Source organism: Acutalibacter intestini, assembly GCF_034334985.1.
Classification (GTDB): Bacteria; Bacillota; Clostridia; order Oscillospirales; family Acutalibacteraceae; genus Acutalibacter; species Acutalibacter intestini.
Map to the genome: position 1 here is coordinate 1 of NZ_JAWXXL010000031.1, position 42,500 is coordinate 42,500.

General features: G+C 53.1%; 46 protein-coding genes, 1 tRNA gene and 5 pseudogenes. 20 read left to right on the forward strand and 32 right to left on the reverse strand.

What is annotated here, in order from left to right; translation table 11 throughout:
- The first annotated feature begins 377 nt into the window (after positions 1-377).
- The 4 genes from U8U68_RS16760 (at position 378) to U8U68_RS16775 (ending at position 3,229) form a co-directional block, all read left to right on the forward strand.
- Positions 378-1,169 carry an Rpn family recombination-promoting nuclease/putative transposase gene (locus U8U68_RS16760; protein WP_322202845.1) on the forward strand — a complete coding sequence of 264 codons (792 nt, stop codon included), beginning with the start codon at positions 378-380 and terminating at the stop codon, positions 1,167-1,169.
- A gap of 183 nt (positions 1,170-1,352) precedes the next feature.
- A complete protein-coding gene (locus U8U68_RS16765; protein ID WP_322202847.1) occupies positions 1,353-1,793 on the forward strand; it encodes a recombinase family protein in 441 nt (146 codons plus the stop codon).
- Positions 1,794-1,901: 108 nt separating this feature from the next.
- Positions 1,902-3,068: a recombinase family protein gene (locus tag U8U68_RS16770; RefSeq protein ID WP_322202849.1), complete on the forward strand. Its 1,167-nt coding sequence runs from the start codon at positions 1,902-1,904 to the stop codon at positions 3,066-3,068.
- An 89-nt stretch (positions 3,069-3,157) separates the two neighbouring features.
- Positions 3,158-3,229, forward strand: a tRNA-Ser gene (locus U8U68_RS16775).
- Here the strand turns inward: U8U68_RS16775 and U8U68_RS22480 are convergent.
- The 19 genes and pseudogenes from U8U68_RS22480 to U8U68_RS16870 all read right to left on the reverse strand — a co-directional run bounded on the left by U8U68_RS22480 (position 3,192) and on the right by U8U68_RS16870 (position 18,310).
- On the reverse strand, positions 3,192-3,911 hold the full coding sequence (locus U8U68_RS22480) for a DUF6273 domain-containing protein (RefSeq protein WP_367575846.1): 720 nt from the start codon (positions 3,909-3,911) through the stop codon (positions 3,192-3,194). The two genes, U8U68_RS16775 and U8U68_RS22480, sit on opposite strands and share 38 nt — an antisense overlap.
- A gap of 12 nt (positions 3,912-3,923) precedes the next feature.
- Positions 3,924-4,823: a hypothetical protein gene (locus U8U68_RS16780; RefSeq protein WP_322202851.1), complete on the reverse strand. Its 900-nt coding sequence runs from the start codon at positions 4,821-4,823 to the stop codon at positions 3,924-3,926.
- Positions 4,796-5,956 carry a baseplate assembly protein gene (locus U8U68_RS16785; RefSeq protein WP_322202853.1) on the reverse strand — a complete coding sequence of 387 codons (1,161 nt, stop codon included), beginning with the start codon at positions 5,954-5,956 and terminating at the stop codon, positions 4,796-4,798. The genes U8U68_RS16780 and U8U68_RS16785 overlap by 28 nt, the downstream gene beginning before the upstream one ends.
- Complete coding sequence (locus U8U68_RS16790; RefSeq protein ID WP_322202855.1) at positions 5,949-6,260, reverse strand: GPW/gp25 family protein; 312 nt, start codon at positions 6,258-6,260, stop codon at positions 5,949-5,951. Before U8U68_RS16790 ends, U8U68_RS16785 begins: the two co-directional genes overlap by 8 nt.
- Before the next feature lie 11 nt (positions 6,261-6,271).
- Positions 6,272-6,667: a phage tail protein gene (locus U8U68_RS16795; RefSeq protein WP_290462975.1), complete on the reverse strand. Its 396-nt coding sequence runs from the start codon at positions 6,665-6,667 to the stop codon at positions 6,272-6,274.
- Between the two features lie 15 nt (positions 6,668-6,682).
- Positions 6,683-7,174, reverse strand: a complete 492-nt coding sequence (locus U8U68_RS16800) for a hypothetical protein (protein WP_322202857.1) — start codon at positions 7,172-7,174, stop codon at positions 6,683-6,685.
- Between the two features lie 10 nt (positions 7,175-7,184).
- Complete coding sequence (locus U8U68_RS16805) at positions 7,185-7,658, reverse strand: XkdQ/YqbQ family protein (RefSeq protein ID WP_322202859.1); 474 nt, start codon at positions 7,656-7,658, stop codon at positions 7,185-7,187.
- A complete protein-coding gene (locus U8U68_RS16810) occupies positions 7,565-8,212 on the reverse strand; it encodes a phage late control D family protein (protein WP_322202861.1) in 648 nt (215 codons plus the stop codon). Before U8U68_RS16810 ends, U8U68_RS16805 begins: the two co-directional genes overlap by 94 nt.
- A gap of 3 nt (positions 8,213-8,215) precedes the next feature.
- Entirely contained in the window at positions 8,216-8,461 is a 246-nt protein-coding gene (locus U8U68_RS16815) for a tail protein X (RefSeq protein WP_322202863.1), read from the reverse strand.
- A gap of 12 nt (positions 8,462-8,473) precedes the next feature.
- Positions 8,474-10,945: a phage tail tape measure protein gene (locus U8U68_RS16820; protein ID WP_322202865.1), complete on the reverse strand. Its 2,472-nt coding sequence runs from the start codon at positions 10,943-10,945 to the stop codon at positions 8,474-8,476.
- A gap of 287 nt (positions 10,946-11,232) precedes the next feature.
- A complete protein-coding gene (locus U8U68_RS16825; protein WP_322202867.1) occupies positions 11,233-11,601 on the reverse strand; it encodes a phage tail assembly protein in 369 nt (122 codons plus the stop codon).
- Between the two features lie 24 nt (positions 11,602-11,625).
- Positions 11,626-12,150 carry a phage major tail tube protein gene (locus tag U8U68_RS16830; protein ID WP_322202869.1) on the reverse strand — a complete coding sequence of 175 codons (525 nt, stop codon included), beginning with the start codon at positions 12,148-12,150 and terminating at the stop codon, positions 11,626-11,628.
- 106 nt (positions 12,151-12,256) lie between these two features.
- Complete coding sequence (locus tag U8U68_RS16835; RefSeq protein ID WP_322202871.1) at positions 12,257-13,744, reverse strand: phage tail sheath family protein; 1,488 nt, start codon at positions 13,742-13,744, stop codon at positions 12,257-12,259.
- Between the two features lie 3 nt (positions 13,745-13,747).
- Positions 13,748-14,053 (reverse strand): hypothetical protein, encoded by a 306-nt coding sequence (locus U8U68_RS16840; RefSeq protein ID WP_161474333.1) that lies wholly within the window; start codon positions 14,051-14,053, stop codon positions 13,748-13,750.
- Positions 14,050-14,604, reverse strand: a complete 555-nt coding sequence (locus tag U8U68_RS16845) for a hypothetical protein (RefSeq protein WP_322202874.1) — start codon at positions 14,602-14,604, stop codon at positions 14,050-14,052. The genes U8U68_RS16840 and U8U68_RS16845 overlap by 4 nt, the downstream gene beginning before the upstream one ends.
- A complete protein-coding gene (locus U8U68_RS16850; protein ID WP_322202876.1) occupies positions 14,601-15,200 on the reverse strand; it encodes a phage tail protein in 600 nt (199 codons plus the stop codon). The genes U8U68_RS16845 and U8U68_RS16850 overlap by 4 nt, the downstream gene beginning before the upstream one ends.
- Positions 15,197-15,532 carry a hypothetical protein gene (locus U8U68_RS16855; RefSeq protein ID WP_322202878.1) on the reverse strand — a complete coding sequence of 112 codons (336 nt, stop codon included), beginning with the start codon at positions 15,530-15,532 and terminating at the stop codon, positions 15,197-15,199. Before U8U68_RS16855 ends, U8U68_RS16850 begins: the two co-directional genes overlap by 4 nt.
- On the reverse strand, positions 15,529-15,861 hold the full coding sequence (locus U8U68_RS16860) for a DUF2190 family protein (RefSeq protein ID WP_322202880.1): 333 nt from the start codon (positions 15,859-15,861) through the stop codon (positions 15,529-15,531). The genes U8U68_RS16855 and U8U68_RS16860 overlap by 4 nt, the downstream gene beginning before the upstream one ends.
- A 55-nt stretch (positions 15,862-15,916) precedes the next feature.
- Positions 15,917-18,310, reverse strand: a pseudogene (locus U8U68_RS16870) (phage portal protein).
- Here U8U68_RS16870 and U8U68_RS16875 point away from each other — a divergent pair.
- Positions 18,309-18,485 (forward strand): type II toxin-antitoxin system HicA family toxin, encoded by a 177-nt coding sequence (locus U8U68_RS16875; RefSeq protein WP_322202886.1) that lies wholly within the window; start codon positions 18,309-18,311, stop codon positions 18,483-18,485. The pseudogene U8U68_RS16870 and the gene U8U68_RS16875 sit on opposite strands and share 2 nt — an antisense overlap.
- Positions 18,486-18,510: 25 nt before the next feature.
- Complete coding sequence (locus U8U68_RS16880) at positions 18,511-18,888, forward strand: type II toxin-antitoxin system HicB family antitoxin (RefSeq protein WP_322202888.1); 378 nt, start codon at positions 18,511-18,513, stop codon at positions 18,886-18,888.
- 34 nt (positions 18,889-18,922) lie between these two features.
- Here the strand turns inward: U8U68_RS16880 and U8U68_RS16885 are convergent, their stop codons facing one another.
- The 4 genes from U8U68_RS16885 to U8U68_RS16900 form a co-directional block, all read right to left on the reverse strand.
- On the reverse strand, positions 18,923-19,174 hold the full coding sequence (locus U8U68_RS16885; RefSeq protein WP_322202890.1) for a DUF6148 family protein: 252 nt from the start codon (positions 19,172-19,174) through the stop codon (positions 18,923-18,925).
- Positions 19,175-19,335: 161 nt separating this feature from the next.
- On the reverse strand, positions 19,336-21,201 hold the full coding sequence (locus U8U68_RS16890) for a terminase gpA endonuclease subunit (protein ID WP_322202892.1): 1,866 nt from the start codon (positions 21,199-21,201) through the stop codon (positions 19,336-19,338).
- Positions 21,198-21,833 carry a DUF1441 family protein gene (locus tag U8U68_RS16895; protein ID WP_322202894.1) on the reverse strand — a complete coding sequence of 212 codons (636 nt, stop codon included), beginning with the start codon at positions 21,831-21,833 and terminating at the stop codon, positions 21,198-21,200. Before U8U68_RS16895 ends, U8U68_RS16890 begins: the two co-directional genes overlap by 4 nt.
- On the reverse strand, positions 21,830-23,083 hold the full coding sequence (locus U8U68_RS16900) for a DNA methyltransferase (RefSeq protein WP_322202896.1): 1,254 nt from the start codon (positions 23,081-23,083) through the stop codon (positions 21,830-21,832). The genes U8U68_RS16895 and U8U68_RS16900 overlap by 4 nt, the downstream gene beginning before the upstream one ends.
- A gap of 63 nt (positions 23,084-23,146) precedes the next feature.
- Here U8U68_RS16900 and U8U68_RS16905 point away from each other — a divergent pair, with 63 nt between their 5' ends.
- From U8U68_RS16905 to U8U68_RS16930, 6 genes and pseudogenes are all read left to right on the forward strand, one after another.
- Entirely contained in the window at positions 23,147-23,428 is a 282-nt protein-coding gene (locus U8U68_RS16905) for a hypothetical protein (RefSeq protein WP_367575845.1), read from the forward strand.
- Between the two features lie 200 nt (positions 23,429-23,628).
- Positions 23,629-24,162 (forward strand): annotated as a pseudogene (locus tag U8U68_RS16910) (VirB4-like conjugal transfer ATPase, CD1110 family); the annotation flags it as partial.
- On the forward strand, positions 24,155-24,571 hold the full coding sequence (locus U8U68_RS16915) for a DNA methyltransferase (RefSeq protein WP_322202898.1): 417 nt from the start codon (positions 24,155-24,157) through the stop codon (positions 24,569-24,571). The pseudogene U8U68_RS16910 and the gene U8U68_RS16915, both read left to right, overlap by 8 nt.
- Positions 24,559-24,963, forward strand: coding sequence for a DUF6075 family protein (locus U8U68_RS16920; protein WP_135990833.1), 405 nt, complete (start codon positions 24,559-24,561; stop codon positions 24,961-24,963). The genes U8U68_RS16915 and U8U68_RS16920 overlap by 13 nt, the downstream gene beginning before the upstream one ends.
- A gap of 25 nt (positions 24,964-24,988) precedes the next feature.
- Entirely contained in the window at positions 24,989-25,774 is a 786-nt protein-coding gene (gene srtB / locus U8U68_RS16925) for a class B sortase (RefSeq protein WP_322202902.1), read from the forward strand.
- 60 nt (positions 25,775-25,834) lie between these two features.
- A pseudogene (locus U8U68_RS16930) lies at positions 25,835-26,680 on the forward strand (lysozyme family protein); the annotation flags it as partial.
- Positions 26,681-26,708: 28 nt separating this feature from the next.
- Here U8U68_RS16930 and U8U68_RS16935 read toward each other — a convergent pair.
- Complete coding sequence (locus tag U8U68_RS16935; protein WP_322202904.1) at positions 26,709-27,065, reverse strand: helix-turn-helix domain-containing protein; 357 nt, start codon at positions 27,063-27,065, stop codon at positions 26,709-26,711.
- Positions 27,066-27,309: 244 nt separating this feature from the next.
- Between U8U68_RS16935 and U8U68_RS16940 the strand changes: the two genes are divergently transcribed.
- The 8 genes and pseudogenes from U8U68_RS16940 to U8U68_RS16975 all read left to right on the forward strand — a co-directional run.
- Positions 27,310-27,975, forward strand: coding sequence for a response regulator transcription factor (locus U8U68_RS16940; RefSeq protein ID WP_322202905.1), 666 nt, complete (start codon positions 27,310-27,312; stop codon positions 27,973-27,975).
- Positions 27,972-29,453 carry a sensor histidine kinase gene (locus U8U68_RS16945; protein WP_322202907.1) on the forward strand — a complete coding sequence of 494 codons (1,482 nt, stop codon included), beginning with the start codon at positions 27,972-27,974 and terminating at the stop codon, positions 29,451-29,453. Before U8U68_RS16940 ends, U8U68_RS16945 begins: the two co-directional genes overlap by 4 nt.
- 131 nt (positions 29,454-29,584) lie before the next feature.
- Positions 29,585-30,814 (forward strand): ABC transporter permease, encoded by a 1,230-nt coding sequence (locus tag U8U68_RS16950; protein WP_322202909.1) that lies wholly within the window; start codon positions 29,585-29,587, stop codon positions 30,812-30,814.
- A 16-nt stretch (positions 30,815-30,830) separates the two neighbouring features.
- Positions 30,831-32,222, forward strand: coding sequence for an ABC transporter permease (locus U8U68_RS16955; RefSeq protein WP_322202912.1), 1,392 nt, complete (start codon positions 30,831-30,833; stop codon positions 32,220-32,222).
- A 12-nt stretch (positions 32,223-32,234) separates the two neighbouring features.
- On the forward strand, positions 32,235-32,864 hold the full coding sequence (locus tag U8U68_RS16960) for an ATP-binding cassette domain-containing protein (RefSeq protein ID WP_322202914.1): 630 nt from the start codon (positions 32,235-32,237) through the stop codon (positions 32,862-32,864).
- Between the two features lie 535 nt (positions 32,865-33,399).
- Positions 33,400-34,935, forward strand: coding sequence for an ABC-F family ATP-binding cassette domain-containing protein (locus U8U68_RS16965; protein ID WP_322202916.1), 1,536 nt, complete (start codon positions 33,400-33,402; stop codon positions 34,933-34,935).
- Positions 34,936-35,363: 428 nt separating this feature from the next.
- Positions 35,364-35,840 (forward strand): RNA polymerase sigma factor, encoded by a 477-nt coding sequence (locus U8U68_RS16970; protein ID WP_322202918.1) that lies wholly within the window; start codon positions 35,364-35,366, stop codon positions 35,838-35,840.
- Between the two features lie 483 nt (positions 35,841-36,323).
- Positions 36,324-36,809: pseudogene (locus U8U68_RS16975) on the forward strand (TraM recognition domain-containing protein); the annotation flags it as partial.
- A 178-nt stretch (positions 36,810-36,987) separates the two neighbouring features.
- Here the strand turns inward: U8U68_RS16975 and U8U68_RS16980 are convergent.
- The 8 genes and pseudogenes from U8U68_RS16980 to dcm all read right to left on the reverse strand — a co-directional run.
- Complete coding sequence (locus U8U68_RS16980) at positions 36,988-37,770, reverse strand: hypothetical protein (protein WP_322202920.1); 783 nt, start codon at positions 37,768-37,770, stop codon at positions 36,988-36,990.
- Positions 37,771-37,928: 158 nt separating this feature from the next.
- The gene (locus U8U68_RS16985; protein WP_322202922.1) at positions 37,929-38,603 is read right to left on the reverse strand and encodes a DUF3846 domain-containing protein; all 675 of its coding nucleotides are present in this window, start codon (positions 38,601-38,603) and stop codon (positions 37,929-37,931) included.
- Positions 38,578-38,925, reverse strand: a complete 348-nt coding sequence (locus U8U68_RS16990; protein WP_289716773.1) for an AbrB/MazE/SpoVT family DNA-binding domain-containing protein — start codon at positions 38,923-38,925, stop codon at positions 38,578-38,580. The genes U8U68_RS16985 and U8U68_RS16990 overlap by 26 nt, the downstream gene beginning before the upstream one ends.
- The gene (locus U8U68_RS16995) at positions 38,922-39,173 is read right to left on the reverse strand and encodes a hypothetical protein (protein ID WP_289716775.1); all 252 of its coding nucleotides are present in this window, start codon (positions 39,171-39,173) and stop codon (positions 38,922-38,924) included. Before U8U68_RS16995 ends, U8U68_RS16990 begins: the two co-directional genes overlap by 4 nt.
- Positions 39,174-39,185: 12 nt before the next feature.
- Entirely contained in the window at positions 39,186-40,070 is an 885-nt protein-coding gene (locus tag U8U68_RS17000) for a DNA adenine methylase (RefSeq protein WP_322202924.1), read from the reverse strand.
- Between the two features lie 180 nt (positions 40,071-40,250).
- Positions 40,251-40,583, reverse strand: a pseudogene (locus U8U68_RS17005) (hypothetical protein); the annotation flags it as partial.
- 4 nt (positions 40,584-40,587) lie between these two features.
- On the reverse strand, positions 40,588-41,295 hold the full coding sequence (locus tag U8U68_RS17010) for a DUF1281 family ferredoxin-like fold protein (protein WP_322202926.1): 708 nt from the start codon (positions 41,293-41,295) through the stop codon (positions 40,588-40,590).
- On the reverse strand, positions 41,288-42,500 hold a 1,213-nt coding region (dcm, locus tag U8U68_RS17015; RefSeq protein ID WP_322202928.1), incomplete at its 5' end, for a DNA (cytosine-5-)-methyltransferase. The genes dcm and U8U68_RS17010, both read right to left, overlap by 8 nt.

Genomic DNA, 42,500 nt, shown 5'->3' on the forward strand with positions numbered 1-42,500 from the left:
TGACTGCGTATCTGCTTGAGCCCTTCTTTTCCCACTTTCCGCAAATCGATATATTCCATATCCCTATTATATCACTCTTCCTCTCTTTTTCCTAGCTTTTTGAGCGGGAGTAATATCTAAGTGTGTGTGGCTGCCAAGTCGTTGCCACCTGTGCGAAGCACGATAACATAGACTTATACGAACAGGTAAAAGATATCCTGGTGGACTCTTTTTTCCACTCCCCCACCAACGAACATCTGACAGGTATTCCATAAATATGGATAAAAACCTTTCCGCATTTTCGGCAATACAGCTTGCAAACCGGCCCCAAAGATAGTATACTATGAGTAAAGGAAGTGGTGCCCATACCTATTAAGCCGTTTAAGGATTTAAGCCTTGTGGACGATTTCATGTTCTCGGAGGTTATGCGCAGGCCGGAGAATATCAAGCCTTTCCTGGAAGCCCTGCTTGAAAAGAAGATAGAGCGGGTTGTGACGATTGATAAACAGAAGGACTTGAAGGACACCTATGACGCCCACGGCATCCGGCTGGACGTGTACCTAGAGGATGAACACCACACCAAGTACGATGTGGAAGTCCAGGCCCGGCTGCACCGCAAGCTCGAAAAGCGCATACGGTACTACACCAGCGGCATCGACCGGCACAGCCTGGAAATGAACACGGACTATGAGGAACTGTCCGATTGCTTTGTGATTTTCATTTGCGTAGAGGATTACTTCGGCGCTGGCCTTGCCGTCTATGAACGAGAGAGCCACATAAAAGGCGCGCCGGAGATCGCCTATGAAGATGGCTCTCATGCTTTCATTCTCAATGCGGATTTCAAGACAGAGAACGGCAACCCCGCTGTGATGGATTTTCTCAGATATATTCGGGCAGGCTATAAGGGCGAGCAGTACGACATTTCAGAATCAAGTTATTTACGGCAGATAGACGAGGCAATCAGCGAGATCAAAGAGGACAGCGGAAGGGAGATGGAATACATGACCATGACAATGAAAATGATGGACGAGCGCAAGGAAGCCTTTGAGCAAGGCGAGTCTAAAGGTCGCACAAAGGAGCAGGCCAAAATCATCAAGCGTATGCTTTCCCGCGGTCTGAGTTTGGAGGACATCAGCGACATGATTGGCCTGGATCTGGAAGAAGTAGAAAAGCTGGCCGGGCAAGAATAACTCCCTGCATCTTGCTTATATGAGCACTCCACAAAGGGTGCTCTTTTCTTTTGTGAAATTTGACAGAATCCTCATAATATGAGATAATATTATAGGAGGAATACTCCATCTGTACCTTGACAATTTCATATTGGGATATGCTGGTCTGTCATTTTTCATGGATTAGAAAAGGATGGACTGTATATGAAAAACACAAGCATTTTCCCAAACCATGTTTCAGAAACCCTCATTTTTGATAAAGATACCGGCTGGCGGGAGAATATGCCTGCCTATATAGAGCCGGGCACCAGGGTGTTGTGCCTTTACCGCGTTTCCACTGACAAGCAGCTCTACCACACGGACAACAACGAGGCGGATATCCCCATGCAGAGAAAGCGCTGCCGAAAATACTGTGAGTCCATGGACTGGACGATTGTCTGTGAGTTGCAGGAGGAAAGCGTTTCCGGGCACAAAGTTCGCGCCGAAAACCGGGACAAGATACAGCTTATCAAGGAGTATGCGAAGCAGAAGAAATTTGACATTCTGCTGGTGTTCATGTTCGACCGGATAGGCCATATCTCCGATGAAACGCCCTTTGTGGTGGAGTGGTTCGTGCGCAACGGTATCCGCGTCTGGAGCACCTAGGAGGGCGAACAGCGCTTTGATAACCATACGGACAAGCTGACAAACTATATCAGGTTTTGGCAGGCAGACGGTGAGAGCGAAAAGACCTCTATCCGTACTGCTAACAGCATGGGCCTTCTGACCGAGGACGGATGCTTTACCGGCGGGCGCTGCCCCTATGGGTACAATTTCGTGAAAACTGGGCGCATGAATAAGCGCCGCCAAGAGGTCAACGACTTAGCTATATGCGAGTCGGAGGCTGAAGTTGTCCGCACGATGTTCCAGCTTGCCGCAAGGGGCGGGTATGGGGCACAGCAAATTGCCAATTATCTCAATGAGCGCGGTATCAAGAACCACTCCGGAAAAAACTGGCACCCGGCTTCTATCCAGGGAATGTTGCGGAATATCCTCTATACTGGCGTCCTGCGAAGCGGGAAAAGCCGTTCGGAGCCACAGGAGCGCTTGAAAATCGTAGAGGACAAGGACTTTCAAACTGTCCAGGATATGCTGGCGGCACGTTCCCGGGCTACCGAAATAATCCGTTCTAAGCCGCTGAATACCAGAGGAAAGTCGCTGCTTTCGGGCAATGTCTTTTGCGGGCATTGTGGGGCGGGATTGTGTATCACCACCAGCGGAAAAGGTAGGCCCAAGGCCGATGGCACGGACACCGTGCGTATGCGGTACACCTGCCAGACAAAAAGCCGCACCCACGGCGATTGCGACGGCCAGACCGGATACACGGTGGAAAAGCTGGACGGTATGATCGATTCTATTATCCATACCATTTTCGCCAAGGTAAGCAGCTTGAGCCGTGACGATATCATAGCCGAGCGGTTCCAGTATGACCGCGCCGCCAGGAAAGCTGCTCTGGACAAGGCAATGAAAGAATATGAAAAAGCTGAAAGCGAGTTGAAAAGCCTGAAAGGGGAAATTATTAAGTCCATTTCCGGCGAAAGCGCCTTTGCCCCGGAGCCTTTGAATAGTGTAATCGGGGAGCAGGAAACTAAGTGCGGCGAACTTAGAAAGGTTTGTATTCTTGCCCAGCAGGAATTGGACGACAACGATTCTGCCCTTGCCAATATGGGGCAGCGGTATGACGATATCTTGGAATGGTCAGCGGTCTATGACCACGTGACGATACCGGCGAAGAAAATCATTGTTGCCCATATCATTGAGCGGGCGGACGTTTGCCGGGGGTATCAGCTCCATTTGAAGCTGAACCTAAGTGTTGAGCAGTTCCTCTGCGGGCTGGACTGTATGCCCGATGTCGAAACTGCCCTGCGCACGTCTGCATAATTTCTCCATAGAACATATTGGCTTTCAAACAAGGAAACATCCTTTCTGTGGTGGGGGCGCACATGATACGCCTGCACGATGGGGGCATAGAAAACATGATTTGGGAGAGCGCTTGAATGGCATTCAAGCGGTCAGCGGTTCGATCCCGCTTATCTTCACCAGGCCGTCTGGGTCTAGGATGAAAGCGGGCCGGACGTCAATTTTTGAATTTGTACAGGGGTTTTGGTACATAATGGAGGTATCACCTGGATACCTCTGAAGGTTGCACTCAACGTAATTCCAGTTGTCCGATCCCTGGGACACGGTTCGATACCATTCGGTATACGGTTGACCATTTAAGTATCCTGTTCTGTAGGCGGGAAAAGACTTGAACACGGCAAGGTTTGGATGACTTGAAGTATTGGCATAGCTCGCATCCATTTCACTTTTTGCCAGTAAAAACACTTGTGTTTCCATTCCATTTGCGCCGTCGATATACTCCACTTGGGGATAATGGATGCCTGTGCCTCCATTAATATCTACACCTAGCCGTGTATACGGAAGCTTGACTGTCTTGATATGATCCCGAATATCTATCCCATTCTTGAATGAACCGTTGAGATACCCTGATACTGTACTGGTGGAGTAGTCGACGCGGGTGTTCTCGCTATTTGTGTTGTTACTCCATTGCGTGGTGGTATAGATACCTACTCTCATTACCCAAGTTCCAGTGCATGAAGTGTCGTAAAGATTAATACTACTATTAGGCCGTCCTTGCTGCGCTACAACATAGTCTGCCGGAGTTCCGTATTCCATAATCTTCACCACGGTGCCCACGGCCACATTTCCTAATCTCGTCGCCATAAAACTCCCTCCTTAAAATTCCAGCCGCCGCTGGGCCGGGTTCCACACACCGCTGGCCACCATTCCCGTCAGGCTCTCAAAGGTCACGGTGAAGGGGTTGCCGGTGACGTCCGTGTTAAACATCAGCTCCAACAAGGACAGCCGCGCGTCCAGGGCGGCGGGGTCCCCATTGTGGGCGGAGATGGCTCCTGCCCCCGCCAGCACCCAGCGGGCGCGGCCGTCCCGCTCCCCCAGACAGACGTACTCCTCCCCGGCATCCTCATCAAAATAATGCCGCCCCGGCAGGGCGGGCATGTCCTCCCCCGGGGGCCCGCTGCCGGTCTCGGGCTTGGCCTGGGCGGCGGCGTCCGCTGTCTCCCGCACCTGCTCCAGAGCCTCCCAAATGGCCGGGTGAGCCCTGCCGCCCTGGTCGTGGCCTTCCATCACCTGGGTCAGGTACTGGGGCGTCACCACCGCCCCGGACTGGGACAGGTCTACCTCAAAGCGCACCCCGCCGGTAATCTTCAGAAAGCCGTAGAATTCCAGCAGAAACGCCGGGCACTCTGCCTGAGCGGGTACCTCGACGCCCCCTGGGCGTCCCCGCTGGTCCCGGTCCTGGTACACGCAGAGCAGTCGCTCCGGGCCCTGGTCCACCTGGGCGAACACCCCGATTTGATGCAGGGTGAAGCCGGTCTCCACCCCCGAATTGCTGATCTGCACCTTCACGGTCTTGCCCTCCAGGCCGTTTTCCACGTCTAAAATTTCCAGCCGGTGGCGTTCCCCGGCCACGTCGATGAGCGCGGCCAGCTCCGCCGGGTCTGTCTCGCCGGAGCCGCCCCAGGCGCTGAGCACGGTCAGCCGCCGCCCGGCCAGCAGGTCGTTGAGCATGGCCTCCCCGGCCGCAGTCACTGCCACTTCATCCCAATGTGCCATAACTTCACGGATAGCTCGCCCAGCTGGGCCACCTGGGTTTCCGTTACCGGGGTGAAGATGGGGCTTGCCAGCTCCACCCTTTTTGCCCCGGCCTCCCGGATCCGCCGCACCAGCTCCGTGGGGTTCACGTCCCGGCCTATCTCTGTGGTCTGCCAGGTGATGAACTCCTGGACCGCTTTCTGCACCTCTGCCTGGATGGCAGCCGCCGTGGCCTGGTTGGAGCGGGCGATGCGGTAGGTGAGCTTGAGGTCAAAGAACTTGACATCCGGCGCGGACACAGTCACATGGTCGGTCATGGGCCGTACTTCCTCTTGGGCCAGATACTCTGTCAGGCCCTGCACCACTTCCTCGCCCGGCAGACTTCCATCCCTCATAATGATGTACACTACCACTTCACCCGGCGTGGGGCTTACGGGCCGCACGGAGCCGATGTCCGTGTTGTAGGTCTTGGTCCAGAAGGTGTAGGCGTCCTGGGAGCCGGCGGTACTGTAGCCGGAGGGCGCCAGGAACGTGCGCTCCGCCAGGCTCTTATCGTCCTCCACGTCCGTGCCGCCTGCCGTGGCAGTGACATTTTCCACACTGTCCACATAGGGCAGCGGGTCCACCAGGATATTGAGCTGCCCCGGCAGAAAGCCGTTTCCCTCCACGCCGCTGACGGTGCATTCCGCCTCCACGTCCACAAACATTTCCCCCGCGGGCACCTCTCCATAGCGCAGGGTCTTGAAGTACAGATTGTTGCCGTTGGTCACCCTGGTTTCCGCCGGGATGGCGCTGGCGTAGGGCTTCTCCGCCGAGAGAGTGAAGCGCAGGGTGGTCCGGGCCGGGCTGGCCCCGTGCTGGGTGACTCCCCTGGTGCCGGCCAGATTGTCCAGAAAGCCGCCGTAGCTGTACTTGAGCAGGTCCTGCTTCCCGGCCCTGTCCACGAACTGTTCTATCTGGTACAGGTCCAGGGCGATAGCGTAAAGCTGCACCCGCACCGGGTCGGCGGCGCCCAGGCTCACCGTCTGGCCGGTCACCTCCTTGTACCGCTTCTCATAGTTGCTTACCAGCCTCTGCATCATGGCATCCAGACTGTCGTTCCCGATAAAGGAGATATCCGGCAGGTCATACACCGATTTTAAGAGGTTATCCACTTCCAATCACCACCTTTACGCCCAAGCTGCCCGACGGATCGGGGACAAAACTCACATCCCGCACACGCACACGGGGCTCCCATTTCTCTATGGCGTCTATAACCTCCACGGCCATCATGCTCTGAGCCGTATCCAGAGGGTAATCCAGCATGGAGGTGTCAATGCCGAAGTCCCGGTAGAGGGGGTCCGTGCCCACCGGGGGCAGGAGGATATTCTCAATGTTGCGGACGATCTCCCGCCGCCGGGCCTCATCGCCCCCGGCGCGGTCAAAGGATATTTCTATCCCGGAGAGAGTGATACTCATACATGCGCCCCCTATAGGTATTCTTCCATCGTCACGGTCACTTTGGCCCTCACCAGCTCGCCCCGGTTCAGCACGGTTTCCCATGCCTCGCTGAGATTGGTGATGCGCCACTTGTTTTTGCCGATACGCCTGCTGCCGATCACCAGGGGATACACCCGGCCCTGTTCCGTGTACTCCCCCAGCTTGTCCAGCATGGCTCTGGGCCGCACACCCAGGAGGGCGTTGAGCTCCATCGTGAAGGTCAGTTTCTGCAGCGCCGGCCGGAGATACTCCACCTGGTCCTTCAGCCCGATCCGGCTGTGGGTGGCCCACTCCGAGGCCACGGTACGGCTCAGGTCGTTAAAGGTGAGCACCTTCTTATCGCTTACGGAAAACACCAGGCCGGGCCCCCAGCTGCCGATTGCCATACCGCGTCACCTCCTTCAGTGCGGTTTGCTTGTCTCCCCATGTACACCAGTGTGGGTGTGGTTCTCCAGGCTGATGCCGTCGGCTATCACATCGCCGTTCACGGTCACATTGCCCGGAGCGGTGATTTTGATATTCCCGCTGTCCCGGTTCATCTCCAGGATGCAGGGGCCCACCTGCAGCTTATACACCCCGGTGTTGGCGTCGTACCGCTCATAGGCTTCTCCGGGCTTTTTGTAGTTGTACTCCTTGCGGTACAAGCCCTTGAAGCCCTCTACCGGGCGCCACTCATCGTGCCAGACCGGCCCCAGGATAAAGGCCATCCCGGTACCGTTGGACAGGTGGGCCACCAGCACCTGATCCCCCACCTCCGGCATCATGTACTGCCAGGAGAGGAAAGGGAACTCGGCGGTAGTGCTGCCGTCCTTGTCCTCATAGGTCACGCGGGCCGTGCCTTTGGGGAAGTTGAAGCTGGATATCTTTCCAATGCGTAAGTATTGGGCCTGCATGGTACCCCGCCTATGAAACTGTACTCGAGGCTGACTTTGCCGCCGTCACTCTGGGCTGCACAAGCCGAAGCTCCAGGGCCATCTTGTAGCCGCTGCCGATATCGTGGTCTATCTTCTCCACATAGAACTTGCCGGAGAGCCTGCCCAGGCCCTTGATCTCCACACAGTCGGAGGCGATCAGACCGGGCCGGGCCATCATGGTGATGCTCATGGTAGTGGCGTCCCGGTTGGCCTTGTTCAAGGCGGCCAGGGCTATGGCCGTAGCCTCCCCCAAGTTTTCGGCGGCGTCGTTCACCTCCAGGATGCGGTCACCGCCCCCGGCGGTCACCGTGAAGGTGCGGTTCTTTTCGCTGTTGGTGTACTGGTACTTGACCCCGGTGTAGGTCTTGTCTAGCTTTGTGTTCCAGGACCAGCCAGGCTCAAAGTCCTTTTCGGTGAGAATAAACTTTGGGGCTTTGGCTTCATATTTCCCCTCATCGAACACACCAGCTTGTCATTGTAGATTTTCAGGGCCAGGCCGTACTTCTCCACCAGGGAGCCGAAGAACGCACAATCAGTCTGGTTATTCTGCTCCACTTTCTCAACGGCCACGGCCCCGGCTTCATAGTGCAGGGCTACTTTGGCCCTGGCGGCCACGATCTGGCCGATTTCCTTGAGGGTGGTGCCCTCATACGTTTCCGTGCGTTCGGTGGCCTTAAAGCCGCTTGCAGCCGGTAAGGCAAGGCCCTCCAGGTCCAGCCGGATGGGCCCGCCCTTAAAGCTGAAATCGTCCACCAGAAACTTCCCGCATGGGAACTTCTTCTTTTGGCCGTCCCTCTCCCAATTACAGGTTTCTATGGTGGGCTGTAGCCGGTCCCCCTTTTGAGGGAACCAGCCGTTGATCCACTTGCGGTCCCGGTCATTGATGGAGATGCTGATACTGTCGCTGGAGCCGGAGGCCACGTCCGTATACTTGAAGGAGCTGAGATAGGGGGCCAACTGCACCTCAGCTTTCACGCCGTTGTACAGGATGGCCACCGTTGCTTTTCTTGGGTCCATTGGCTACTTCCTCCAATCGGGCAGGCCGTCCACCCCGTCATAATCGTCCGCCTCCGGCACCGCCACCACGATCCCGGTGGGGAATACCTGATAATCCAGAAGCCGGATATTCTCCCTGGCCTCCATCAGCAGCTGAGTGTGCCGGGGAAGCGCGAGACTTGACGCAGTCAAGTCTTGGCTTCTCCCACCGTAAGCCCTCTGCGCGATGGTGTCCCAGGTATCCCCCATGATGGTGGTTATGGTGTTCACGGTCCGCACCTCCTAATGTAAGTCTTTCCTGCTATGGTCTTTCATCCACTTGCTCATCATCTCATTGAACTTGCTCTGGGACATTTCCTCCGCGCCCTCCAGGTCCTCTTTGGTGGGGGCCTCGCCCTGGAAATAATACTGGGGCGAATAGTTGATCTGCATGGGAGGCCCTCCCGCTGTGGCGGGCTGCGGCCCGCCTTTCACGCCGTCCAGCAGGTCGGCAAAGGAAAGCCGCCGGCTGCTTTCAGCAAGGCCCAGCTGCTGCCCCAGAGTGTTGATGCGCTCACGCACACCGCCGACAGATTCAGCGAACATTCCCCGCATCTGCTGCCAGAGGGTGGAAAGGGGCAGCACGGCCTCTTTCCCGGCCTCGCCGCCGCCCAGAAGCCTGCCGCCCTGCGCCCCGAATATCTGTGCGCCGCTGAGGATGCCGCCCTCTTTATACCAACTCACACTGAAGTTAGGCGCGGTAGGCGGCTGCAGGCTGAAAGCCCCGCTGATATTCACATGGGGTACTTTCAAGTGGGGCAGCGACCAGGAGAAGTTCATGGCCGCCCTCATCTTGCCTACGGCGTTGGTGACTGCCGTAGCCGCGGCGTTCATCTTGGCTTCCACAGCGGACCGCACCCGCTCGAAGCTGGAGGTGGTCTGCTGCACCACCGCGTCACAGCCTGTCTGAGCGGCGCTCTGCACCCCCGGCATTCCGCTTTGCAGGCCGGCGGTCATGCCGTCCGTGTAGGCGGTGCCGGAGGCCACGGCAGAGGTATTCACTGAGGCCAGGCCCTGACTAATAGACCCGTTCAGGGAGGCCGTGGCGGACGCGCCCATGCTGGCTACCGTGCTGTCCAGCTGACCCGCGCCGGACGCCACCCCGGAGTTGATCCCGCTGGTAAGCGCCGCGCCGGCCGCATTGGCGTTAGCGGTCAGGCTGGGCAGGGAAGTGTTCAGGCTGTTCTGCATCCCGGTCACAGCGGATCGGACCACACCGCTAGCGGCTTCCTGAACCGCCGGAGTGGTGCTCTGTATGGCGGCCGCCGTGCTGTCGCCAGTTTCTTTGCCCTTGCCGGTGAAGAAGCTGGTCACATTGTTCCAGATATTCCCCACAGACTCGAACAGGCCACCGACCGCGGACAGGATGCCATCTTTAATTGCGTTAAGGATATCCATGCCCAGCTGGAGCCAGTCAATGCTCAGAACGCCGTCTACCAGGGTCATGAAGATATCCCAGCCCACCTGCAGCCAGTTCACCGAGGTGAGGGCCGTAATGATGGACCAGCATATCTGGGGGATAGCCGCCAGCAGGGAGGGGATCGCCTGCAAAAGCCCTTGAGCCAGCGTGACGATCAGCTGAACGCCTGCCTGCAGGATAGTGGGGATATTGGAGATGATGCCGTTTGCCAGGCTGGAAATGATGGAGGGCACCGCCGAGATAATTGCCGGCAGTCCCTGCATCAGCCCACTCACCAGGCCGTTGATGAGGGCCATCGCCCCGTCGATGATCATTCCCGCATTGGCGCAGATGGACGCCACCAGGTCGACCACCATCTGTACACCCTGTTGGATGACCGTGGGGAGGTTCGCCTGCAGCTGAGAGCCAAAGTCGCTCATCAGCGTGAAAGCAGCGGTCGCTATCTGCGGTATGGCGGTGAGGATCCCCTGCACCAGCTGGCCTAAGATTTGACCGCCCATAGAGAGCAGCTGGGGCAAAAGCACACCGATCCCGCCGATGAGCTGGACAATGATGTCCGTCCCCGCGGACAGGATGGCAGGCAGATTGGCTGTGATTCCGACTCCCAGGCTTTGAATGGTCTGGGAGCCTATTTCAATGATGTTGGGTATCTCTCCGGCTATGCCCTGTAGGAACTGCGCAAGCAGCGCCGCCCCCGCGCTCCAGAATTCCGCGTAAAAACTGCCGGAGGCCATGCCCTCAAAGCCGCCATCGGTGAGCGCGTCAGAGAGGGTGTATACCTGGTCTGTGGCAAACTGCGCCGCCCCTCGGAAGGGTTCCTGTAGGTTCTGGTATACCCTTATCCCGGTATCCTCCAGGGCCGATTGCAGGGTAGCCAGGTCGCCGTTGAGGTTGTCCAGCTTGGTGTCCCTCATGGCCTCCAGCGCGCCGTCCGCGTTATACAGCTGTTCGCTCAGGGCCTCCCATTCCGTCACGCCGTCCGCCGTAGTGGTGTTCAGGCCGGACATCAGGTCGTTCAGCGCGTCAATATGCTGCTTGCCGCCTATGGCCGCAAGCGCCGCGTTGCGCTGTTCCTCCGACAGCCCAGCGGTGGCCTGGTTTACTTTCTGGAGGGTCGCCTCCAGGCCGATAAACTTCCCCTCACTGTCAAAGGCAGAGATGCCCAGGCTTTCCATCATCTTGCCCCCCAGCCCCTTCAGGCCGGATACCGCTTTCTGTGCTGCGGAGATGGCAGAGCCAAAGTCCTTTTCCAGCTTGGCCGCGATCTTTATTGTTACTTGGGACGGCCCTGCCATACTCTCACCTCCTTGTCACCACCAACCTAAAAGTTTTGTGGTTTCACGCCAGTGAAATTGCGGCGTTGCGCGCCGCAAAACAAAACTTGGAGAGCTGGTGAGCGTCAGCGAACCCGCTCTTTCTCACCTGCCCTTGTTGGCCTTTAAGTCTTTCACGTAGTCCGCCAGTTCTTTGGCCACCCGAAGAAGTTCCAGGTAGTCCATGTTCATCAGCTGGAATAAGTCACAGCGCATAGAAAAAGAGAGCTACACATATAATTTGCGCAGCTCCCCTCCATCTCCCGGCCTTATTCCTCGCCGTAGAAAAAATTTGTCACTTTGTTCTTGACCTTCTCCATCTCCCTGGGGGGCAGGCCCTCGAAGAACTCCACCGGGAGCTTTGCCGCCTTTGCCGCCATGATGCACACATAGTTGATGTTCATCTCCGGCAGCGGAGTGAATACGCCGGTACGAGCCAGCCGCTTCTCCGCCTCGATCATGTCTTTGGTGGAGAGGGAGTCCAGACCCTCCAGGTCTACCTCGGTGTATTCCTTGTCCTCGAAACGGTAGGGCTTTTTGAACTCCACCAGGGTGTCGGGGAGTGGCTCTGCCTCGGGGGCCGCCGCCAGTTCGGTTACGTTCTCGGTTACATCGATGATGTTGTTGTCTTTCGCCATGATAGTTGCCTCCTAAAAATTTTATCAGGTGAGGGCGCGGACTTTCGCCAGATGATCCTCACCGTTTACCACGTACTTTGGGTTGAGCTTGTCCAGCTCCAGCTTCTTTTCGCCGCCCATCTCAATGAGAATGTAGGTCAGCTCCAGAGTGACGGAAGCGTCCATCACGTCGTGCAGCTTGACCGTGCCGGGCTTGACCTTTTTGCACTTCCCCCGGAACACCACACGCAGGCCCATATAATCGGTGTTCTGCGTGGCCTGATCCGTGTACTGGATGGCGCCCCGGAGGGTAAGGTCTACCGCTTTCGTGGGGGCGATCATGTCAAAGAAATCTTTGTTGACCACCCGGAACGGCACCTCCTGCTCCAGGCTGCTGAAGTGCCCGGCGACCACAGCCTCGTATTCGCCCAGGATACCGGCCCCGGATACAGAAGCCGTAAGGGCCTCCAGATCAGGGAGGGCTACCTCGCCGGTGGTGCCGACCTGCTTTTTGCCGGCATTATAGGTGTTGAAGTCGTGGATGACTTCGGGGATTCCTGTTACTGCCATTTCAATTCATCCTTTCCAGAGTTTTGCGGTCCCGCATAGCGGGATTGCGGTTTTTCAAACCGCAAAGCAAAACTCATTAAGTTGAAAAATTTATTTTTCAATCTTATCAACCTCCAGTCAGAGCCGCGCTGAGAGCGTCGGGGTCAAATTCCAGAATGTTCAGAATGTCCTCCGCCGGCACATAGGGAGCCAGGTGCTGGTGGAAGGTGGGCTTGCCGTTGATCAGGTCCGTCACCGCGTTTTCCTCGGCGTTGAACTCAATATAGGCCGCCGCGCACTTCCCCTGGGCCACATAGGCCCCGCCCCGGATATTCTCCGTGTCCACAATGGCCTGAATCAGCCGGGGGTCGGCGGGGTCGTCCACCTTCTGGGCGTAGGTCAGGATGAAGCTGTTGCCCCACCAGCTGAAGAACCGGCGGCAGCAGAACCACATATCTTTGGGGTCGGAGTTGGCCGGATAGGCCGCTGTACGGTTGCCCCAGGTTTTCCAGCCGTTGTTATTGATGGCCGTAGTCACGCCGAAGCTGTTCACCGCGTTCCCCTGGAGCTGGTCCAGAATGACCTCGGTCCCATCCGCCAGCACCGTCCCGGTGGCGCCGATGAGCTTGTTGGACGGGGAAAGGTTCGGCACGTCATCGTTGCTGGCGTCCAGCTGGGCGGTCACAGCGGCCATTATGGCGGAGTACCAGAACCGCTGGGAGCCCACCTCAATGCAGGGCCACAGGGCCATGATATGGATAGAAGTACACCCTGCCGCTTCTTTGGACATCTTCACCTTATCGTAAGAGGTGCAGCCCTCAGAGGTGCTGTCGATGTCAATGAATCCCTCGCAGGAGAAGTAGCCGTTGATCTCCACACATTTGGCCGCCAGAGCGATGCCTACGTCCGGGATGTGGCTCCAGCCGGGGGCCAGCAGCAGGCCGGGAGTCATACCAAACCGGGGATACACCTGCCGGAGCACCTCCAGGCCCTTTTCACCACCGGAGGCGCTTGCCCCGATGATGTCCCACTGATCCACGGCGTCCGGGTCGATGGAGGTACACTCCACCTTGAGAGTGGCCGCAGCGGCGCCCGCCCCTGCCGGGGTAAGGCTCACCGCCAGCTGGCCGTCATCGTCAAAGGAGAGAATGTAGTCCACGTCCGGGGCCAGGTCGGTTTCCGCAGCCGCGTCCCCCTCGCCGGATACGGCCTTGATCTTGACCGTGTCCAGCAGGATGCCGGTCAGAGGTACCAGCGCCTCCATGTCCTCCACAGTGACGGTCTGGGGGTCGTTTTTCTTCTTATGGGTCTTGGGGTCCAGGACGTTCACGAAAATCACCGGGGCCACCGCCGCCAGCTTGAAGCTGGCGTACATGGCTTCGCACAGGGTATACTTGTGATGCCCCAGCGCATTCAGTTCCTGACTGTACCCCAGCTTCTTCACCGCCTCCGCCCAGGAGTAGGCGATCACCGGGGTGTTGGTGACGGAGTAGGGATCCTCCGCCAGATTGACAGGTGCGGTACCGAACACCACCTGCAGTCCGGCAGTCCCCAGAATAGGGGCCACCAGGCTTGTGGCCTGTTCCTGCACCCTTACGCCATGCTGAAACGCCATTGCTTACTCTCCCTCACTTTCCTGGACGATTTTCTGAATCTTGGCGCTGTCCTCCTGCGCCTTGCAGAACAGGGTATAGCTGCTGCCCGCCTGCCGCTGGATCTGCGTCATGGCCTTGCCAAGCCCGGAAAAAGGAATGCAAAGCCCCGCCATGTACGGCAGGGCCTTTACCACCTTATTCAGTTCCTCCGGCAGGTCGTCGTACACCGTGTTCCTTGCAGCCACGCCGGTAATGGTGGGGCCGATGTACACGGTCTTGGTTTTCTTTGCGGCCTTTTCCGCCGTCTTTACGGCTTCCTTTTTGGTCACACTAAATCACTCCATTTCGCTCTGGGAGCCTGCATCGCAAAGGTCAGCTGGCAGGCCCCGAAATAGTAAGGGTAGCTTTCTTCCTCCTGAAGCGCCCACTCAAAGGGATCCTGGCACACGAACTGCCCGGCGAGGAGGGGCGTTTCCTGGTAGTGCATCTGGATGCGCTCGATGATCTCCAGAACGGCCTCATGGCCCTGGTTTTTGGGGTCGTCGTCAAATATCCCAATGAGCAGGATCACATCGGCCTTGTGGGCCGCTGTGGGCCCCTCTACACCGCCCTTGTCCGCCCGGACGATGATATAAGGGAAGGGATCCTCCGCCTCGGGGTCAATGGATCCGTTGTCCATCGTCTTAAGGGGGAGATACTGTTCATAGGCTTTGGGGGCCGCCATACGGTGCAGGTGCCAGTCGGGCACAGGCTGGGGCAGCTCCTTCAGCCATTCGGGCCATTCTTCCTCCGGGGCCGTTTCCGGGGTCTTGAAAAAGTCATTCCTGAACAAGGCCTCCAGGTCGGCGGCCACAGCCTTTCGCAATGCGCGGACTGTCATTTACCCATCAGCTCCCTGATTTTCTGATTCACCTTCTGGCTGTAGATTTTCTGGATCTCAGGCTTCAGGGCCCGCTTAGCTGCGCCCCTGCCCTCATACACCATCTCCAGCATTTTGGGCACCGACACCGAGTGCAGCACCTGCACCGGGTACCGGGCCGCGCCCTGCCGCTGGAGGATCTGCTTGGTGCGGCTTTTCCCGGACGGAACAGTGGAGGAGAACGCCTTGATGCCGCTTGAGCCGCGGATCTCCTTTAGCCCGCCGCCGACCACTACCTCAGCCTTTGCGCCGGGAGCGCCTTTCTTGTGGCTCCTGGGCCGGGTGACATGGAACCGGGGGATGTCCAGCCGCTTGCCGCCCGCCTGGATGGTGGCCACCAGATTGCTCACTGTGGCCCGGCGTATCTTGGCCGCGGAGTTAAAGCCGGGGTTTTTCACCGTGTACCGGCTCTGGGCCTCCTGGGCCAGCAGCTTCCGGGCCTCCACCGCCGTGCTATTGATGGCGCTGCGCAGCACCTTCGGGGCCTGGTCTTTCATTTTTCCCAGCCGGTGTTCTACATCCTCAACGCCGGATACTGTTACATCTATATCTATCATCGGCTTCTGTTCGCCTCCAGTGTGATGGCGTAGACGCCGCATTCATTTGTGGCGTCCGCCACCTGATACTGTTTCCCGTCCAGCTTGATCAGAACGCCCTGGGGCGGGAATTCGCCGAAATCCTCAGCGGCTACATAGAGCAGGAGCTGGTGCGCATACACACCGTCCATATTGGACTTCATGCGCTTCTCCCGCTCGATGTGCTCCATATCGTCCAGGACCGCCAGCATCTTGCGGCCATTGACCACATGGGGCTCCCCAAACTCAGCCAGGTTCAGGAACACCGCCTTGACGTCATTCTTGAGGGTGTCCTTAAAACTCAGCTCCCTCATCCCGGCAGCTTCACCAGCACAAACTTATCGCTGGCCTCGCTGGGGGCCGCGGCATAGCCCGCCGGGGTGGTCGTACCCTCCGCCGCTGTGGCAGTGATGCCTGCTCCGTCAAAGTGGACTGCCGTGCCCATTGCGATAGCGTCCGTGCCGGTCTTAGGCAGCTTGAACACACCCACCATGTGCAGGGAGCCCAGCTCGCCGGGCTTGGTCTCGCCGCCTGTAATGCCTATCCTGCCGCCCACGGACACTACCGTGTCACAGGGGATAGCGGTGTCTGTGGCGTTCCTGTAGTCCAGGGCCTCGCCCTTTTGGATGTATTCAGCGGTCACATTGGCCTTAGCGGCCTATTTCGTAGTTGCCATATTGATTTACCTCTCTTTCCGCTTACGCCAGAAGCGTGTTCTCGATCTTGATGCCGGGGTTCTTCACAGCGCCTCGGTAGTCCATGACCTGAATGCCCCAATCCAGGTAGATGTCCCACACAAAGCCCAGCTGGCCGGCGGTTTCCATGCGGCGGATACTGGGGACCTCCTGACCGTTGAGGTAGTCCACCTCAATGAAAGCAGTGTCCTCAGTGGCCCCCAGCATGAACCAGGGGGCCACGCCATCCTCGGCCAGCCGGTTGATCTCCGGATCCTCCACCTGCCGCAGGCCGTAACGGTACAGGGGGTTCACCGCCTGGGTGTTGTCCGTAGTCTGGATGGTGGGAGAGTTGAACAGGGTGAACAGGTCGAAGCCCATGCCCACAGGCAGCACCAGCATGGCGGGCCGGATGGTGATGGCCTGCTTGAACTGGTCTTTCTAGGTGGAGATGGCCATGATCATGGCCTGCACGGCCTCTTTGGTGATGCCGGTACCGGTCTTGAGCAGGTTCTTGTGGTCCGCGCTGAACAGCGCCTTGTCATCGTAGATCTTGGGATTCTTCATGAGGATCTCATAGCACTGGCGATTGATGGTGCGCCGGGCCGCCGCGGCATAGCGGGCGGGCAGGCTGGTCACCAGGCCGATATCATCGTTGATGAAAGTCTGGCGGCTGAGAGTGAACTGCTTGCCGTAGGTCTTGAGCCTGCGGGTAGGCAGCTTGGCGTCGGTGGGCCGGTCGTTCTTCAGCTCGCCGCCCTCGGGGACCTCCACAAAGTCGCCGATGGGCCCGGCCAGGTAGTTGTTATCGTGGACCTTGAAGTCAGAGAGGGTGCCTTTCTTCGTCCACTGGTCAAAGGTGACCGCCACTTGCTTATGGCCGGTGACATACGCCTTTTCGATGGCGTTGTCCAAAATGGCGGGGAATGTCGCCGTGGGAGTCAGGTACTGCCTCTGGGCGTATTTTAAGACCTCCGCGATATCATCTATCTGATCCCGCCAATCGGCGCCGTTCTCTGCCGCCACCTGCTTGAAGGTCTTGGCCCCGCTCTGCATGGCGGTTTTCGTGGCTGCGGCCTCCTTTGCCGGATCGATCCACGGTTTGGGCGGCTTTACCCACTTGTGGGCGAAATACATTTCTTTCTGATCCCAGAAATCCGGGGCAGAAATTTTCCCCGCCAGCATTGCCGAAATGACGAAGGTTTCGTATATCTCATCGATGACCTCCACCAGCAGTTCCACTTCATCCGCATAGGTCATGCCGTCCTCGATGAGATTCTGCCGGGTGGAGCTGTAGGTGCTGCCGCTCATGTCACGGGCCACCGCCTCATAGCTCAAGCCCTGGCCGGAGGACACCAGCCGCTGGAGCAGCTTAACGTAGGTAGCGGCATCGGTGGCCTGGCCCTGGGGGTTAATCAATTGGATTTCATCTCCAGCATTTAACTCTGTGACCATGCCGGAGGTAAACATCTGCCGGGAGTAGGTTTTGCCCAGGCTCCCACTGGTTCGCCCCACCCCTGTGGGGTTCACCTTCTTCACAGCCAGAGCGATGCTGGCCTGTACCCGATGCTTCACATCCTCCGACACCATGAATTCGTTGGCGTCCCTTATGCGGGTCAGGGTCTGGGTCATGTCGCTCATCTCCCGGAGCTGGGAGGGGCGGCGCTTGGAGAAATAGAAGATAACGTCCTTTGCCTCCACATACACCGGCTCCGGGGACGTGATGCCGTCGATGGAATACTGCCGGAACCAGTAGCCCACGGGCTTATTGTATGGGGTATACTCGAAGCCGCCACACACGCGGTTGCCCTTATGCTTTGCCACGATGGTGCTGCCGTCCAGCTCATCCACCTCCATCGCCTGGAGCTTGAAGGGAAGCAGACCGTCCCCGGTGTACCGCTTGACGAACAGCATACCGCCGTCTACCTTTTTCCGGCGTACAGCCATGCGGAGCATCTGACTGAGGCTCTGTGTCCCGGTAACATCGCAGTTGCGCTTTTTGCACCACTGGGCCCAGAGCTTCTCTATCTCGTGGTTCAGCTCCGGCTTGCCGGTCTCCGCCTGCAAAGTAAAGCCCCCGCCCACCACATTGCGGACGAAGGCCCCCATCACCCCGTTGAGCATATCCGAGTTGCGTTCCAGGTCGCGGGCTCTGGCGCGTACCGTGTCCCGGCTGTAGCGGTCGGTCTGTTCGGCGCTGGTGTTGATAGCCCGCCAGTTGGCGTTGAGCCGGGAATCGTCCCCCGCGTCGTAATGCCGGAGCGCATCCCGCCACGCCTGCCGGGCAAACCCGCGCTGGGGGCTGAACCAGCTTACAACTTGGTCGATTATGTTCATTTTATCACCAACTTTTTTCGGAAAAGTATTGATAATACGTGTTGCACGTGTTATAATAATCTTGCAAGGAGGGAAGAACATGAAAGACAAAGACCTGCTGAAACTTCTGAAGAAAAACGGCTGGGAAGTGGTCAGAATACACGGCAGCCACCATGTTCTTCAAAAGGGAGAGGACACCACGGTGCTCCCCATCCACGGCAAAGATGTTCCCACAGGCTTGCTAAACAAAATACTAAAGGACACGGGGCTTAAATAGCCCCTCCTTTAAGGAGGTATCTTGTATGATGTTTGTCTATCCCGCTGTTTTTCATCAAGAAGATAACGCCTATTGGGTGGAGTTCCCCGACCTGCCCGGCTGCCAGAGCTTCGGCGACACCCTCCCCGAGACGATGGCCGAGGCCCAGGAGGCGTTAGCCGCTTATGTGCTCACTCTGCTGGAGCAGGGCAAACCGCTTGCACAACCTTCCGACATAGGGGCTATCACCCCGGATGAAGGCTTCACCTCGTTGGTGGCCTGCACTATCGACCAGTACAAAGAAACGAAGGCCGTAAAAAAGACACTCACCATTCCCTCCTGGCTCAACGACCGGGCTACAGCGATGGGCGTCAACTTCTCCCAGGTTTTGCAGGAAGCGCTCATCACAAAAATTCAAGCGTAAGCAAGAGCCGGGCAGCTACAAGCTGTCCGGCTTTCTATCTTCCCTCAAAAAATGCGGCCACAGTCCCCGGCAGCAGACACCCGTCCCCGGCATTCTCCTGGGCCAGCAGCTCATTTCGCATCTGCCGCAGAAGCCCCAGGTCGGCGCGGGTCAGGCTCCGGCTCCCCAGCTTGTAGCTCTGCCCACCCACCAGGATGTTTTGTATGGCGGCGTCCACATGGGAGAGCAGTTCCCGGTTGGAGAAGGTTTCCAGGTTGATGGCGGCGCCCTCGTTATTCTCAGACATATGAATTCCTCCCCGAACTTCCCGGAGCTAAGTCGACAATAATTTTTGCTTGAGGATATTTCTCCAGCAAGCAGTCGATAAATTCACAGATGTGTTCTAATTTCGATCTCCCGGTCAAATTTACATGAATTTCCAGGCTTCCGTTCATATGGCATTCCTCCCTATATCCAGTTCTCATGGGTCTTTATCCATTCTTCCTCCGGGGCAGGTTCGGGTGGGGCCGGGGCCTGGGCCTGGGCCTGGGCGATCTCCTCCAGATACAGTTCCCGGACGCCTAAAATATCCGCCGCCGCGGCGGAATACACCTCGCAGTCCAGATAGTGGTTGTCACCGTGGGAACTTTTCTGCACCCAGGTCAGCACGTTCTTTCTCCCGGAGCGCACGTTCACCTTGTGTTCGGCAGTCACCTGTTCGGCATACTCCCGGTCGCAGCCCTGATAAACCATCCAGCTGCCCTTGTCCGTGTTTTTCTTGTGCATCCGGCCCGCTATCATATCCTTGTACAGCCCGGTATTCACTATTACCAACTGCATACCGTGGGCCCGGCTGGTGGGCTTGTTCACCTGGGTGATGCGGTAGTGGTCGTTCATGGCCCCGCTTGCGCCCTTGCTGGGCAGGGCCCACTCAGAGTTTTCCGAGCAGAAGTCATATACCATATCGGTATCATAGCCACTGTCGACCAGGCACAGGTTGACCACCATTGGGGTTCCTCCGTCCTCGCGCTGGTACTGCAGATTCATGACATGCTCCACATCCGCAAGGCTCAGCGCCTGACCGTGGGCGATGTTCTGAGAGGTGATGTAGCTGCCCCAGGCCCGGATGGTCCAATACACACAGGTCTTTTGCACGTCCACCCCGGCAGTAAGCCGCTTGGCCCAGGCGGGAACCACCAGCTCAGGCACATGGGTCTGGCGCTCCAGCACCAGGTCGGCGTCGGTCTTGAGGGCGGTATCCTCCCAGGGCTCCGCCATCCAGGAGTTGATGAAGTTCTGGTGGGATTCCGGGTCGTGGCGGCTCTTGAAGTATTCTTTGGCGATATCCGCGAACCGCACGAAGGGGGAGTAAAAGGTGTTGATCCAGAAACCCACCCTCTTTCCGTGGGGGCTGTTTTGCTTGACCACCCGCCACTCCCCCAGCCGGAGCATCTGCCCCTTGTGCTGGTCGGTGATAACCCCGCCGCACTCCGGGCAGGCGTACACCGCCAACTCCGCCCGGTCAACGTAGCTCATGCCCTCATCGTTGGGAAACTTGAGGTTTGCCCACTTAAACTCTATCATCTCCCCGCAGTGGGGACAGGGCACAAAGTAGTGTTTCTCGATGTCGCAGTTCTGCAGGGCTTTCCAAATATGACCGGTGGTAATCGTGGGGGTGCTAAGCATTAAAATCTTTTTGCTGTTTTGAAAAGTTTTAGTGCGTTCCCTTGCTAGGGAGATGGGGTCTGATTCTTTGGCGCTGGCCCCAGGGTACTTATCCACCTCGTCCAAGAATAAGAAACGGACAGCCTTGCTGGATAAGCTGGAAGCGGAATTTGACCCTTCCAAACTGAGATACATCCCATCAAACTGCAATTCCAGCTTTTTGCTTTCCGTTGCCCGGTACCGCTCTCGCAAAGAAGGCGAGGCCATTACCATCGGCACGATCCGATTTTTCGATATACTCTCGGCAAGCACATCCGAAGGATACACCACCAATGTTGGCAAGGGGTCCTGCTGAATGATATAGCCCAGGGCGTTGAGGATAGCCTCCGTGCCGCCCAGCTGGGCCGACTTGCACAGCACGATTTCCTCTGTTTCGTAGTCCAGCATCGCATCCATGATGCCCACAAGGTACGGCGTCATCTCATTGCGCCAGGGGCCAGGGAGGGCGCTGGTTTTACTGTCCAGCATACGGTACTTCTCGGCCCATTCAGATACAGTTAAGTCCTCCGGGGGCATGAGGCTCTGGAGGGCTTTGCGCTGGTAGTCTGTCACCGGGTACTTGCGTATCCGGGGCGATGAGCGTAAGGCCGTAGGCCGTCGCTTAGTCATCTTTGACCAGTCCCTTTTACCTGACTCTCATCCACCCCCGCCACCACAAAAGCCCTGAGCAGCTTGGTCACATCCCCTTGCAACTCTTTTTCAATGCACCGGGCCTCTGTAGGCTCCACCACCCCGCTGATCCGGCTGATCAGCCGCCCCGGCAGAGACAGCGCGAACTTCTTGAAAGCCACAAAGAACCGGGCATAGTCCAGGGTGGCTTCCTCCACGGGGATGTATTTCCCCGCGGCTATATCCAGCTTTAGGCGGTGCAGCTCGTTTTGGGTGCCCTTGAGGGCCAGGTCGGCCTCCAGCTTCTGCTGCTTCAGCTCTTGCTCCCTCTGGTCGCCGGTCTTGCCGTGGGCCGCGTCCCGCAGGTAGCGAATATACGCTTGAATGGTGGGCACCAGGTCATATTGCCGGCCGTTGGGGGTTTCCGTGGCCGGGAGCACACCGTCCTTTGTCAGCTGCTGGATGTGCCGGTCGGTCACGCCGAACAGCTTTGCAATGGTGCGGGTCGGGTACATGGAGCCGCCGGTGATGTTTCCGTCTGCACTCACGATCAGTTCAACTCCTTCCAGAATCAATTCCAGGGTATCGAGCGCAAGATTGCGCCGGTTGACTTTTTGCCGTTCCCGGCTCATAACCTCACCGCTTTCTCCCCGGTGTATTCCTCCCAGCGCCGGACGATGACATCACAGTTGCGCTCGTCCAGCTCCATGAGGTAAGCCGTGCGGCCCAGCTGCTCACAGGCCATGAGCGTGGATCCGCTGCCGCCGAAAAAGTCACCCACACACCACCCCGGCTTGCTGGAGTTATTCACCAGCCTGCCCACCAGGGGGACCGGCTTCATGGTGGGGTGCATATCATTTCTGCTGGGCCGTTTCTCGTAGAGGACGGAGGTCAGGTCTTTGTATTGCTTGACGTAGCCCTCCACAAAGGCCAGCAGCTCTTGCTTGCTCATCTTCCTGAAGTCCGGCTCGTCCTCCAGCAGGATGGTGTCCTGGGAGCGGTCATTTATGAAATAGTGCCCAACCCCCTCTTTCCAGCCGTACAGGATAGGCTCGTGCCGCCACTGGTAATCCTGCCGGCTGAGGACGAAGCTGGACTTTTCCCACACAAGGCACTGAGCCAGCTTGAGGCCGGAATCGCTGAACGCCTCCCGGAACTTGGTGCCAGTGCTTTCCGCGTGGAAAATATAGGCCGCAGCGCCTTTTTTCATCACGTCAAAAGCGCAGCGGAACGCCGCCCGGAGAAATTTGTAAAAGTCGGCGGATGTCATCTTGTCGTTCTTTATCTCACTGGTAGCCCTGGGGCCGGTCTGGCCCAGATAGTTTTCCAGAAACACAGCCTTGCCGCCGTAGTCCACGTTGTAGGGCGGGTCTGTCACCAGCAAGTCAAGCTCCGCGCCGTTCATGAGCAGGGCCGCGTCCTCACTTTCGGTGGCGTCGCCGCACAGCAGACGATGGCGGCCCAGCTGCCAGACGTCCCTCCGGTTGGTGACGGGGGTCTGAATCTCAGCCGCCGCGGCATCCGGGTCAAATTCATCATCCTGGGCCTCGTCGGGAATGTCCAGGGACTGTATCAAGTCTTCCAGCTCATTCCGGGTGAAGCCCGCGGCGGTGAAGTCGTAGCCGTCCAGGTCCAGGCCCACCAGAATTTCCTTGAGCTTTTCGGTATCCCAGCGCCCGGAAATCTTATTGAGGGCCAGGTTGGCCATGCGCTCCTTATTTTTGTCTTGGATGTTCACCACGACCACACTGGCCTCGGTGTAGCCCAGGTCCATCATCACCGTGCGGCGCTGATGGCCTCCTATGATGGTGCCGTCGAAGTTCACCACGATGGGCTCTACATATTTGCCTCTGGCCTCGGGGGAAAGGATAAAGCTGTCCACAAGGGCGGCTTTTTTTCTGCCAGAAAGTCAACTATCAACATGAGAACGAACAGGAGGTAACGAATGAAGATTCGTAAATTATTCAAGAGGGCTGCGGCGTTTGCTTTGGCTGCGGTCACGGCATTGTCCGCCGTCCCTGCCACGACAGCGTTCGCAGCGGGTGACATCGGAACGATTAGCTTTACCCACACCTACGACGGTGCAGGGAATGCCATCCGATATAATTCCAGTGCCAACATTGGAGGTCATACCGCAGGAGGAACAGGCGAATACAAGTACCGTAATCTGGAAGAATCAAGACGGCTGTTGCTATCACTGTGGAATGCCACTGGATATTTTGGATGAGAGGGAGATTTTCTTCAAAGTGCCGAAGTCCTGTGGCGGAAAAGAGGAAGTGGCAAATATGGCGTATGTTCACGCCGACTGCCAACGAATCTATCTTGAGAGCCGCTCGAAAGAGTGATGAAATGCTTGAGCCGTATGAGTGGAAACGCTCATGTACGGTTCTTAGGCGAGAAAGGGCGAGTAATCGCCCCGACTTAGCCGACTATTCCCCGCTTGTAAAGGCGATGCAGGGCGAGGTCGTCCACATCTCGGCGACGAGCGACAACCACATCAACGCAATGGACATGAACTCTGATTACGGCGACGGTGCGAACCCCGTCATCTTGAAATCAGAGTTTATTTTGTCTTTGTGCGAACAGCTCATTGGCGGTGCGAGTTTAGGGGCTAAGCAGAAATCCATTATCGACCGCTGCACGGCAAGCGTCTACCGCTACTACCAGCAGGGCAACTATATGGGTACGCCGCCGACCTTGCAGGACTTCCGTGAGGAGCTGTTAAAGCAGGACGAGCCAGAAGCGCAGGAAATCGCCCTTGCGATTGAGCTTTTCACGGACGGCTCTCTCAACACCTTTGCCAAGCATACGAACGTGGACACCCACAGCCGCCTTATCTGCTACGACATCCTCGATTTGGGAAAGCAGTTACAGCCTATCGGTATGCTCGTTGTCCTCGACAGTATTTTAAACCGCATCACCCAGAACAGGGCGAAAGGGAGGAACACCTTTCTTGTGGTTTTACAGTAACCCCCTGCATGGAATCAACATTGACGCCGTCCGCATCGCGTATGACGTGGGCGGCGAAAAAGACAGACGGAAGAACCCAAAGGGGAAATCCTGCGGAAACGTGTGGGAGTTTCCGAGGATTATGCCTAATTATAAAGAAGCAACGGGGCATCCCACGCAGAAGCCAGAGAAACTGGCGGAACGGATGCTGCTTGCAAGCAGCAAGGCGGGCGATTTAGTGGTAATCCCCTTTGCAGGCTCTGGGAGCGAGGTAGTCCAGTGCATCAAAAACGGGCGTGACTTTATCGCTTCTGAAATCAATGAAGTTTATGTGGAGAATATCATTCTGCCACGGCTGCAAAAAGAAACGGCTTGCAGTGTATCGGCACAGGAGAAAGGAGGATTTTTATGTCGGAGATAAGGTTTCGCAACGCAGCCCACCGTGATTTTTTTCTGGAAAGTATGATGAAATGCAGGGTAAACGACTGCTATCACAGGGCGTTTTTCTATGTGATGGGGATTGCGGGGGAAACAAGGCAGAACATCAACGCCATGTTCGATTTTAAGACGGACTGCATCAAGCCAGAGGGGATGCACGGCGGATGGCAGACAAGCGGCACGGTCAAGGTCTGCCACCTTGCCTTTAACCTCTGGAACGGTTACGCCGAGGAGGGGCGTGAGAAACTCTTTACGCCAGAGGAATTGTTCTGCTGCGAGTTCGCCCCGTATTTCATGGAGGGCATCAAGGCACGGTATCCCGAATATTGCAGGGACTTACCCACGCCCAAGAAGCAGGCGGAGCATACACGTTAAAGTATAAAAAGGAAAGGAAATGCCTATGAATTTTAAGAACAATAAAACCATTCTCTGTACCGCCGCCGCTGTTACCTTTTTAGGAGCGGCGGTTTTTTGCGGCATTAAGATTTACAGCCATTACCAGCAGATAGACGAGCAGACGGAAGCCTTTGCGGAGATTGCCGAGGTTGTGGAGAACGCAGAGCCAGAGAAAGAACCGCCAAAAGATAAGGATACGCCCGTCAGCGAGGGCGAGGATATATTGGCAAAATACAAAAAGCTGTATTTGCAGAATGAGGATATGGTCGGTTGGATTGCCATTGACGGAACAAGCATCAACTACCCTGTCATGCAGAGCAGGAACAATCCCAACTTCTATCTGAAGCACAGCTTTGAAAAAGAATACAGCGATTTGGGAGTGCCGTATATCCAAGGGGACTGCGACATCCTCACAAGCGACAATCTGGTTATCTACGGACACCACATCAAAGGCGGCAGGATGTTCGGGGCGTTGGAAGATTATAAATCCAAGAGCTTTTATGAGAAGCATAAGAGCATCCAGTTTGACACCCTCACGGAGCAGGCAGAGTATGAAGTTATCGCTGTTTTTAAGACCGTGGCATACAGCTCGGAGGGCTACCGCTACTATGATTTTGTCAATGCGGAAAATGAAAAAGAATTTGATGCCTATGTCGGGAAGTGTAAGGAGCTTGCCTTGTATGATACGGGCGTGACCGCTGAATACGGGGATAAGCTCATTACCCTCTCCACCTGCGAATACTCCGCACAGAACGGCAGGCTTGCCGTGGTGGCAAAAAAGGTAAACTGACATGACCTCAAATCTTCTGAGAAAGGAGGTCGGATTTTATGGCTGATATAAAGACCAGAGATCCCCGAATATGTGGAGCTTATCAAGGCGGTGATGATGCAGGAATCTGGGGGAAAGGGCAGCGACCCGATGCAGGCGGCGGAGGGGAGCTTCAATAAGAAGTACCCCCATCAGCCGAACGGAATCAAAGACTCCGAATATTCCATCGAATGCGGCGTGCAGGAATTAAAAGCTGCCCTTGTTTCAGCCGAAGTGGAGAACCCGATTGACATGGAGCGTATCAAACTTGCATTGCAGGGCTATAACTTCGGCAACGGGTATATCTCATGGGCAAAGACCAACTACGGCGGCTATTCCTATGCAAATGCGGTGGAATTTTCCGCTATGCAGGCACAGAGGTTAGGTTGGGAAAAATACGGCGACACGCAGTACCCCGCCCATGTATTACGTTACTATCCATATGGGCGGGCGTTTACAAGCGGAGGAAACCAAGCCATCGTAGAAGTGGCTCTGACACAGCTCGGCAACGAGGGCGGACAGCCTTATTGGAGCTGGTACGGCTTTGATGGGCGTGTGGAATGGTGCGCCTGTTTCGCATCGTGGTGTGCTGACCAGTGCGGCTATCTGGAGAGCGGCATCATCCCGAAATTCTCTTTATGCTCGGATGGCGTGAACTGGTTTAAAGGCAAAGGGCAATGGCAGGATAAGAACTATGAGCCGCAGGTAGGCGACCTAATTTTCTTTGATTGGGGGAGCGACGGCTCAATCGACCATGTGGGCATTGTAGAGAAATGTGAAAACGGGACGGTCTTCACCGTGGAGGGCAACTCTGGGGATGCCTGCAAACAGCAGAGCTATCCAGTTGGGAGCAGCTCAATATACGGTTACGGAGTGCCAAACTATTAGCAGGGCAGGGCGAAAGAAAAACCAGAGGTTAATCCTCTGGCTGCTCTTTTGCCTTACATATCCCCTGCGCCGTCCCTGCTATGATAGTCAGTTCTGCATCATCAAAAGTATCAAGAAGCACATCTAACCGCCGACGTAAAGTTGTTTTCTCTGTCGGAACATCTGGGTGTATGTACTGGTCTACGGATATGTGGAACATTGTAACAAGCTGAATAAACAGCCGAAAGCTCGGATACTGCCCCTCTTTCTCCACAGATTGCAAATGCCTTGCCGAAATGCCAAGCTCCTCGGCTAATTCCTCTCTTGTAATCCGCTGTTTCTCACGGGCATCTTGGATTGCCTGCCCTAATTCCAGAAAATCAAAATTTTCTAAATCATTACTCATTTTTTCACCGCCCATACTAAAAAATTTTATAATATCTATTTTACAGAGATGGAAGTTCCTATAAAACGATGTGAAATCTCTGCTAATAAGAGGTTCTATCTCTTGTCTTGAGAGATAAAAGTGGGTATTCGCACAGTTGAATCACAAAAAACAGATAATTATAATGGGAGTATTAAGTGGTTCAGTATAAAAATTCATACGCCATTCACACAGAAATGCTAAAATAAACTTGGAGGTGCTCTTTATGGCAAAGATATTGATTGTAGAGGATAACATAGATACAAACGAAGCCCTTTCTGAATACTTGCAGGAAGCAGGTCACGAAATCATATCCGCATATGACGGAACAGATGCTTTAGAGCTTTTTTCGCAGAATACAGTGGACTTAATTGTTCTTGATATTATGCTCCCTACCATGTCGGGGCTTGCAGTATTAAACACTGTACGAAAGACAAGCCAGATACCAGTTATCATGCTTACGGCTTTGGAAGATGAATATACACAGGTATCAAGTTTTGACTGTCTGGCAGATGATTATATGACAAAGCCGTTTTCTATGGTAGTGCTTGGAAAACGCATCACGGCATTGCTCCGTCGGGCAGGTGGCAAAGAAGAAACAAAAATTTGGAAATATGGTGATTTGACAGTTGATTTTTCTGGGTACTCTGCTTGCAACCCAAAGGGGAAAATAGATGTAACGCCAAAAGAGATTGACTTGCTGAAGCTCCTACTCGACCATAAAGGTCTGGTGCTGTCACGGTCGCAGATATTAAATGCAGTGTGGGGAGATGACTCTTATGTGATAGACCGTATTGTAGACAGTTATATTAGGAACCTGCGTAAAAAACTGGAACTTGACTGTATCGTTACCGTAAAGGGGATTGGCTATAAGTTAGAGGTGGGTATATGAAGAAACTGAAATTATTTCCAAAGACTTTTTTATACACATTTAGCCTAATGATAATTATTGTGGCGGTTTCCCATTTGCTAATCTATATCCTGCTTCCTACTGTTTACAATTACCGACAGCGTAATGCGTTGGAAGCAGATATTGAGAAATTATGCGAGGAAATTGCAGATACAGAAGATGCGGGCAGGCTCGCTTTCGTGACAGATTTTGCGGGGAAATGGTATGCGGATATTCTGGTAAAATACGATGGATACACATATGAAATGAAACTGTTGAACGTGGGGGATAACGGATATTTGAAGCGTTCAGAGGACGCCGAAAATCCAAGTGGCAATAAGGAAGATGTGAATATCATTGCAGAAAAATCGGATGACAAGATAAAAATATCATTATCCCAAAGTCCCAAAGGAGATAAAAATTATTTATATGCAGAACAGATATTTCCGAACCAGAAAGGGTATGTGAGGGCGGTCATATCAAGGCAGCAGATTGAGGATGCAGTCAGTACCATCATAGTTATCCTGCCTGTTACAGCATTTGCCTGTACGCTTATCTCACTATTGTCTGCATTGCTGTATTCCCATATGCTCACGAAGCCTATCAAGCAGATTACTAATGTAACAAAACAAATGCAGGGATTAACGCATGGGATTTCCTGCGAAGTCCATACACACGATGAAATTGAAACATTGGCAGACAATGTAAACGCACTTTATAATAATCTGCTAAAAACAATCCATAACTTAGAGCAGGAAATTTATAAGGTAGAAGAAATGGAAGTGCAGAAAACAAATTTATTGCGCTCTGCATCCCATGAGTTAAAAACGCCTGTTACGGCTATCAATGCCATGTTGGAAAATATGATTTTAAACGTAGGGAAATACAAAGACCATACGATTTATCTGCCAAAATGCAAAATGCTCACAGAACAACTTGCAGTGATGATTAAAGAAATTTTAGACACTTCAAAATCTGCAACGAATGATAAGGAAAAAGATACTGAAATTGATATATCAGAACTAATAGAGCAGATGTCGGAGCCGTATCAGATGATTGCAAAATCAAAGGGTATTCGCATAGAAATGGATGTTTCAGAAAACTTCTCTGTCCATTACCCTATATCAATGATAAGGAAAGTAATTTCCAATTTACTGTCTAATGCGGTTTCTTATACGCCCAAAGGAGGTACTATAAAAATTTATATAGAAGAACAAAAATTGGTTCTGGAAAATGAATGTGTCCCAATCCTGCAGGAATACCAAAAACATATATTTGAACCATTTTACCGATTTGAATATGGAGTTAAGGAAGCCCCCTGCGGGGATACCATGATGCCATTCGGCGGAAACAGGGAAACAAGGGGGAATGGTTTAGGGTTATACATTGTAGACACGGTATTGAAAACGCTGCAAATCCCCTATATGTTTACCGCCTTAGAGGATAATAGTGGGATGCGTTTCACGATTGAATTTGAATAGGATAAAAAAGCTGTCTGTATCGAAAACAGGCAGTTTTTTTGTGATTTCACATGCCATTCACATTAGACTGATACCCCACTCACACCAGAGGTATAAAATTTAAGCGAAACAAACGAAAGGAGGAAAATTTTTTGAGCAGCTTGAAACGGGCATTTCTTTATGATGTACGGAAGAAAGGAAAAAGCCTGACGCTTTTTTTGCTATTGCTTTTTCTGACTGTTTCCGTTATGGTCGGCATTTCTATCCGAAGTGGAACAGAAAAAGCAGCCAGAGCTTTACGGGAAACGATTGGGGCATCCTTTACGATGAGTGGCAGTATCAATCATCTGGAATTTGACGGAAGCGAAACGGGATATACCGCTGATAAAATCCCTATCCCGTATGAAACAGTGAAACAGATTTTAGGCGTTGGCGGGATAAAGGCGTACAATGCCGAGCAAAGTCTTCCCATTTCTGCGGAGGGGATGGAGTTTCTCTCTGGAATGGAAAGCGGTAATCTTTCTGCTAATACGGAAACCGCTTATCAGACAGATTTTGTAAGCGGGATATTGGAACTGACGGAGGGAAGGCATATTACGGCAGAGGATACGGATGCGGCTGTTATCAGTGCTAAACTGGCAGAAGAAAATAATTTAGGGATTGGCAGTGAGTTGATATTGAAATCTGTTTCTGATGGCAGCGGGGAACAGGCAAAAGTTTTCGTCGCAGGAATCTATGCCAGTGACAGCAAAATGGAGTATGACGATGACACCATTTTTACGACGCATGATATTTTCTGGAAGCTGTCTAACCAAAAAACATCTGCATATTCTGGAAACGTGGCTTTTTTTGTGACCGACCCAGAGGAATTGACGCACATTGTCAAGCAGGTAAAACAGATTGCATCTATTCCGTGGGAGGACTATTTTATCCGAATCAATGAATCGGAATACCAGTCAGTTGCATACCAAATCCAGACCTTAGAACAGCTTACGGGAATCATGCTTTTGGCGGTTATGCTTATCGGTATCATTGTGATTTTCCTTGTGCTTGCCATGCGGATAAGGAACAGAATACATGAAGCGGGGATATTGCTTTCCATAGGCACATCCGTTTCACAGATTACAATGCAGTTCATTTATGAAATTTTAATGGTGGCTGTATTGGTGTTTCTGGTATCTTTTCCACTAGGCAGTTTTGTCACAGGGCAGACAGAGGATGCCTTAAAAGGTATGGAAACAATCATCCATATGCCGCTTTCTCTGCAAAACATATTGCTGCAATTTCTGATAGAAACATTCGTTATCATATTCACGGTAATTATGGCATCCCTGCCAGTTGCCCGTATGAAGCCAAAAGATATTTTATCAAAAATGAGCTGACAGGAGGATAAAAATTATGAGTACATGGAAAAGAGCATTTTTATATACGGTTCGGAAAAAAGTAAAAACGGTTATTTTATTTTTTTTGCTGCTGGCAATGTCCACATTTACCTTAACTGGACTGTCTATCTATAAGGCAGCGGACAATTCAGCATACAGCCTGCGGCAATCCATAGGCGGGAGCGTCCGCCTTGAATTAGATGAAAATAACCGTGCGAACTGGCAGTATCAGCAGGCGGCGGGAGGAACGATGGTCGCTTATACGGGAACTCCCATCACTGACAAGGATATTCAAGAGATACTGTCAGTAGATGGAATCAAGTCATACAATGGTTTGGGAGATGGCAGTGTTTTTGCAAAGGATTTTGAGTTTATATCGGGCTTCAGCTTTGGGGAGGGAAGCGATTACAGCAGACTTCCATCCGTAACAAATTCAGAGTATTTCAACTTTTTTACCCGCAAGGCATTTCGGTTGGTGGAGGGGCGACACATCAAAGAGGACGACGACCATGTTGTTTTAATCAGTACGGCAGTTGCAGAGAACAATAAGTTAAAGCTCGGCGATACCATTACCGTACAGTGCTGTTATGACAGCGGGGATTATCCCGATGTACCGCTGAAAATCATCGGCATTTATGAGTATATGGGGGACTCTGAATCTTTTCATACTACATCAACGGACAAGCGTAATCGTCTGGTTATCGACCATAAGGCAATGCGTGAAATTATGCAGAGAGATGAAATCCAGTATGACAATGGCGTTGATTTTTATGTAGACGACCCCAGAGAAATTGACGGCATCGCAAAACAGATACAAGCTCTTGATTTGGACTGGGACTGCTTTAAGCTCACGGTAGATAATTCTGCTTATGAAGCGGTCGCTTCGTCTTTGACAGCGATGCAGAAACTGATTATCTGGATGATTGTAGGATGCGTTTTGGTAAGCGTAGGTATTTTAACATTGATTTTGTCTATGTGGATAAAACAGCGGCGGCATGAAACGGGCATATTGCTTGCTGTCGGGATAACGAAAGGCAGGATTGTCTTTCAGTATATTATAGAAATCCTTATGATAGCAATTCTGGCATTTGGATTGTCTTATGTTGCAAGCAGTTTTGTTTCGCAGGGAATCAGCAATTTGATTTTCCATCGGGTAGCCGAATCGCAGGAGGCACCAGAAATAGAAGTTCCAGACGATGGATCAGAGTATCTTGACATAACAGGGCAATATATCCCCTATGATACTTCTGAACTGGAAACGGTGGAGAGTGTTCCGGTAAATGTCAGACCAAGTGATTTGCTCTACATCTACATCTTTGGGGCATTACTTATTGCTGTTTCCGTTTCAGTTGCATCTATCACGGTCATACAGATGAAACCAAGAAAGATTTTATCACAAATGGATTAGGAGGATTTTACAATGAGCGTTTTCGAAATGAACAACATCCGTTATTCCTATGACAATAAGCGGAATGTATTAAACGGTATCAACATGGCATTGGAGGAGGGGAAAATGTACGCTATCCTCGGACAGTCGGGATGTGGAAAGACCACGCTTCTGTCACTGTTGGGAGGTCTGGACAGCCCCATAGACGGACAGATTTTATACGATGGACAGGACATTGAAAAGTTAGGGCTTGCCAATCACAGAAAAAATAATGTGGCATTTATCTTCCAGAGCTACAATCTGATTGACTATCTAACGCCAAAAGAAAATGTCGCTTTGACAGCAAAGCTTTCACCGCAGCCAATTTTAGAGGGTGTCGGGCTGACCGAGGAAGAATGTAAACGAAATGTCTTAAAACTCTCAGGCGGTCAGCAGCAGCGTGTGGCGATTGCCCGTGCATTGGCTTCCGATACAAAAGTAATACTTGCGGACGAGCCGACTGGAAATTTAGATGAAGATACAGCGGCAGAAATTATCTCCATCTTGAAAGAATGCGCCCATGAAATGAATAAATGCGTGATTATTGTTACCCACTCGAACGACCTTGCAAAACAGGCAGACACTATTTTCCGACTGAAGAAAGGAAAGATGATTCAAGCTTGATAGTGAGTAGAAATTGAAACATAAAGAATTGTAATTTCTAAAATCAAATTGTTGTAATCTCAAGTTATGTGAGATGAAAAGTCTGAAAATTTCATAAAAATAGGATTTGACAAACTGCTGGTTTTCATGCTATAATAATTTGCACTAATTTTAAAGGAGAACAGTTTCATGAGCTTTTACATCACAAACGAACTTCCGCCTAAAAAGAAAATCAGCTCTGTACAATCAAATCCGATGAAACATTGTACAGAGTATAGCGTAATATAACACGTTAGGATTTCATCGGGAAATGCAGCAGTACATGAGAGGGATTTTATGTCTTTTTCATATATTGTTTCTTTTTCCGTACAAATTTGTGTGCAGCAGGCTATGGACAGTGTTTTGTCCGTAGCCTTTTGTTGTATATGGGCTGTTTCCTGCAAGCGGTTTGCGATGGAACGGATATAGCAGAAGGCATGATACCAAGAGTATCTGACTTCTGCTATTTTTTTGCCCATTTTGAAAAATCAGACAGTAAAAAGAGAGGACAATGATTATGAGTTTATTAGAAGTTACGGGATTAACGCATTCTTTTGGAGAAAATTATCTGTTTAAAAACGCAGATTTTACATTGAACAAAGGGGAGCATATCGGGATTGTCGGTCAGAACGGGGCGGGAAAAAGCACGTTCATAAAAATTTGCACGGAGCAGCTTATCCCCGACTCTGGCAGGATAGTATGGCAGCCGAACACAAAAATAGGGTATCTCGACCAGTACGCCCAAATTGATAAAAGCGTGGCGATGAGGGAGTTCCTGCAATCCGCATTTTCTGGGCTGTATGAGATAGAAAACAGGATGAATGAGCTGTACTGCCAGTCTGCGAATGGGGATATGGCAAAGCTAGGCATGGCGGCAAGGTATCAGGAAGAATTAGAACGCAAAGAGTTTTATTTGATTGACACAAAGATAGAACAGGTAGCGACAGGTCTGGGCTTAACGGCAGTCGGGTTAGACAGACCGATTGAGCAGATGAGCGGCGGGCAGAGGGCAAAGGTCATACTGGCGAAGCTGCTGCTTGAGAAGCCAGATATTTTGCTTTTGGACGAGCCGACGAACTTTTTGGACAAGGAGCATGTTACATGGCTTGCCGAATATCTTTCCAGCCTGCCAAACGCTTTTCTGGTAGTATCGCATGACTATGACTTTTTAGAGAAAATATCCACAAGGATATGCGACATTGACAACGAGAAGATTACAAAATATTTTGGCACTTATTCAGAGTTCACGAGAAAAAAGGCACTGCTCCGTGAGGATTATATCAGACAGTATGCCGCACAGCAGAAAACCATCAAAAAGACGGAAGAATTTATCCGCAGGAATATTGCAGGGAGAAAGTCAAAAATGGCTCGTGGCAGGCAGAAACAGCTTGACCGAATGGATAAGATGGAAGCTCTGGAACAGAAAGAAATCAAGCCACATTTTCGGTTTGAAGCTCTCCCGCTGACTACGACAGAGCATCTAAAAGTAAAACATCTGGATGTTGGCTATCATTATCCTGTTTTGTCGGACATCAGCTTTTCCATAAAAGGGGGAGAGAAAATTGTTATGACGGGATTTAACGGCATTGGCAAATCCACCCTGCTAAAAACGCTTATCAGCCAAATACCCTCATTAAGCGGGAGTTTCCGTTTTTCGGAGCAGGTAAAGATTGGGTATTTTGAGCAGGAGCTGGCATGGGCGGATATAGAAAAAACGCCCATTCAGATTGTTTCCGATGCTTACCCGTCGCTTACGATAAAAGACGTGAGAAAGCGTCTTGCGGGCTGCGGCATCTCAAGCAAACACGCCATGCAGGAAATCGGTACTTTGAGCGGAGGGGAACAGGCAAAGGTTAAAATGTGCCTGCTTATCATGAAGCCGTGCAATTTCCTTATCATGGACGAGCCGACAAACCATCTTGATGCACTGGCAAAAGAATCATTGAAAACCGCACTGGAAGAATTTGAGGGGACAGTGCTGTTGGTGTCGCATGAGGAAGCGTTTTACCGAGAATGGACGCAGAAAGTGATAGACATAGAAAAGAAAATATAGGTGAAAGGCACATTTCCAAATAGTATCAGAGGTAAAGGGAAGCCCACAAAATAGAAAAACAGTGTTTGGTGGGCTGCTTTGCCATGCCAAAAATGGAAGTCCTTCCAAATCTGTTTTCAGTTTGGAGGGATTTTTTTGCATACGGGAAGTGCTTTTTATTTGCATATATCGTGTCGGGGATGGGTTGGTAACCTGTTAAAAAAATCCCCGTCAGCGTATGGGGGCTTTGCACCCTGCAAGTAGAAGTCATATTTCTATATATTAGAACTAAAATCTCCCTAAACCGTGAAGGTCACAGAACCTTTGCGGTTTCTCTTTTGTCGTTTTTTGTTAGAACACGTCGTAAGGCGGTTTCTGGGATTGGATGCCGTTCTCCGCCCGTCAATCTGGATTTTCAAAAAAATTCAGATTGATTGGAGGAAATTACAATGCTTGAAAAGCATCCAAACCGAAAAAAGGACAAGTATAACCCGTACACTTTGACGATAGCTGAGGGGCATTATTACCTCTCTTTTAAGGACGGGCGTGGAAAGCAGCAGAATATTGAGCTTGACGAAATGCTGTACCAGACATTTGACAGATTTGAGCTTGAGGACATATCCCATCTGAACAGGGTGAGCAGGCACATTGAACACTCCGAGCTGACCGATGAAACGCTGAATGACAGAGCTTTTTATAAGGCAGAACGGATTGAGGATATTGTTTCAGAGAGCATCGAATACGAGCAGCTACATAGGGCGGTTTCCGAACTTCCCGAAGTACAGCGGCGCAGGCTGAAACTGTACTTTTTCGGGGAGCTGACCTATGAGCAGATTGCGAAGCTGGAGGGCTGCACGAAAAGGGCGGTAAAATTCAGCGTGGATATTGCGGTTGAAAAGCTGAAAAAGAATTTTAAGATTTTTTAAAATTTACACTACACGCAGCCTTTGGTGAGTGAGCAAACAGGTGAAGGGGCTTAAGCCCTTTCACCTGTTTCGCTTTATGGCAGGAACGGGACGGCTCTTTGACAACCGAATACCCATTCACCAAATACATTCTCTTTGTGGCTGTAATAAGCGTAAGCGTGTGCAGCGGTACGCCATGACCCGCCGAAAGGCAGTAAGCGAAAAAATATCGACTGAAAATATCGGGCAGCTCCCGATTTCGCCAAGACCCACAAAGAGGACAATGATACTCCCGTCCAGCCACAGTCCGAGCGGTAACCAGCCCGCCGCAGGCAATGGGGGCGGCTCTGTCAGACCGACAGTTGGGGTGTAATTCCCGTGGCGTCAGTTCGCTGCTGACCGTTTGGTGACTTCCCTTGCGTAATCACGCATCAGCATTTTCGGGGTGTCGAGGACAAATAGAAAATGCTCTCTATCATAAAGCCAGATGCAGGGCGGTCAATGGAAACCATTTTAGGCAACATGGACAGCGTGGTGTTCCTCGGGGGCCGGGAGGCCAGCACCATCAAGGAAATATCGGAGAACTGGCTGGGCAAGGCCACCATCTCCATGCAGACGGAGGGCCGCTCCCGTGGGCAGTCGGAAAGCTACAACCAGAACACGCAACGGCTGGGCCGGGAGCTTATGACCCCCGCCGAGCTTGCCACCATGCCCGGCGACAGGTGCATCCTGCAACTGCGGGGCCTGCCGCCGTTCTATTCCCGGAAATATGATTTGAAACAGCACCCCAACTACCGATACACGGCGGAGGCGGACAAGAAGAAAAACGCCTTTTCGCTGGAGCGGCTTATCTGCCGCCGCATGAAAACGCTCAATCCCAACGAGCAGTACACCGTGTACGAGGCGGACGTGCCGGACGGAACGCCCATAGACGAGGACGAGGACATCCTCAACTATGACGATTTGGACGACCCGGACGCTTTTGTATAGCTTTGGGACATTTTGAAACTTACGAACATGGAAAAGCAAAGTAGCAGGGCCATGACCAGCGCCATGCTCTTTCTTTTGATTGTAGATGTCATTTGCTCTCCTTTTCTGCCCGTTTGGGCACAAAAAAATCGCACCGTGGTTTCACGATGCGCTTGGTGTTAGTGTTCTTTTTTTGTTCTTATGCGTACCCGATATAAATTTTGTAGGTGCCATTTCCGGTGGATTCGTACCATACCCACACGTCTGTGATATCCGGGTCGTTTGCATATCTATTCAGCCGACTGCTGATGTCCCGCTCCAGGCAGGTGCTGTGGGGTCCGGCCCCGATGGGGTTGTCCCAGCAGTCTACTGCGCTGCTTTCCAGCCGCAGGCCCAGCCCCTGGGCGCAGCTTTGGGCGTAGCCTATCCAGTAGCCGATATCGAAAGCAGGTTCCTCTATGACCGGCTCGGGGGTAGGTTCTGCCGGGGCTGGGGTAGGCTCCGCAGGGGCGGGTGTTGGGGCTGGCGGCTCCGGTGTGGGAACGGGTGTCGGTATCGGCGTTGCCTCTGGCGGCGGGGTGGGAGTGGCTTTCACGGTGACTTTCAGGTAGGCGTCAGGTTCGGTGGCAGGTGGCTTGGGAGTGGGAGTTGCTGCCACTGTTTTTGGCTCTATGGCAGGATTTTCTGGCTGCTTTTCCGATTCCTGCACCTCTTTTCGCTGGGCGGCAGGGGAGGCTTTGGGCTCCTCTTTCTTCTTTTCTGCCGTATCCAGCTTAACCTTGAAGCCTGCTGTGATTTGTGCTATAATGGCGCTCGTGTCGATGTGTCCATCGCTGGTATCGGTGGGCGAGGCTACATTCAGTACAAGCGCCTGGGGCGCAGGTTCCGGCTCGGAGCGTGTGGCTTGTGGCTGTTGTGCATGGCACCCAGCGCTGCTCACCAGCAGGGCGGCAGCTATAATCGAAGTCAAGATTTTCTTCATAGGGTTCATCCTTTCTTGGAGTTTTTCTTGACCACAAGCATACCATAAAAAACGAAAAAGTCCAGACCAAGCCCGAATAAATATGCAACAAAGATTCAGCCAGAAATGCTCCACGATCTGGGCGGAGCGCGGATCGTTTCCAGGACTATCGCCTCCCCTTACATCGACATAAATGTGAAATCAACGGCTTCTTCCATTTCCTCCTGGCTTATCACCTCCGGCTGGGCGAACCGCTCCATATACCGATCAACCTCCGTATCCGTGAGGGAGCGGAGGCTTTCGGCGTTATCTCCCACCACCAAGAACGGCCCGGCGATGATATCTTCGCCCACATGGCGGTTGCCCTCCAAGCCGGTCAGCTTGCCCTCGTCATTGCAGAGAAGCACGGTGCCGTCCTGATTGTATAGGACTTCCAGCGGGCCGCCCACGGCCTTTTGCATGGAAAGCAAGTCACGGCCTACTTCACTAACAAAAGGCGGCCTGCCGGGTTCCACATATACAATCCGCAGGAGAGCGTCTGGTTTGTGGGCCTTTGCGGGGTCGAAATCCACCTGCTTGAACCCCAAATGGTCGCAGAAAAACGTGCCGTTTTCGGTCAGCACCACGCCTGAGATGGACAGCGAGTGCCCCCGATGCAGAGGGTGCCCGCCCATGTTGAACAGGGAGTAGACTTCTTCCAGGTCTTTGCAGTTCACGTCGCCCCGGAACACTTCCTCATAGATTCCGGGGTCAATGCCAGCTCCCCCGCGCAATTCCATGGTCTGTTCAAGCCCGCGGAATTTCAAGCTGTCCTCGTCGTAGTCGCTGTCAATTTGGAATATCCGGATCTGCAAGCGCCGTACCTCTCTTTCTCTGAATTTCGCGGCGGGGCAGCCTGCCCAGGCTCTCTGAAAGCTGCACGAACGCCGCCTTTTTCAGTTCCGTGGGCAGGGAGTCCAGCAATTCCAGCAGCATGGTGCGGTCATCTGTCATGGCCCGAACAGTCTTGTCCTGGCAGTCATCGCAGAGCTTCTCCCTACGGACGATTACCGTCCTGCCATCGCTGGACTCGGTGAAGGATAGCACGTCATTGTAAGCAAAGCCCACCCGCTGCCGGATTTCAAAGGGGATGGTGATACGCCCCCGCTTGCCAAGAATACGCAGCAGTTTTTTCACTCATCCAGCTCCCTTCCGTCACAGTTAGCCTCGCAGGGACATCCCTCGCAATCGAACTCGCAGGGGACAGCATTCAGCGGACAGTTTTCGCAGTCACGGTCGCAGACGTAATCATCCGTGGTGTCCGGCGTGTCGATGATGATCTTGCCCTCACGGGCGCTCACTTGAATGATACTTTCGGTGTTGATGCCCGCATCCAGAAACATCTCCAGAGGCACGGACACCAGAATAAATGGTTCGCTTGCCAAAATAATCACATCCTATATTTCAAACTTCATTTGTGCTGGCTTTGCATTTTCCCGCTCGAACAGGTCATAGTTGCCGATGAGCAGTTCTTTGAACTCTTTCCCGGCTTCATACCGCTGGGCCATGGAGTGGACTCTGGTGAAATCATAAATGGGAAATCCATCGTACAACTCCCGAATCTCTGTACAATCGTTATACGAGAGCAGAAACCTGCCCTGCATCTCCTTTGCCACATCCCGCAGCCGAACATGATCGGCCCAGGCAAACTCTACGGCGTACATATCCTCCGTGGAGAAGTACGGCGGGTCGAGGTAGAAAAAGGTGTCAGGCCGGTCGTAGTGGTGGATGAGGGTTTCAAAGTCCTGGTTCTCCACCACAACATTGGCCAGCCTACTCTCCAGTTGCTGGATCAGGCTGAACAGCCGCCGCAAATCAAAGGGCTGTGATGCAAAAGATTTCTTCCCGCTGGAATAACTGTACCGCAATAATTTCAGGTACATAGCGGCCCGGCGCACATCGTAATCTTTCGTGATACGCTGCCGGATGGCCTGCAATTCCTCTGCCACTGGCGGAGGGAACAAGATTTTCGTCATTTCCATTTCTTCTTCCAGGAATCTGTCATCGAATTGTTCATGCTGAAAAAACTTCTTGATAGCCTGGAAATCCGCGCGGGAATTGAGGTTGCAAAAACCCAGTTCCCGGATAGTTGCCATGGTGCGTTCCTTCATACATTGAAATAGGTTGACGAGATTCCGGTCGAAGTCGTTATACACCTCGAATGGGTCAGAGGGCTTGCCCAGCAGCACGCTGCCGGAGCCGCCGAACACCTCCACAAACCTGCCGTATTGCAACGGGAACAAGCTGTAGATAATGGGGAGGATGGGCGCTTTATTGCCCACCCACGATACCGGCGATTTGATACATCATCATCTCCTTTGTGTGCCGGAAAACCGTCCAGAAAACGAAAAAAGGCCGGTACCAATCGCTTTCTGAACGATTGATACCGGCCTAAAATTTTGCTATACTTATTTCATGGATATCCCGATGCTCATGTCCTCTGTTTCTGCGGTTTCCTCTATCTGGGAACTATCAAAGCCGCCCAGACGGTTGGGCACATAATCAGACAGCCACGTGCCCCCAAAGGCGTCATGTGTCTTGAGCCTCCAGATTGCCAACCGGCCCATATCCACGTTGACCCCCTCAAAGGGAAACAGCAGGCAGGTCAATCCGTCATGCTCAAAGGAAGAGCATTTCTCAAATTTGCTGCCGTTCCGCAGAATACCTTCCTCGGTCAGCATTTCGTTGATGCCATCCACCCACTCCCGCAAATCTCCGCCGCAGCCCTGGATGATGAGCCCTTCTGTATTGCCCATGGGGCGCAGGTCGTCCGTGGAAATATGCTTAATGCTCATAGTTTCAGCCCCCCATGCTTTCTTCTTCGTCCATATCTTCATCTTCCTCCTGTTCATCGTTATCCCACAGGCTGTTGGCATACTCTACGGCTTCTCTCCCAGCAGGACGATACTCGCCACAGAGGGAACCGTTGTGGTACTCATCCTCGCCGCAATTCTGCCCGATGTCCTCGTCGGCCCACTGGTGGGTGAAGTCCAAGTCGGGGTACATTTCGGAGAGTTTTGTCACGATGGGTTTGGGAGGCGACCCAGCCGTCTGGAACCGCAGGGATTTGCCGTCAAACTGAACGCCGCCCTCGTAGCCATAGGCGTTCCATTTGGTGCCCCAGTTCTTGATGCGCCAGTCGTACCAGGTGGTAAAGCCCCATCTCTGCTGATTTTGGAAAGCCTGTTTTCCTAACTTCCACGTTGCTGAGTCGATATCCGGCCGCACACGGAGAAAGGCTTGCTCCGCTTTTTCAGGAATATTGGACAGGTCGAAATTCTCTTTTTTGCTGTTAAAAGTGTAGACTTCGATGAAGTCCCGGTAGGCTTTCAGACCACGGTCTGTGCGGCTGCCTTCCTCAATATCCAACTCCGGCGGCATGGGAATCAGCTTGTTGAAATCAATGGAACCGAGGCCATATTCATCGTTCTTAATGGCCTCAAACAAGGCTTTGACCCTGGCGGTATCGCCCTTGATTTCAATGATATTTGTTACATGATTAGGCACGACATGACCTCCAGTAAATATCTTTTATTTTCTCGCCCAATGCGGAGATAACAGGCACTGTAACAGCATTTCCGGCCATTTTATAGAGCTGTGCGTCTGACAGCCCAGTATCCGCAGCTTTGTGGAACTGCTCATCACCAAATCCCTGCAAGCGCCAGAATTCGATAGGCATGAGCTTTCTCACTTTGCCGTAATGCAGATTGCCATCCGCGTCCCGCACAGGTACAGCGAAAGGGGCTTGTCCTTCCACAAAAACACCCGATCTCGCGCCCTTGAACTTGCCAATACCCGCATCCTGGTTAGCTAGCAGACACCTTGCATTCTCCGTCAATTCAGGGCTTTCGTTCAGGTCAATAAAAAAATACCCCTGATTATTTCCAGGGGTAACAGTGTGCGCGATCTTATCTCCAACCCTGCCGCGCCGGGTATTCATGGTGGCGTAGGCCAGGTCTATGCTGTCGCCGGGGTGGGCGAGCTGGTACCCGGTTTTCGTCATGACCTTGATGGGCAGGCTCACATCATAAAGCCCGCTGCGCCCACCAAAACCTCCAGCAGTGCTTGTCAGGGTGAGGGCCACTCCGCTGGGGGAGTAGACCCGGCAACCTTCCGGGCCTGGTAGGACTTGCTCAAGAGTCGCTCCATTTGTGCTTGTGAAAGAAAGTATTTCGCCGGAACATTTTCCTCTAAGATATCCGACAATATACACCCTTTTGCGGGACTGGGGGACTCCAAAATCCTTGCTGTTAAGCACCTGCCACGCGACATCGTACCCCAGTTCATCCAGCGTACTGAGGATGGTCGCAAACGTCCGGCAGTTGTCGTGCGAAAGCAATCCGGGAACATTTTCAAGCAGCAGAAATGCAGGTCTTTTAGCGGCGGCAAGGCGGGCAATCTCAAAAAAGAGAGTTCCTCTGGCATCATCTGCAAATCCTCTCCGCTTTCCAGCGATTGAAAAACTCTGACAAGGAAAGCCGCCGCAAATAAGGTCGATATCCGGCAGCGCTGCCGGATCGATGGTTCTGGCGTCTGCAAAAAACACTTCTCCTTCCGTATCGTACATGGTGTTGTAAGCCTGGTTTGCATACTTATTACTCCTCCGCCGAAAGATAGGAAAGAAGCGGATGGAGGAAAAAACGAATAACCCGAGAGGGATTATGCTGGAGCCGACGCATAAATGAATGAATGTTATGAGAGATATCCTGCGC

Bases quoted from the DNA above. Each gene is read 5' to 3' on its own strand.
- U8U68_RS16800 (WP_322202857.1), bottom strand. From the start codon at position 7,174: ATGCAGGCCCAATACTTACGCATTGGAAAGATATCCAGCTTCAACTTC.
- srtB (WP_322202902.1), top strand. From the start codon at position 24,989: ATGAATTTTAAGAACAATAAAACCATTCTCTGTACCGCCGCCGCTGTT.
- U8U68_RS16765 (WP_322202847.1), top strand. From the start codon at position 1,353: ATGAAAAACACAAGCATTTTCCCAAACCATGTTTCAGAAACCCTCATT.
- U8U68_RS16780 (WP_322202851.1), bottom strand. From the start codon at position 4,823: ATGGCACATTGGGATGAAGTGGCAGTGACTGCGGCCGGGGAGGCCATG.
- U8U68_RS16795 (WP_290462975.1), bottom strand. From the start codon at position 6,667: ATGGCAATCGGCAGCTGGGGGCCCGGCCTGGTGTTTTCCGTAAGCGAT.
- U8U68_RS16790 (WP_322202855.1), bottom strand. From the start codon at position 6,260: ATGAGTATCACTCTCTCCGGGATAGAAATATCCTTTGACCGCGCCGGG.
- U8U68_RS16945 (WP_322202907.1), top strand. From the start codon at position 27,972: ATGAAGAAACTGAAATTATTTCCAAAGACTTTTTTATACACATTTAGC.
- U8U68_RS16895 (WP_322202894.1), bottom strand. From the start codon at position 21,833: ATGAGCCGGGAACGGCAAAAAGTCAACCGGCGCAATCTTGCGCTCGAT.
- U8U68_RS16830 (WP_322202869.1), bottom strand. From the start codon at position 12,150: ATGGCAGTAACAGGAATCCCCGAAGTCATCCACGACTTCAACACCTAT.
- U8U68_RS16835 (WP_322202871.1), bottom strand. From the start codon at position 13,744: ATGGCGTTTCAGCATGGCGTAAGGGTGCAGGAACAGGCCACAAGCCTG.
- U8U68_RS16820 (WP_322202865.1), bottom strand. From the start codon at position 10,945: ATGGCAGGGCCGTCCCAAGTAACAATAAAGATCGCGGCCAAGCTGGAA.
- U8U68_RS16970 (WP_322202918.1), top strand. From the start codon at position 35,364: ATGCTTGAAAAGCATCCAAACCGAAAAAAGGACAAGTATAACCCGTAC.
- U8U68_RS16880 (WP_322202888.1), top strand. From the start codon at position 18,511: ATGATGTTTGTCTATCCCGCTGTTTTTCATCAAGAAGATAACGCCTAT.
- U8U68_RS22480 (WP_367575846.1), bottom strand. From the start codon at position 3,911: ATGGCGACGAGATTAGGAAATGTGGCCGTGGGCACCGTGGTGAAGATT.
- U8U68_RS16855 (WP_322202878.1), bottom strand. From the start codon at position 15,532: ATGAGGGAGCTGAGTTTTAAGGACACCCTCAAGAATGACGTCAAGGCG.
- U8U68_RS16920 (WP_135990833.1), top strand. From the start codon at position 24,559: ATGTCGGAGATAAGGTTTCGCAACGCAGCCCACCGTGATTTTTTTCTG.
- U8U68_RS16980 (WP_322202920.1), bottom strand. From the start codon at position 37,770: ATGAAGAAAATCTTGACTTCGATTATAGCTGCCGCCCTGCTGGTGAGC.
- U8U68_RS16955 (WP_322202912.1), top strand. From the start codon at position 30,831: ATGAGTACATGGAAAAGAGCATTTTTATATACGGTTCGGAAAAAAGTA.
- U8U68_RS16905 (WP_367575845.1), top strand. From the start codon at position 23,147: ATGAAGATTCGTAAATTATTCAAGAGGGCTGCGGCGTTTGCTTTGGCT.
- U8U68_RS16885 (WP_322202890.1), bottom strand. From the start codon at position 19,174: ATGTCTGAGAATAACGAGGGCGCCGCCATCAACCTGGAAACCTTCTCC.
- U8U68_RS16890 (WP_322202892.1), bottom strand. From the start codon at position 21,201: ATGACTAAGCGACGGCCTACGGCCTTACGCTCATCGCCCCGGATACGC.
- U8U68_RS16825 (WP_322202867.1), bottom strand. From the start codon at position 11,601: ATGGCGAAAGACAACAACATCATCGATGTAACCGAGAACGTAACCGAA.
- U8U68_RS16875 (WP_322202886.1), top strand. From the start codon at position 18,309: ATGAAAGACAAAGACCTGCTGAAACTTCTGAAGAAAAACGGCTGGGAA.
- U8U68_RS16770 (WP_322202849.1), top strand. From the start codon at position 1,902: ATGGGCCTTCTGACCGAGGACGGATGCTTTACCGGCGGGCGCTGCCCC.
- U8U68_RS16965 (WP_322202916.1), top strand. From the start codon at position 33,400: ATGAGTTTATTAGAAGTTACGGGATTAACGCATTCTTTTGGAGAAAAT.
- U8U68_RS16845 (WP_322202874.1), bottom strand. From the start codon at position 14,604: ATGACAGTCCGCGCATTGCGAAAGGCTGTGGCCGCCGACCTGGAGGCC.
- U8U68_RS16940 (WP_322202905.1), top strand. From the start codon at position 27,310: ATGGCAAAGATATTGATTGTAGAGGATAACATAGATACAAACGAAGCC.
- U8U68_RS16810 (WP_322202861.1), bottom strand. From the start codon at position 8,212: ATGGACCCAAGAAAAGCAACGGTGGCCATCCTGTACAACGGCGTGAAA.
- U8U68_RS16960 (WP_322202914.1), top strand. From the start codon at position 32,235: ATGAGCGTTTTCGAAATGAACAACATCCGTTATTCCTATGACAATAAG.
- U8U68_RS16935 (WP_322202904.1), bottom strand. From the start codon at position 27,065: ATGAGTAATGATTTAGAAAATTTTGATTTTCTGGAATTAGGGCAGGCA.
- U8U68_RS16850 (WP_322202876.1), bottom strand. From the start codon at position 15,200: ATGATAGATATAGATGTAACAGTATCCGGCGTTGAGGATGTAGAACAC.